The organism is Zarconia sp. (assembly GCF_057467645.1).
Genome location: NZ_JBRJXU010000097.1, coordinates 1 through 56666, shown reverse-complemented (window position 1 = coordinate 56666; position 56666 = coordinate 1). Strand labels below are relative to the sequence as shown.

The following is a 56666-nucleotide window of genomic DNA, read 5'->3' as shown; positions in this document are numbered from 1 at the left end:
GCCGGCATACGGAGTTAGACACCCTCATTGGTCCTCAAGTCTATCGCCGCACCCCGGAGGAGTTGGCGGGAGATGCTCTCGCCGAACACCGCATCGTCCAGATGAAGGTGAAATTATCCCAAGTCGAACGCGATCGCTACCAGACTTTAATTGCCGAACGCAATGCGTTTTTAAAACAAGCGAAAATTCGCTTGGGTAGTACCCACGGTTGGCAAAATTTTATCAAAGCCAGCGCTCGATCTTCCGCCGGACGACGGGCGATGAAAGCCCATCACGAAGCTAAAGCCATCGCCCTGGGGACGGAAGGAAAAATGAGAGTCCTCACGGAGTTACTTGCCAAACACTACCCCGAACGCACCCTGATTTTTACCAACGATAACGCCACTGTCTATCGTATTTCTCAAGATTTTTTGATTCCGGCGATTACCTATCAAACACCGGTGAAAGAACGCCATGAAATTCTCGCCCGATTTAAAGGGGGTGAGTACAAAACTTTGGTGGCTTCCCACGTTTTAAATGAAGGGGTGGACGTACCCGACGCGCGCATTGCCATTCTCCTTTCTGGTAGCGGTTCTCAGCGGGAATACATCCAACGGTTAGGGCGGGTTTTGCGTAAGGGCAGCGATCGTCAAAAATTGGCAATTTTATACGAGGTGGTGGCCGAAGATACCGTCGAGGAACGCACCTCCGAACGCCGTCGGGGTCCGACAAAAGTCGATCGCCCTGGGGAACAATCTCCACCCCCATCTCGACAGTTAGAATTAGTGCCTTCTCCATCCCCCGAATCTACCCCATCTCCGAAGGCTCCCATCCCCTTGTACGATCGCCGCCGATCGAAAACGCAACGGGCTGCGGAAACACATTCGGAATGGGACCCTGAGGGGGAAACAGCAACCGATGGAGAGGATAGAAAAGCAGATGTAGAAACATCTGAAGACGATCTGCTCGATCGATTCTAGAATTCCCCCACCTGTCATTGGTTCGTCGATCGTTGATTTAGCTAGAACGCGGATTTTCTCGTGTGATTTTCTGGTCGAGGCTGAGAGTTTTCAGCAATTTAGTGACACATTCGATCGTGACTATCCCGATAGACTCTAAATCATCTTGTAAAAGAAAAGAGAGGGTCTATGTTTTGCTCGCTCGCATAATTTCCGAGATTTTCAATTAATACTTATCCGAACTATAACGCTCTTTTAAATCATGTATTTCAAGAGAGATACCGCGTAAATTTTCCGCTCTCGATCGAATTCAGCTCTGAAAGTAATTCACAATGGTTTCACGATTAATCCTTGCAAACCTTCCCTCGAACTATAACGATCGAGCCACCTCTCTAATTTAATTCGTAAGGTTAGTATCAAAAATCGGGGGAATTACGCAGGTTGATATTCGCTAAAAATCGTTAAACTATAAGTACGGTAAAAGAACAACTCAAATGAATATTTTGTCGAGCCTCAGTTAACTCCAAAGTTCTCATTTTGAGTGTAGGTCGGTAGATCTAAATTCCATTATCTTCGCAATTTTTGAGAGCTAGGGATCGGGATACCAGCATCTCTACTGGGGAAAATAACCTTTAAGCCGACGGCAGATAGATGACTTTTGATGCGGTCGTCGATTTTATGTGTCATCGCTAAATTTCTTCTATTTTTGTTCGATTGTCAAAAAGATGAAGCTCCGAATCGGAGATTCACAAAACCCACACGTTCGTTCTTCATTCACCCAGGTTACTATCATGAGTTCTGAATTTGTAAAACAGGTTGTCACCCTCACCAACCAAGAACGCATTCAAAATGGTTTATCTCCCCTCAATTTCAACATTCAGTTGAACGCAGCAGCGCAAACCCACAGTCAAAATATGGCGCTGCAAGACTTTTTTAGCCACACGGGGGCGGATAATTCTTCTGTGAGCGATCGCATCCTTGCGACGGGATATGAATACTCGCGGAATGCGGAAAATATTGCAGCGGGATACACAACTCCAGAAGATGTTGTTACCGGCTGGATGAATAGTACCGGACATCGCGCCAATATTCTCAATGGGGATTTGCGCGAAATTGGCATCGGTTACTATTTCCTCGCCGACGATACCGGTTCGGAAAACTGGAACCATTACTGGACCCAGGTGTTTGGCACCCCCAGCGGCACGGCCTCTATCCCCATTCCCACCTCCGATCCTATTTTTGGAACCGCAAGCAACGACACCCTCGCTGGAGGAAGCGGAAGTGATGTCTTTTTAGGGTTTGATGGTAACGATTCCATTTCCGGTGGTCTCGGAGATGACGATCTATATGGCAATCGAGGAAACGACACGCTTTACGGGAATGAAGGCAGAGATATCGTTCGGGCTGGAAAAGATAACGATTTGGTGTTTGGCGGAGCTGGCGACGATCTGCATTTAAACGGGAATATCGGTAGCGACACGATTTTGGGGGGAGATGGTGACGACTCGCTCTATGGGGGTCAAGATGGCGATCGACTTGAAGGAGAAGCCGGTAACGACTATCTATCGGGAGATTTAGGAACCGATACGTTAATTGGCGGCGATGGCAACGATATTTATGCTTTACGAGGCGATACCTATGACATTGTTTACTATAACGATACCGAAGATTTTATTGCCTTGCCTGATGGTATTTCTTTTTCCGATTTAAGCTTTGTGGAAGGTTTTGATGAATTCGTTGCGGACGGTCAGGTAGAAACGCAAATTATTAACAGTAATACGAATCAAATGCTGGCCGTGCTTCCTGGAGTGAGTGCTTCATCCTTAAATTCGGAAGATTTCTTGGTTTAAGCCAGATTAGTTTAAGCCAAATCAGAAAAAAAGGTGACTCGATGAGTCACCTACATTTTCATAAAATTTAAGCTTTAATTCAGCTTCAAAAGCATTTTCTTAAGTTCGAGCGATGACTTAAGTTTAAGCGAGAACGAAATCCACTTCATCCGTGCCATCGGTGCTTCCCTGACCGGATTCAATTTTCTCGCCATTACTCGCGATTTCCACCGCAAACGGCACATCTTCCAACTTCACGTTGTAATCGGTGGCATCCGCCGTGTAGCCAACGCTGGCAACCATTTGCCGCCCAGCATCGGTGTACAGAAAAGCGAGGAGTTGATTCTTTTCTTTCTCGTTGTCGTAAGCCCAAATGACCATGTATTGCTGACCGTCATAGTCAAAGACTTTCGACGGACGAGTTGGCACGTAGCGACCGGGGGCACCGAAGCTGGCATCTAAAAATGACTGGACTGAATTGTCTTGAACGACGGCATAAGCCACTTCTTCCGCCGATGCGGGTTCAGCATCCGCCTCTTCTCCGCCCTCAATGACTTCTTCTTGACCGCGATTTTTAAAATAATCAACGGCTTTTTTGGTACCGATCGCACCCACAGCCGCTAGTCCGCCACCAATCAAGAGATTGCGAAGTTTTTTATTCATGAATACCCCAAAGTCAAGGTTAAGTATCGTGCATCATCGTATCATTCCCCAGTTTGGGTAAAACCCTTCAAAGCCATTGAGTTTTGAATTGATGACATCCTAAAAGTTGTACTCCGGAGCTTTCGTTTTTCTTTATAAATCGGTAATGGGGTTTGAATAAAGGATGGGTAGAAACGGGGAGACAAGGGGGACAAGGGTGAAGATCGTGGCAACTGACCTATTTTCCAATTGTCCGTTCGTCCATTTACTCCTCCCGAAGCCCCCCCCGACCCAAATTCAACCGATATCGGAAACTTGCCGTAGAGAAGGCGGGGGAAGAAAAACCCTCGCCAAAATAGACTACGCAGCAGCCGGGAAAACTAAACTCTCGATACCGTCAACAACCTTCATCGAATCAATGTGGGTACCCTTGGTGATTTCTCTTAAGACCTCTTTGCCGCCGGTGACGTAACCGAATACCGCATAGCGACCATCGAGCAAGTTCAGACCCGCAGGAGTGAGTTCCGGCTCGAATAGGAAAAAGAAGAATTGAGAAGACCCACCATTAACATCGGCATCCGGGTGAGCCATGGCTAAAGTGCCGTACGCAGAGAACGGTAACACCGGTTCTTCCCGATACAAACCGACTTCGTCGAGGGTAAAGCCGTAAACCGGCTCGTCTTCGCTGGTGACCCGAATTTCGAGGGGTATCGTCCGCTCTTGACCAGTACTGGGATCGATGAAACCATTTTCGGGCCCTTTGGGGTCTCCCGTTTGCAGAACGTAATATTCTTCGGCGCGGGTAAATTCGATATCGTCGTAGACGCCGCGTTGCACCAAATCGACGAAATTACCCGCCGTCACCGGTGCGTTATAGCCATCGACAACCATGGTGATGGTGCCGTATTCGGTTTGCATTTCCACCGTTGCCCGACCCTTGAGTTGGGGTAGGTTGGCATACTCGGCTGGCACTTCAAAGGGGAAACCGTTGACCATCAGCGCTTCGAGGGTTCCGATTTGTTCGATGATGGCAGCACGTTGCTCCCAAGTGCCGGATTTATCTTGAACTTCGACGATGTCCGCCATGCGATCGATACTTTGACCGATTTCGGCGATGATGTCCTGAGCTTGTGCCTGACTCGATTCGGGAATACTCGCAAGCAGTTCCTCTTGTTTGAAATTCAAAATATAGCGAGCGCTCTTGATATCGCTTTGAATTGCATTCCAGCGTCGGTTGGCTCGCAGTTGCGTGGCAATATCGTCAACCGATCTTTGCAATTTACGCACAGTTGGATTGTCGATGGGGAGAGCGTTTTCGAGCAGGAGCTGAGGATTACTAATGGGGTTTCCTTGGGGCATTCGACTTTCGCGCAGTTTATCGCGATCGCCCCCCCACCAGGCCGCACTCAAACTGACAGATAACAGCATCAAGACAACCGCAAGCAAACTTGTCTTGAGCCAGCGTTTCAATTCTTTCATTATTAACGCGATCGCTTTACGAGTTTTACTAGATTGAAAATGGGTAATCGAGGAGTTTCCACTTCGGGTCGGGCCCCTGGGGAGCGCTCTCGAACCCAATACGATCGCAGTACCGTCGATCGCCGTTTCTCTCGGGCTTCACAAACATCAAACAAACATCAAAAATGTTGAGGAACGTCCAACTTGCTTAATTTCGCCGAATGGGTTTGGGGTTCGATCCCAGCACGATCGAGGTTCGACTTCATTGGGAATCTCCGTTTTACCTTTCCCATCTTGCCATAGCACAGGGGGCCCAGGGATCTGGGGAGGCTTCGGAAACTGGGGGAGAGTGGAATGGACAATAGATAATTGACAATGGGTCAGTCGCGACGATGTTCTCCCTCTCCTCTTCCTGATTCTTCTTGTGTTCGCGTTCGGAGCGTCATTCTTCCCCTACGCCCCTCCACCCTGCTCGAATTTACCCAAAAGTTAAAAACCATTCCCAGCGAGTACCCCTCCCCCCCAAGCCCATACCTTAACTTCTGCGATCGAAGCGTCGAGAAAGGCACCGTCAAAGCGGTAAAATGGATTGCCGACTGTAGGTGCAACTTTGCAAAAAAATTCATGATCTCATCAAATGATTTTAGAACGGGTGTCACCATCGAGCTGGATGGGTCAGTTTGGCGGGTCGTAGAGTTTCTACACGTTAAACCGGGGAAAGGCTCGGCTTTCGTGCGCACGAAGCTGAAAAACGTGCAAACGGGAGGCACTGTCGAGCGAACCTTCCGAGCGGGAGAAACGGTTCCCCAAGCGAACCTGGAAAAAATAGTCATGCAATACACCTATAAAGACGGCGATCAGTACGTCTTTATGGATATGGAAACCTACGATGAGTCTCGTCTCAACCCCGACCAAATTGGTGATGGTCTCAAGTACCTCAAAGAGGGAATGGAAGTGAATATCATTCGCTGGGGAGACCAAGTTCTGGAGGTAGAATTACCCAATTCCGTCGTCTTGGAAGTGACCGATACGGATCCGGGTGTCAAGGGAGATACCGCAACGGGCGGAACCAAGCCGGCTATTGTGGAAACTGGGGCGCAAGTGATGGTGCCGTTATTTATTTCCATTGGCGAGCGCATCAAAATCGACACCCGCAACGATTCCTATTTGGGACGCGAATAAGTGGTTTCGAGCTGTCATCGATCGCGCTCGAACCCTAGATTGCCAAACCAAACGATCGTGCCGGACAAAGAATAAAGGACCAAAGCCGTGCAACTGGATTTCAACGAACTTCGCGAACTGTTGGCGACCCTCAACCAAACCGATATTACCGAACTAACCCTCAAAAGTGGAGAGTTCGAGCTGAAGGTTCGTAAAGGGGGAGGGGGTGATGGGACAGGAGTTTCCGTCGTCACCTCAACTCCTGGCGCTGGGGTCGAAGTCGGGTCTTTTGCCGTTCCCCCGCCTGCGGTTCCCATCGCGACTGTGCCTGCGGTCGATGCCGCCCTCGTCGATCGTCAGAGTGCGGCAGTCGGTGGGTCGCCGGGGAATGTGTCGGGAAGTGCGGCCGGGGTTGCGCCACCAGCTATCGAAGCGAAGTACGAAACAATTTCTTCTCCGATGGTGGGTACGTTTTACCGGGCGATTTCACCGGGAGAACCACCGTTTGTGGAAGTGGGCGATCGCATTAGTTCGAGCCAGACAGTTTGCATCATCGAAGCGTTTAAGGTGATGAACGAGGTGGAAGCGGAAATTTCTGGAGAAGTGGTGGAAATTTTAGTGGAAAATGGCGAGTCCGTTGAATTCGACCAACCCCTGATGCGGGTTAAGCCGAGCACCACTTGATCGGATCGATCTTAATATCCATGGATTTTCAGAAATTAATGTAGGCTGCTAGAATTTTGGGATCGCTAATTTTTGGGTTAAGTTTGATGAAACAACCTCAGCCGATACCACCAGAAGTGACACAGCAAGTTGCTGAATACTTCAGTATTCTGAGCGAACCAATGCGTTTGCGACTTTTGAACTTACTGCGCCAGCAGGAACGTTGCGTTCAAGAGTTGGTAGAAGCAACTCAGACGAGTCAAGCCAATGTTTCCAAACACCTGAAAGTCATGTTGCAAGCGGGGATTCTCAGTCGCCGCAGCGAGGGCACGTCCGCTTATTATCGGGTAGAAGACGAGCTGATTTTTCAGTTGTGCAATCTCGTGTGCGATCGCCTCGCCGCTCGCATCGAGCAGCAGGCCCGCCATTTTCGTGCCTTTGGGACTTCGACCCAACCTCCCCGGGTTCCCGATGTTCGTAAGGCGAAAAAGACCCGCCAGCGGGTGGAGGTTCTAGAACCTTACCTGGAGCCGGAAGAGCCATAATTACCGATCTGAAAGTTTCAACATTGAATCGATTACACGTCTGTTTCAAACATTTAAACGTAAGATGCTCGCGGATTTGATACCCTAAACTCATGACACGCCTCGATCGTATCTGCTGTTTTTATCGATTGTTTAATCATGATGGAAGAGTGAGTTTCGACGATGGGTATTCGTTTTTTAGTCAAGACCTTGTTTCGTTTGTTCTTTAAAAAAAATATAAAAGTTGACCAATTTTTTTTGTCTCGCTTCGAAAGAAATTCAACCCATAGCATTAAATTCAATTTAAGAGAGTAGAAATTATCGTTATCCTATTTCGAGATTAGAAATGGGTCACAAAATCAGGTTGGCACCACAAAAATGGACGCTTATATTCCTCGGTTTCCCTTTTTTACTGGGGATTCTGTTACTCGCTTTTTTTGGACCGGTTTTCCTTTTTTGCGATCGCGTGGGTTCTACTCAAGTGAATTGCTCGATCGAACGAAAAGTTCTATTGGGATTGGTGACAACGAACCGGATTACGATCGAGTCTGTAACAGAAGCCAGAGTCGATCGGAAAATTCAACGAAAAACGGAAGGTGACGATCGAGGACCTCGGCAGGTAGAAACTCCGGTATATGGAGTTTTGCTCTTAGGAAATCAAAATGTTGTTTTGAATTCTTATGGGTACAATCCGGAGCGAGAACAAGCTATTGTCGATCGAATTAACGAATTTTTGAAGACCTCCGAAACCTCTTCTTTAGTGGTTCGGGAAACTAATAGCAGTTCCAATTTTTTAGGATTGGGTTTGATGATTCTTCCGAGCGCAATTCTCGCTTGGAATCGAATTAAAAAACGGTAATCTAAAGGTGAGAATTCAGCCATTAGCCGTCAGCATGGGGCTTTATACAAGTTCGAAGAACTCAAATCCAAACAGATTCGTAGACTCAAAATCGATTCTCCCCTTCATTCAGATATTGTGCCCTCTACCGGTGCAGTCTAAGATGATTGAGGAATGCAGTTTATGAAAACAATTTAGTAAAAATAAGATGAAAGTAGCGATCGCGGGGGCGACGGGTTTTGTTGGCAGTCGATTAGTCGAAGTTCTCCGGCAGCAAGACCATCAGATTTTAGTCCTCACTCGCAATCTCGATAAAGCCAAGCGGATGTTTCCACCGAGTGCTTTTCCCAAGCTGGAAATCGTCAGCTACACGCCTACCCAGTCGGGACCTTGGCAGGAGTCGATTTCCGGGTGTGATGGTGTGGTGAATCTGGCCGGTGCGCCGATTGCTGAGGAACGCTGGACCCCCGAACGCAAGCGAGAAATTTTGGAGAGTCGCCAACTGGGAACGCAAAAAATCGTCGAAGCGATCGCCTCTGCCGGAACCAAACCTGCAGTATTGGTGAATGCGTCGGCGATTGGCTACTATGGCAGCAGCGAAACCGCCACCTTTGACGAAACCAGTGCCTCGGGAGATGATTTTCTCGCCCAAGTCTGTCAGGCATGGGAAGCGGAAGCCGAGAAGGTCAAAGAAACGGGAACTCGCCTGGTGATTTTGCGATCGGGTATTGTTTTAGGCATGGGCGGGGCGATCGCGAAAATGCTACTGCCCTTCAAACTCTTTGCAGGAGGTCCGTTGGGTGATGGCACACAGTGGTTTTCTTGGATTCACCGCGACGATATCGTGAATCTGATTGTGTATGCCCTCACCCACCCCCAAATGCAGGGTACGTTCAACGCCACGGCCCCCAATCCCGTCCGCATGAACGAACTGTGTAAAACTCTTGGGGAAGTCATGGGTCGTCCGTCCTGGCTGCCCGTCCCGGATTTTGCCTTGGAGTTACTCCTGGGAGAAGCCGCGCAGGTGGTGCTTGAAGGTCAGCAAGTTTTGCCGAAACGGACGTTGGAGTCGGGCTTCGAGTATCAATATACGACTGTCGATCCGGCGTTGAAACAAGTGGTTCGCGAAGCGAATTTGTAGGGCATCGGCAGAGATCCCGTTGCATTTGGGCATCGATCCCGTCGGAAAATAGGCATAAAAAATCCTGGGAATAATATCCCAGGAGGTTCTATATTCGTTTTCACGCTTTTCTTACACCGGATTCGATCGACTGTGGGACTGACTCTCCCGCACAATCGAACCTGAAGAATAAGAAAATTAAACCGGCCCCAGCTCAATGGGTACCGATTATTTTTGCCAACCCACGACAATCGTTTTCAGGCTTAATGTTGCCGTGAATTTAGACTGTAGAGTCCATTGCGACGGGTGACAAATACGCGCTTGTCCTTATTTTTTATCCTAAGAGTCTAGATTCGATCGCCCGATCGATGTGTGACAGTTCCCGCGCAAGTCTGGGAGGATATGACACTCGTTGCGATCGCTAGGCGCATTGTCCTGAGAACAAACAGCACACAGGGGTCTTGACTCCAGTGCGCGATTCTCCTGCATGAGACGCTTCGCGAACGCATCCAGTGCGAACGGCATTCTCATTTGACACTCCCTTATCCTTTCCCTTCTCTGGCCGATGTCTAATGTTTAATTCTCTCCAAAGCCTTCCCTAACCCCCCCACCCCGACCTGATATAGTAATCGGAAAGTCTCTGGAACTGGGTAAATATGACTAAAGTGCGCGTTGGACTGCTATTTGGCGGGAGATCGGGAGAACATGAAGTGTCCATTAGTTCGGCACGGGCGATCGCCCGTGCGTTTGCCGACTCTGCCAACGCCAGCAAGTACGAACTTCACCCTTTCTACATCCAGAAAAATGGGATTTGGCTCGGAGATGAGGCCGCGGGGCAAGTTCTCGAATCGGGAACTCCGCGATCGTCGGAGACTCCAGACCCCACGCAACTGTGGCAGTTTCCCCCCCAAGCCGCGCAAATGGATGTCTGGTTTCCCATTCTCCACGGTCCTAATGGGGAAGATGGAACCGTGCAAGGATTATTGAGTTTGATGCAAGTGCCCTTCGTGGGAACGGGGGTATTGGGTTCGGCAGCCGGGATGGACAAACTGGCGATGAAAACGATGTTCGATCGCGCTGGACTCGCCCAGGTTCAATATATGGCTGTCACCCGCGAACAGGTGTGGTCGAATCCCTGCATTTTTCCCAAACTCTGCGACGATATCGATAGCACCCTGGGTTATCCCTGTTTCGTCAAACCCGCCAATCTCGGATCTTCTGTGGGGATTGCCAAGGCCAAAAACCGCGCCGAACTCGAAAAAGCCCTCGACAACGCCGCTAGTTACGATCGCCGCATTATCGTCGAAGCGGGAGTCAACGCGCGGGAAGTTGAATGCGCCGTTCTCGGTAACGATAATCCTCAGGCTTCCGTCCCTGGAGAGATTACCTTCGAGAGCGACTTTTACGACTACGAAACCAAATATACTGAGGGTTTAGCGGACTTACACATTCCAGCCCCCATCCCCGAGGCGATCGCCACCCGGATTCGGGAGATGGCGGTACGAGCTTTTCTGGCCCTGGATGGAGCCGGGTTGGCAAGGGTAGACTTTTTCTATGTCGAAGCCACCGGAGAGGTCTTAATTAACGAAATTAATACCCTTCCCGGCTTCACTGCTACCAGTATGTATCCCCAACTCTGGGCAGCCACGGGTATCCCGTTCCCCCAACTGGTCGATCGCCTCATCCAATGCGCGATCGAACGTCACGCTCCTACTCCGTAACTCACTTTGCTTGACTGCTGATGCCTCCCTCACCCCCTCCCGATGGTGCTGACGATCGCACCGATCTGCCTTCCCCCGCTCCGATCTCCGAGACTAGAGAGATGTTCGTCCCTCAAGTTCCCAAAGGTGTGGTGAGATCGGAACCCAGGCGCGTATCCGAACCCCGCCTCTACCCCATCTGGTTGCCCTACGTCCTTTACTTAGTGCTGGTACTCCTGGGGGTGGGGGCGATCTGTGGTGGCACGATCGCCTATTACGCCCTCACCGATCCGGGTCATCTCGCCCCGAAATCTAAACCCCCTCGTAAGGAGGTACGGTTTTCTCGATGGACGGTGGTGGCAATTGGCATGACTTGTACTGCTGGTTCCCTACTGATTGCCAACCGAATTGAAAATGATTAACGTCAGATCGGGCTCGGACTATTTCTGGTGAGGGTTGAGAATTTTAGATTTTAGATTTTAGAGTTTGGTGAATTATCCAGGTTCAGACGACTTTGAAGGGTAATGCCACGATCGAATCAGCTTTTCAGCCAACGATAGAATTCAAGTGTCAGCTTATCCCGAACTCACGTTTACTAACTCTTCCTTGTCTCCCTGGTCCCCTTGTCTCCCCAAGCCCCCAAGAGCTAACGACGCCTCCTTTCTCTTAACTGGGTGTCAGATAAGACTGAATCAGTTCTCGCACTTTTTTGACCTGGAAACTTTTCGTCAGTTGGCGAATTTTGCTGGCAAATGGCTCTAAGGTAATATCGCTAAGTTCGAGTTCGTTCACTTCCCGTTCGATCGCTTTGATATTGCCCCGACGGGCTAAATCGTAGAGCTTCTGCAAAATCTCCTCACTGGGTACGGTGGTGGGTGCAGCAGGGGTATTGCCATTCGTTCTGGAGGATTCTGGAGCAACCGCGATGGGTTCTTCGTAAATCCACTTGCAGCCGATCGCCTTTTCTAGGGCCGCTAGGAGTTGGTCGATGGAGACGGGTTTGGGTAAAAAGTCATCGCCTCCCGCATCTAAGGCGGCTTGGCGATCGGATTCAAATACGCTCGCAGAAGAAACGATAATCTTTATATCCTTCAGTTGAGGGGAAGACCGGATGCGGGCAATCATCTCAAACCCATTCATCACCGGCATCGCCACATCAGTGACGATCGCATCGGGCAGACATTCTTGCGCTTTTTCCAATCCTTCTTGCCCGTTTGTGGCTTCAATGGCGTCGATCCCAAGGGGTTCGAGTAGGTTGACCATGACCGATCGATTCTGCCAGTTATCGTCAACTAATAAGATCTTGGGTCTGGTTCCCTCAATGCCAATAATTTTGCGATTGTCAGGCACGGAGGATATTTCGATCCAGTCTTGGGCAATGGGTAGCACCAAATCGATCTCGAAAGTACTGCCTTCCCCCAGTTGACTGGTGACTTTGAGTTCGCTGCCCATCATCTGAACGATTTTCTGGCTGATAGCGAGTCCCAATCCCGTTCCTTCGGCCTGCTTTTTGGTATCTCCCACTTGTTCGAAGGGCAAGAAAATCTTTTGGATTTGAGCTGGACTCATGCCCACACCGGTATCTTCGATTTGGAAGAGAATCTGTCGATGGGAAGTGGTCGTGCGAGTGGGATCTGGGGAAGCACTACCGACATCTCGAACCGTCAGAGTCACGCCGCCGGTTTCGGTAAATTTAATGGCATTGCCCAGAAGGTTGATGAGTACTTGACGCAGGCGTTTTTCATCGGCTTGAATCCCGGCGGGTAACTGGGGATCGAACTTTTCGGTAAAGCTAATTCCTTTTTGTTGGGCTTTGATGGAGCAAATTTGCGCCACTCCTTTTAAAAAGGAGGATAAATGAAACTCGTGGGGGTGGAGTTCGAGTTTTCGGGCTTCAATTTTGGAGAGATCGAGAATGTCGTTAATTAAGGTCAGCAGGTGGGAACCGCACTGGTGGATGATGCCGAGTCCATCTTGTTGTTTGGATGTGGTGTTTCGATCGCGCTGCAAGATTTCGGCGTATCCCAAAATCCCGTTGAGGGGGGTGCGCAGTTCGTGGCTCATATTGGCCAAGAATTCGCTTTTGGCGGAGTTGGCCGTATCGGCGAGCTTTTTGGCTTCTTGCAGTTCGCGAGTGCGTTCGCTGACTTTTGCTTCGAGGGTTTGGGAATATTCTTTGAGGCGATCGTTGGCATCTTCGAGTTGGAGATTGGTATCTTCAAGTTGGAGGTTGGTTGCTGCCAGCCGAGCGTTCGCCCGTTTGAGTTGCCAATAACTGTGGTAGTTGGTGGCGATCGCCGCTGAAATACAGATCGCGATCGTCGGTGAAACCACCGGAACGAACCAACCCATTAAAAAAGCGATATAGCCGAAGGTCACCAGACTCACCACCGACCCGGAAATCACGAGAATCGTGCTGACGAAAAAGAAGGTTTTTCCAAATCGATTGGCTTGTAAGAGCTTCCAACTTCCTGCGGCCCCCACCAGGGACCAGAGCAACACCCAGACGGTTTCTTGCTTGTGATTCCACGATCGCAAAAACGAATGACCATCTAAAGCCGCACTCAAAATTTGACTGGTAATGTGAGCGTGAACTTCTACACCGGGCATTTTCTCGGGATACGGGGTGAAGAAGAAGTCGTTGGTACTTTCTGCGGTGGGACCGATGAGAACGAGGCGATCGCGCATGAATTCCGGGTCGAAGTTACCCGAAAGTACGTCTCTCATCGGAATTTCGTGGAAACGATTCACCGCCCCTCGGTAGTTCAAAAAAATTTGATAGCCACCGAAGTCGTGTCCGCCTCCTTTGTAGGGTACTTCATTACCGATCAGGGGAATGAAGAGTGCTTTCCCCAAACGGTAATATTTGTTCTCGCGATCGATGAATTCGAGTTCGAGCTGGTGTCTTGAAGATAGATAATCTAGGGCTAAGCGGGTTCCAAATCCCGGCTTGTCGCTGGCGTAAATCAGTGCTCTGCGAATTTTACCATCGGCATCTTCGACGAGATCGGCGAGTGCCACTCGATTCGCTTCGGCCAGAGCGGGGGGCGGTCCCACCACTTGTTCCCCTTGTTCCCCAATGGCTTTTTCCACGCCGATCAGGTTGGGGGTGTTTTGGAAAATTTCGACGAGTCGCTCGTGACCCGGTGGCTCGGGTAAATCGCGATAAAGATCGATCCCGATCGCTGCCGGTTGCTCGGCCGAAATTTTCTCGATCAGTTGGGCGAGCACGGCATCGGGAATGGGCCAATTCTCAACGCGGGAGATATCTTCTTCATCGATCGTCACGATGGTAATTCGTCGATCGACGGGTTCCTGGGGTCGCCATTCAAAAAATCGATCGAATGTTGCCCATTCTAAAATTTGAAACCAACCGAAAGTACCCCCAACGATAACGCAACCTGCGACGCTGGGGGCAATGAGAAACACTCCTCGCCACTCTTTCAGGAGTTGTTTGAACTTAAGCCACATTGACCATTTTCTGAAACTACTCGGTTAGGGGTTCGGTGACCAAGATCGGATTCGCCGCATAATCACCCAAACCGACTTGTTCTAGCAACTCCGTCCATTCAGACACCAAGTTATTATTGTCGGGTTCCGAGCGTTTGAGTTCGACCAACGTGGTGAGCGTATCGTACCAAACGCCTTGCCGACCGTAGGATGCAGCTAGCTCCAATGAGGTTCCCGATCTCGCTTGAGCCGCAAGGGTCGGGTCGGGTACGATCCGCTCGATCCAACCGGAAATGCTCGGAGAGTCCGGACGCAACCGCTCTCCTTCGAGGGTGACAAAATACCATTCGTAATGTTTGCCAGCTTCGAGAGGGGGAGCGTCGTCGGGCATCGTAAAACTAATAATACCTTTGCGACTGGTAATGGGCAAAATGGTTTGATAGTAGCTGTTTCGATCTTCGTCTTGCAAGCTGAAAAAGACTCGTTTGACGGAAGTCGGCGGCATGTAGATGTAAAAAGTCGGTCGCTCGGAAACCGTTCTACCGTGGTTGGTGTTGGGAATCAGGGCGGTCACGAAATACTGCTCGCCGCGAGAACCGGCTCCTGTGGTGGTATTTGGGGATTCGGACCCGGGGGTTTCAAAGGTTACTTCTCCACGAGACGCCCCACCAGTGGTTTGGGTGGGAGCATCCGTTCCGGGGGTTTCAAAGACCGTATCCGATCGAGATGCGCCGCCAGTGGTTCGCGCGGGAGCATCCGTTCCGGGGGTATCGAAGATGACTTGTCCGCGCGAGACATCCCCATCCCCGATCTCTGGATTGGTGACTTCGGGGAGGGTAAATTCGATCCTTCCCCGAGACGCACCGTCTGAAGAACGACGGGGAGCTTCATAGCTGGGAACTTCAAAGGTCACCGCTCTCGCCCAATAGAACCAGCTCGTCCCTGCGACTAGACCGATACTGGTAAGAATAGAAACAAGAGACTCTTTGGGCCACTTTTTCTGCTTAGCCATAACTTACCCTCTGAAAATTGGTCTGTGACTTGCACCCTTATCGTTTCGTCTATTATAAACTTCAAAGTTAGTCTCACTCGCATTTGGATATTGATAACGAACGAATTTTTTACATGTTGGAGAAGTCTTTCTAGAGCTGTGACTTCCTATCTCTTGTTTGAGACCCGTGCCTAGGTTGAGGGGTTCCCGGTGCTCAATAATTCTCAGACGGCATCAATCGTGAAGGAAACCTCCCCTGCCAGGAAATGAAAGGGGAGGTGAGATCGCGCTCCCTCTATTGTCTTGAGGTGCCTAGGAGACTGGGTAAAGACCGCGCAAAGATTCAAAAGCACCAAGTAAAGATTATTCTGTCTTATCGATCGGGTTTAAAATTGATGGATTCGAACCCAGAAAAAATATCGGATAAACGATTGTATAATTCCGATTAAAAATTCTATTTATCGAAAATAATGACTTCATAAAAGTTAAGCTAAAAAAAATAGAAATTCATTTAAGATTTAGGTACGGGCAATTCAATTCGACTCACAATAGCTAGCTCGATCTCTAACTCAGAAAAATCGAAAAAATTAATGTTTGGAATGCTTTTGAGGTAAGTGGGTTGGGTCTTCGAGGGTTGACCGAGTCGGTCGCAACTTCCAAGAAATCCTGGAGGCTGGCGCTTTTGAATGGAGTTAGGTTGCCATCGGGATGGGTTTTCGATGAACGCTCGAGACTTTCCGAATCCATGATTTGAGAACTGCAATGTTGTCCGTACTCAATGTAGAGATGTACTGACTCAACCTATTATGGTATCACAGTTAATTGCCCAAAAATTGACTTTAGGAGATTATGCCCAGGGAGCGATCGGGCGTAGTTTAAAGAAGTGCCTCAAGCATAAAAAACAAGTTCTTAAAGATAGCGATCGAGAACCCTTGCATCAAATGCGGATCGGGTTTCGACGGTTGCGCACGGTGATTTCGGTCTTCGATCGCATCCTGGAATTGCCCGAGGACGCAAGCAGGCGGAAAATTCGCAAAACTGTGGAGGTGTTGGGGGCAGTCCGGGATTTAGACGTGCTGCAAGCGGAACTGGCGACCCGGTATCGACCCAATTTAAGTGGGAAAGAAGAGAAATGTTTGGATAGCGTTCTCGAGACCCTCAAAAAACAGCGAGTTAAGGATTTTCACCATCTCGAAAAAGCTCTCAAAAGCGATCGCTTCGATCGACTCATCGGTTGTCTGCAAGATTGGCTCGAGCATCCGACTTGCAAAGCCATGGCAATCCTTCCCATTCGAGATGCGCTGCCGGATTTGCTCGGACCGACGATTGCCCAACTGTTCTTGCATCCGGGTTGGTGGGTGGGAACGACCCGAGGCAACGAGTTGAACGGTACGAGCGCGGCTCATGCGATCGGAATGCTCCAACAAATCGATCGCGAAAGTACCAGCCTGCACGATTTGCGAAAGCAGGTGAAGGGGGTGCGATATCAAACGGAAGTCTTTCTAGATTGTTACGACGAAACCTATGCTCGCCAAACTCGAGAATTTAAGCAAATTCAGGGGTTACTCGGTCAGATGCAAGACCAGGCAGTACTGCGGGAGTTTCTCGCGAAAGTCCTCAACTGCGATGTCGCTCGCATTTTACCCACCGTTGCGGCACAGATGCGCCTCGAACAGTGGCAACTTTGGCAGGAATGGCAACCGATTCGCGATCGCTATCTCGACGCCGACTTTCGCCAGTCGGTGCGGTTGTTGGTTTTGAACCCGGATTGAGAATAAGTTATAGAGTTATAGCGGTATTCAGTCGGGTTAGGACAATAGTGCGAGCTCTTGCTGGCGTTTCCAACGATATGATTGTTGGAGGTGTCCTAACTACAGTGAATACCGCTATATAGCCACCGCGCCTATTGGTTCGGACAATTAGTGCCCGCCGCGTGCGCGTGTGCGGAGCACACAAACATCTTGCTCGCATTGTCAATCATCACAATCACCCCGTCTCCCCTCTCTCCCTCTCCCCGTCACTGTGTCTCCCCAAATTCCCCCTCCCCCAATTGACGATCCGATCTACCTGACCCATCGACGCTGGATGATGGCGGCGTTGGAGTTGGCGCAAGCTGCCGGGGAAGCGGGGGAAGTTCCGGTGGGGGCGATTATTGTCGATAAGGCGGGGAATTTAGTAGCGACGGGCGAAAATCGACGGGAACGCGATCGCAACCCTATTGCCCACGCGGAAATCCTGGCGATTCAACAAGCCTCCCAAATGTTGCAAACCTGGCGGCTGAGCGAATGTACTTTGTACGTCACCCTCGAACCCTGTCCCATGTGTGCTGGGGCGATCGTTCAATCGCGATTGGGACTGTTAGTTTACGGGGCTGACGAACCGAAAACCGGGGCGATTCGCACGGTGATGAATCTTCCCGATGGCCCTTGCTCCTATCATCGTTTAAAAGTCCTCGGTGGTATCTTAGAGTCAACGTGTCGCGATCGATTACAAACTTGGTTCGATCGACGGCGATCGCCCTAACGGTTGCGCGAACATGCCGAAATAACGTCAGAAAATAGACGATGCACGAACTGTCCGTTGTTCTCAATCGATCCCTTCGAGTCGTCTTAAAGTAGAGGTTGAAAAGCGGAATTTAAAGCTCGCTTTAAAGTTCCGAACAACCGTACTTGCAACCGTGTTTCAAATCGACTCCTACGCGCAAAACAACTCACTCCCACAAAACTCCGCCAACACTGCAATGCCAACTCCGACTGGGGCATCTTCTGTTTCATCCCAGGTGTCGCCGTGGTTAATGCCGATCGTTCATCCCCTCGCACGTCATATCGTTTTGCCCGCGTGTTTTAGAGAAATTCGGGCGATGGGACAAGAGCATTTGCCTGCGACGGGGGCTACCATTCTCGCACCTACCCATCGTTCTCGCTGGGACCCCCTCGTTCTCTCCCACGCTACAGGGCGAGCGGTTTCCGGACGGGATCTGCGATTTATGACAACGGCAACGGAAACCACGGGCATTCAAGGCTGGTTTGCCTGTCGCTTGGGGGCGTTCCCCATCGATCTCAAGCGTCCCGGCATCGGCAGTTTGCGCCACGGCTTAGATTTACTGCACCAGGGCGAAATGCTGACCATTTTCCCCGAGGGCGGCATTTTCCATCAAGATACGGTGAGCCGACTCAAACCGGGTTTGGGTCGTCTGGCGATGCAGGCCGAATGCACGCAGCCGGGTTTGAAGGTGCGGGTTCTCCCCGTTGCCATCCGCTACAGTACCGGAAAACCACGCTGGGGTTGCGATGCGATCGTCAAGATCGGCAAACCCATCTGGGTGAAAGATTACCCCAAAGACTCCACCAAACGCAGCGCCAAGAAGCTGACGACCGATTTATCTGAAGCCCTGCAAGAACTGTACGATCGAGCAATCTGAGGAGAGAGGGGAAGACACAGTGACGCGGTGACGCGCAGAGGGGGAGATATAGCGATATGCAGTCATGTTAGGACACAAGTGACCGTGGGCAGGCAATCGCGGTGGGAGAAAGATGCTCGTAACCCTCAGACTGTCAGCGCCCTCACAGAATTCAGCAATAAGAACTCATAACCGGTCTCGACACCCATTAGTGAAAGGTGAAGCTGACGTGCCGCAATTCAAGGGGAATGGGGAACGGGGAATGGGGAATGGTTTTGAGTATGGGATCTCAGGGTCGATCCGTCATCGGAAACCGTCTAGATCTCAAGAGTCAATCGAGTAGAAACACTAAATCTGGGGCTTGACAACCGAGAGATTTCCGCGCGCGTTTCACCAATGCTCTACACCCTACACCCCACCTCCGTTACCCAGTTAGAGTGCAGTGCATCCCGTCCCACCATGGCAGTCTGGAGGCGATCGCGCAACCGTTGAGTGATGGGGCGATCGTCTGGGAGGGAGTAGGTTTCCACGCTCAGCACCGGCAGAATTTGCGCCGCCGTACCGCACAGAAACACTTCATCGGCGATCAATAGCTCCGATTTGTCGACAGGTCTCTCGATGGTAGGAATGCCCAAATCGCGGGCAAGGGTGAGAATACTATCGCGGGTAATGCCTTCGAGAATATCTTGGTCGGTGCTGGGGGTAATCAACTGACCGTTACGCACCAAAAATAGATTCATCGCCGAAGCTTCGCTGACTTTTCCCTGGGAGTTCATCAAAATCGCTTCATCGAACCCCGATTCGACGGCTTCAGTTTTTGCCAGTGCCGAGGCGATATAGGCAGCACTGGTTTTGCCGCGCAGGGGTTGGCTGCGATCTTCTTGTCGCTGCCAGGAACTAATCCGACAGCGCACTCCACTGCCCGGTAGATAGTCCCCCATCCCTAAGCCGTATACGAGCAAGTCTTTTTCCATCTCGTGCAGTCGCGGGGCAATCCCCAAACTGGAAGTATAAATTAGCGGTCGGATGTAGAAGGAAGAGGAGGGTTGGTTGCGGCGGACGAACTCGATGAGGATGGATTGCAACTCTTCTGGAGCTATCGAATAACCCAGGTATCGGGCACTGCGACTCAGTCGCTGGCAATGGGCATCGAGACGAAACAACAAGATGCGATCGCCATCGATAAACCCGCGAATCCCCCCGAGAACCCCCGTCCCGTAATGGAGGGCGTGGGTGGCAATGGAAATGCGAGCGTCGTTGAAGGGGAGAAACTGTCCTTGTAGGTAGGCGTCGGGCAAGAACTGATGAGTTGTTTGGGCGATCCCGGGGGTGGGTTTTTGAGTTGCAGTGGCGCTCATGTGTCGGTCTGGTGCGATAAAATGTTCGGAATAAACATTATATTAGCACCACTTAATAGTGGTGTCATTAAAGCACGCCTCAAAAATATCTAACAAAATCCCCCAGAATGCACGATCCGAAACAGCTCGAAAACCTGACAAATTTAGGACTAACGCGCTATGAAGCGGCGATTTACTTAGCACTGCTCGAACGCCAGGATTTTACTCCGGCGCAAGTGGCAACCCTGGCCCAAGTGCCCCGACAGCGAGTTTATGACGTACTGGCTTCTCTGCGCGATCGGGGTTTGTGCGTCGAGCGTCATTCCGGGCGCCAGCGGCTCTTTCAAGCGGTCGATCCGGCGCGAGCGCTCCCCACCCTACTGCGGGAAAAACAGCGCCAGTACGATGCGGAAATCGCCCAGCAGCGGGAACGAACAGAGAGCCTCGTTACCGCTTTGACTCCCCTGTACCAAGCCGGACATGGCACCCAAGATCCGCTGGCATATATTGAAGTGCTTTCCGAACCCAATCGCATTTTCGATCGCGCGATCGAACTGGCTCAGTCAGCACATGAAAGTATCTGCGTGTTCTTCACTTATCCGTCCCTACTCAGTTACGAAGAAGGATTGCAATTGGTGAAAGAACCCCTCGATCGCAGTATTACCTACCGGACGATTTACGAGCATCACAGTTGGGAAGATCCGAGCGATCGAGAATTTATCCGCCAGTGTCAAGAATGGGGGCAGCAAGTACGCTTCGTTCGGGAACTGCCATTTAAAATGCAGCTTTTTGACGATCGCTATACTTTACTCTCTCTGCAAGACCCCCTCGCGAGTACCCCCCGATTCACCGCCACGATCTTCACCCATCCGGGGTTGGCTTCGATGCTGCAAATTTCTTTTGAAACCATCTGGCAAGAGGGCACAAATCCACCCAAAAGTTAAAAACTATTTCTCGTCAGACCTATCCTTTCCCCTGTGCTCCCAACCCCCCGAACGGTCGCGTCGCACTGTACAATGAGTAACACTTATTTATCAATTTTGACGTCTCGAATACATTTAGTAATGTCGAATCCGAGCGCTCGAAACCTCCACCCTCAGCTCACTTTTTCCCGATAATCGCAACTGAAAGATAATGAATTCAATGACAAGCGTGACTGCGAGCGCACCTACTGCCCCCACGACCACGACTCTTCCTCGCCGCCGTGCGGTGTTTCCCTTCACGGCGATCGTCGGCCAGGAGGAGATGAAACTGGCCCTGATGTTGAATGCCATCGATCCGAAAGTGGGTGGCGTGATGATTATGGGCGATCGCGGCACGGGAAAATCGACCACGATTCGAGCGCTGGCGGAATTGTTACCAGATATTGATGTGGTGGGTGACGACCCCTTCAACAGCCATCCTAGCGATCCGGAAATGATGAGCGATGGGGTGCGAGAGCGCTTAGATCGACAGGATTCGCTCCCCGTCAGCCGTAAAAAAGTGCCCATGGTAGACTTACCCCTGGGGGCAACGGAAGACCGGGTTTGCGGTACGATCGATATCGAAAAAGCTCTTTCGGAAGGGGTGAAAGCCTTTGAACCGGGTTTGCTAGCGAAAGCCAATCGCGGCATCCTCTACGTGGATGAGGTGAACCTCCTCGACGACCACTTAGTTGACGTGTTGCTCGATTCAGCGGCGTCTGGTTGGAATACCGTGGAACGGGAAGGCATTTCCATCCGCCACCCGGCACGGTTCGTGTTGGTAGGTTCTGGGAACCCCGAAGAAGGAGAACTGCGACCCCAACTGCTCGATCGTTTCGGGATGCACGCCGAAATCCGTACCGTGAAAGAGCCGAATCTGCGAGTGCAAATCGTCGAAGAACGCTCCACCTTCGATGGCGACCCCCAGACCTTCCTCGAAAATCATCGCCAAGAGCAAGAAGCCCTGCGGGAAAAATTGATTCGAGCTCAAGAACTCCTGCCTTCAGTGACGATCGATCGCGAACTGCGCGTCCAAATTTCCCAAGTTTGCTCGGAGTTGGATGTGGATGGATTGCGCGGGGATATCGTCACCAACCGGGCGGCCAAAGCCCTGGCAGCCTTTGAAGGTCGCACGGAAGTTACCGTCGATGATATTCGCCGGACGATCGTCTTGTGTTTGCGTCACCGACTGCGCAAAGACCCCTTGGAATCGATCGATTCGGGATACAAAGTTGAAAAGGTATTTTGCAGCGTCTTCAAGCTGGAAATGCCAGAAGACTAACCTGAAGACAGAGAAGACAAAAACCCATGTCGCGATCGCCTGCCGGATTGGAGAGAACTGCGGTCGTGACATGGGAAATCAGTGAAGCCGTGACGGGAAAGCGATCTCCGATTAGAGCTAAGCGCAAGGGATGCGAGGACATTTAATTGGGTACACAACGTACAGTAGGGGTCAACGGCCGCATTCCCCCTACAAGATTTATAAAGACTTAACCTGAATCTCAATCGTCCTAACTGCTATGCGCGCGAGCTGTATCAAGGCGATCGCTTTTCTCAACTCAAACCACCCAAATCGAGTCTGCGAGCGACATCATGCCTTCGAGGCATAATAACCGAGAGCCTCAAACTGATGTTGGCGTACCCGCAGTCGAAGCCGCCAACTCCGCCAACTGTTCCTGTTGGTCTTGGGCGATGCAAGTTTGAAAAATTGGTTCTAAATCTCCTTCTAACACCGTCGTCAGGTTGAAGTTCTGACCCAATCGATGGTCGGTGGCGCGGTTATCTTTGTAGTTGTAGGTGCGAATTTTTTCCGATCGCGCCCCAGTTCCTACCTGAGATCGCCGCCGGGAGGTAATTTCTGCCTGCTGTTCTTGCAGCTTCATTTCGTATAGCTTCGCCCGCAAAATCTGCATGGCCCGTTCCCGGTTTTGCAGCTGCGATCGTTCTTCGGTACAGAAAATCCGAATTCCCGTAGGTTTGTGAATCAGGTCGACGGCCGTTTCCACCTTGTTGACGTTCTGACCGCCAGCACCACCCGATCGCGCTGTGGACATTTCGATGTCTTTGGGATCGATTTCCACTTCCACTTCATCCACTTCCGGCATCACCGCCACCGTGGCCGTGGACGTATGTACTCGACCCCCAGCTTCGGTCACCGGAACTCGCTGCACCCGGTGCACCCCAGCCTCGAATTTGAGCTTGCTGTAGACGCGATCGCCCTGAATCTCCAGAATCGCCGCCTTGAATCCCCCCATATCCGCGAGGGACTCGCTCACCAGCTTCACCCGCCAGTTGTAATTTTCCGCATAGCGGGAGTACATCCGCACCAAATCACCTGCCCAGATGCTAGCCTCGTCTCCCCCAGTTCCCGCCCGAATTTCGAGCATGATATTCTTCTCATCGTTGGGGTCTTGGGGCAGGAGCAGGATTTTCAGCCGCTGTTCGAGTTCTTCAAGAGCCGTTTCGAGTTCGTCCACTTCCAGGGCGGCCATCTCCCGCATCTCGGGATCGTCGTTGGCTTCTTTGAGGACTTGCTGCGCGCCAGCCAACTCCTCCGTTTTCTCCTTCCAAACCTCGTAGGTGTTCACCACCTCTTCCAGAGATGCCCGCGCCTTGGCCACTCGCTGAAACTCACCCGGATCGCTGGCGATATCTGGATCTGCCAGTCGGCGGGTCAACTCGTGAAAGGTTTGCTCGACGGATTTTAATTTATCGATCAGGTAACTTGGAGCCATGGCGCAGTCCTCTTGATTGGTCTAAACAGCGATCGCGCCGATGGAATCTCGACGCTAAAATCTCGAACTTCAGATGCGTTATCGATGGGTTCGCCCATCCAACACCGAGAATCGACGCGGCGCGGCTACTGCTTGGACTCGGTATTTTCCTCGGAGGATTGGGTGCCCATCATGCCGTACTTGCGCATGAATCGCTCCACTCGTCCTTCCGTATCGATAATCTTCTGGTTGCCGGTATAGAAGGGATGATTTCCCGACCAGACATCGACGTGAAGTTCGGGTTTAGTCGACCCCACGGTCATCACCACTTCTCCGTTGCAGTAGACTTTGGCTTCGGGATACCACTCGGGATGAATATCGGATTTGGGCATGGCGGATTTCTCTCGTTGTCTTAGGCTGTTCGTGGGGATATCAATATTTTAGCGTTTCGAGCCATTCCCCACGATCTCGGAAAACTCGAAACGGCACTTCGATTAACGCTTGGAGTACTGAGGAGCCTTACGAGCTTTGCGCAAACCGTACTTCTTCCGTTCCTTGGCGCGGGGATCGCGGGTGAGATAGCCTTCAGCTTTCAAGGGCTGGCGGTTATCGGGGTCGAGTTCGCACAGCGCCCGGGCAACACCCAAGCGAATGGCTTCGGCTTGACCGGTGAGTCCCCCACCGCGCACGTTCACCAGGATATCGTACTCCGCTTCCAAACCCAGGGTCTCGAGGGGAGTGCGGGTTGAGGCGATGTAAGCCGGGTTGTACTGCAGGTAGACGTTGCCGGGTTTGCCGTTCACCGTCAGTTCTCCGCTACCGGGAACCAAACGGACGCGGGCGATAGCTTCTTTGCGGCGACCGGTTCCCCAGTACGCGACGCGGTTTTGACGTTCGGTTGCTTCCATTAGGCTTTCACTCCAGGGGTGGTGTTGATTTCTAAGACTTCGGGCTGTTGGGCGGCGTGGGGATGCTCGGAACCGGCATATACTTTCAGGTTGGTGAATAGCTTGCGTCCGAGGGCATTTTTGGGCAGCATCCCTTTGACAGCTTTCTCGATAATCCGTTCGGGAATGCGAGCTTGCAGCTTATCGAAGGTTTCCACCTTCATTCCCCCCGGTCTACCCGAGTGGCGGCGATAGAGCTTTTGGCTGCGTTTTTTGCCCGTCACCTGCACTTTTTCGGCATTGATGACGATCGCGAAATCCCCCGTATCCATGTGAGGGGTAAAGGTGGGTTTGTTTTTGCCCCGTAGAATCTGAGCGATCTCGCTGGCGAGTCGTCCCAAACGCTTATCGGTGGCGTCGATGACGTACCATTTTTTCTCGATCGAATCGACGGGGGGAACGTGGGTTTTAATCATAGCTATTATGTAATCGGTAATGGGCGATCGAACCCGCAATGGGTCTCGAAGGCAAACTTGGGCATGGCATCGATCCACGCTTCCGGTTTAAAAGGATTTTCGGGATAGCCAACCCGCAGCAAACACAAACCGTGGGCGGGGGCGGCGTACTTCACCGCTTCTCGACGCTCGTTAGTCCAAATGTCGTAGAAGTTGGCGAGGGATCTCTGTCCCCGACCCACCTGAACCAGCAACCCTACCAAAAGGCGCATCATCCCATAGAGGAAGCCACTGGCTTGAACTTCGATGTAGAGCGACGAACCCTGACGCTCGCATCGAGCTTCTTGTACCTCCACCCAAGAGTGAGCGCGCCCGGAACCCGCTCGGTGAAATGCCGCCAAATGATGGCGACCCACCAGGGGATCTAAAGCCGCTTGAATCCGCTTCTCGTCGAGGGGCGCGTGGTAGTAGTGCCACGCCACCGGACTCAAGAACAAGTTGGGATAGGAGTCGGTGTAGAGGGTGTAGCGATAGCGTCGCCACAGGGCGCTAAACTGCGCGTGCCAGTTAAAGTCTACCGCAGCCGATGCCCGCACGATAATCCCCTCTGGCAATCGGTTGTTGAGGACGGTTCCCCATTTACCAGCGGGAATAGGACTGCTCGAATCGAAGTGCGCCACCTGAGCGGCGGCGTGTACCCCGGCATCGGTCCGACCCGCACCGTGGACGGTGACCGGATGTCCCATTTCGATGGCGAGGGCTTTTTCGAGTTCTTCTTGGACCGTGGGCAAATTCACTTGCCGCTGCCAACCATGAAAATGAGTGCCAAGGTACTGGACGACCATGGCAACTCGCTCTCGAGGCTGGGGGATGGAGGGGGACATCAACGGGTCAATCGACGAGTTCGATAATTGACATTTTGGCGTTATCGCCCCGGCGGCTGACGGTGCGCAGAACGCGGGTATAGCCGCCGTTACGGCTGCCGTAGCGATCGGGCACGCCCGCAAATAGGGCATGAACCAATCCTTTATCGTAAAGATAGCCCATGGCTTGACGGCGAGCGGCCAGGGTTCCGTCTTTTGCCAGAGAAATGATTCTCTCGGCTTCCGAACGCACGGCTTTGGCGCGGGCGGTGGTGGTGGTAATCCGACCGTGACGGAGCAGTTCGGTGGTCAAAGACCTCAAGAGGGCTTTGCGCTGATCGGCAGGTTTGCCGAGGAGAGGGACACGACAACGATGACGCATGATAGTAAGAACAAATGACGAACGATCGATTTTTGATGGGAAGAAGTTCAACTCCGAGCGCCCACGCGGGTTGGCGTTGGGAGCTTCACCTTCATTTCCCTAGGCTTTCGATTTTTCTTGAGGCAGGGTAATTCCCAACCGCTCTTGCAGGGCCTCAATTACTTCTTCAGCGGATTTTTGCCCGAAGTTTTTAATTTCGAGCAGGTCTTCTTGGGAATAATCTAATAAGTCGGCGACGGAATTAATCTGCGCGCGCTTGAGACAATTGTAGGCTCTCACCGAAAGCTGAAGTTCTTCGATGGGAATCTGACTGTTGGGATTTTCGTCCGGGGTGAACTCATCTTTGAGCGATTCCACGGTAATGTCTTTGAGTGGGACGAATAGATCCACTAAAAGATTCGCCGCTTCCCCGATCGCCTCTTGAGGGGTTAAACTCCCGTTGGTCCAGATTTCCATAATCAGGCGATCTTTTTCCAAGGAGCCGCCCACGCGGGCATCTTCGACGGTATAGTTGACCTTTCTCACGGGCATGAACACCGCGTCGATTTGCAGGTAGTCCAGGGCCGTCGATTCGTCTCGACTGCGCTCGACGGAGCGATACCCAGTCCCGGTTTCGATCCGAAATTCCATCTCCAGCGATGCTTTTTCCGCCAAGGTGGCAATATACTGACTTTGGCTGGCAACCTCCACTTCCGAGGGCAGATCGAAGTGGTCGGCGGTTACCGTTGCCGGACCTTGAACGAGCAAGCGACCGATTTGGGGCTGGTTCGTGCGGCTTTTGAGCACGACTTCCTTCATATTTAACAGGATTTCCAGCACGTCCTCTCGGACGCCGGGCATCGTCGCGAACTCGTGATTCACCCCACCAATGCGGACGGCCGTAATTGCCGAGCCTTGTAAGTTGGAGAGCAGAACTCGCCGCAGGGCATTCCCCACCGTCGTCCCTTGACCCCGTTCTAACGGCTCGATAATAAATTTGCCGTAGAGACCTTGGCCTTTCTCTGGATTTTTACTTTCTACACACTCAATTTGGTATTGCGTCACGGCATAACCTCCCTTAACCTTAGTCCCCAGAAGATAGATACGTTTGACCGACCTAATGCTGAGTATTACGCTAGAATTTGATTTTCGTGGATGCTCGTTTGGAGCGGGTGGGGAGCGAAGCATCGGCGAGCCACTGGCAACTTCAAGTTCCCGTGGCAACCCCGTCCGTCCCAGCGCACGAAAAGCAATCGATGGCTAAACTCGCCGACGCTTGGGCGGACGGCAGCCATTATGGGGAATGGGGGTAATATCTCGAATGAGGGTAATTTCCAGACCCGCTGCCTGTAAAGCCCGGATGGCTGTTTCTCGTCCGGCTCCCGGACCGCTGACCATCACCTCGATTTGACGCATTCCCTGGTCGCTAGCCCGACGGGCTGCGCTTTCGGCAGCGGTTTGAGCGGCGTAAGGGGTTCCTTTTTTCGCCCCCTTGAACCCACTCGAACCGGCCGTTGCCCAGGAGATCACCTCTCCTTTGGTATCGGTAATGGTGACGATCGTGTTGTTAAAGGTAGACTGAATGTAGCCTATGCCATTGGGGACGTTCCGCTTTTGTTTGCGAGAACCTGATTTTTTGTTGGGTCGTGTTGCCATGTTCGTTTTTCAAGCGTGTATAGAATGAATGTGAGCTCGGCTGGGGCAAACTGTAGATGCAAGTTTTCGGGGTGTCTGAGGGAGTGGGAATGCGCGTGCCAAACAGCTTCGGCTTCGGTTGGGGCACTCGATGGGGGGATGAAGCTTGCTTCCCGAGGACGTCGGCTCGTCCGCAACCGATGCGCTCTATTTCTTGGCGCCAGCTTTCTTCTTACCTGCGACGGTGCGACGAACGCCTCGGCGAGTGCGAGCGTTGGTGCGGGTGCGCTGACCGCGAACGGGCAAACCCTGACGGTGACGGCGACCTCGATAGCAGCCGATGTCTACCAAACGCTTAATGTTCATCGATTCCCAACGCCGCAAGTCCCCTTCGACTTGATAGTTGGCTTCGATAGTTTCCCGCAGGGCGGCGACTTCTCCATCGCCTAGATCTTTGACGCGAGTATCGGGGTTAATTCCCGTGGTCTCGAGAATTTTTTGTGCGGTCTTCAGACCGATACCATAGATATAAGTCAGACCAATTTCGACGCGCTTATCTCGTGGAAGGTCTATTCCTGCAATCCGTGCCACGTTTTTCTCTCCAGATTAGAGTAATTCGATCGACTAAAAAGACTGGGTCTTTTCTAGCAGCAAAGTGGGCTGCCACAACAATTTTCGCGGGCGATTTAGCCTTGGCGTTGCTTGTGTTTTGGATTGGGACAAATCACCATAACTCGACCGCGACGACGGATGACGCGGCACTTTTCGCAAATTTTTTTGACAGATGCTCGTACTTTCACGATTTTACATAGTTATACAACAAACTCTATATCTTAACTTTTTCATATTTAAAAGTCAAAGATAAAAAATTAAAATTTGGGGAACGATAACGAGCTACCGGACTTACTTTTTCCGCAAGCGATAAGTAATTCTACCTTTGGTTAAATCGTAAGGTGTCACTTCTACCTTGACGCGATCTCCGGGAAGGATTTTAATGTAGTTACGTCGAATTTTTCCAGAAATATGGGCAAGGACATTAAACCCATTATCTAAATCGACTCGAAACATCGCATTGGGTAGAGACTCGGTCACCGTCCCTTCCACTTCAATTAAGTCTTGCTTTGCCAATTTTTTTCCCTATTTACGATGGTGTAAATTTACCGTTGAAGACACGAACAGACCCTAGTTTTTGGTTGTTCTCTAACGTATACTATCAAATTTCGATTCGATCGTGTCCCTCGAAATCAGTAGATTTGCCTAGGAGTGCGGGATTAAGTTTATCAGGGTCTCCCGCACTTCCTCAATGGGTCGATTTCCATCAATAACTTTCAAGCATTGACGTTGGCGATAAAACTCGATGGTGGGTTCGGTTTCTTGCCGATAAACACTTAAACGACGGCGAATCGTTTCCTCTGTATCGTCAGCTCGTCCTCGCCCCAACAACCGAGTGACGATCGTTTCATCGGGAACATCCAAATTAATCGCACCATCGCAAGTTTGTTCCATCTGAAGCAGTAATTTCTCCAAAAACTCTGCTTGAGAAACCGTGCGGGGAAACCCATCTAAAATCCACCCGGTTTTGGCATCAGGCATCTGCAATCGTTCTCGAACTAAATCGAGAATTAGTGCTTCGGGAACGAGTTCGCCGCGAGCCATATACCCCTCGGCTTGTTGGCCGAGTTCGCTACCAGCAGCCACGGCTTGGCGAAGAATATCTCCAGTAGAAATATGGGGAATCTGACAGAATTCGGCCAGCTTTTGAGCTTGAGTGCCTTTACCGGCTCCGGGAGGACCTAAAAAGATAAACTGCATCGCTTTTACTGCTTCACCATGCCCTCATAACGTTGGGAAATGACGTAAGTCTGAATTTGTTTTGCCGTATCGATGGCAACCCCAACGATAATCAGCAAAGATGTTGCCCCTAATCCTTGGAAAGTCGGCACGCGAGTTGCCCCTTCCACGGCAGTGGGAACGGTTGCCACCAGACCTAGGAAAATGGCCCCGAGAAAGGTGAGCCGATTCAAAACCTGAGAAATATACTGTTCGGTAGCTTTCCCCGGTCGAATCCCTGGAATGCTCGAACCCATTTTTTTCAAGTTTTTCGACAGGTCGGCCGGGTCGAGGGTCAAAGAGGCGTAAAAGTAACTAAAAAAGACAATTAGCACCAGGTAGAAAGATACGTATAACCAAGGCCAAGGACTGTTCGGACCCAGATAGCGACCGACATTCGATAACATCGGATTATTGGTGGCTTCGGCCAAAAATCCGGGCAAAATCAAAAAGCTAGAGGCGAAAATAATCGGCATCACCCCCCCCTGATTCAAGCGCAAGGGCAGATAGCTGGTCCGTTCGCGATAGAGACGGCGACCCACTTGTCGGCGAGCGGAAATAATTGGAATGCGCCGAGCACCTTCTTGAACGAACACGATCCCGACGATGGTCACTAAGAAGACCATCACCAAAATCAGAACTCGACCGACAATTCCTTGGTCTCGCTGGGCTAGTTCGATGGTGTCTCCTAAGGAATAGGGTAGAACGGCAACGATATTGACGAAAATCAACAGCGATGCACCGTTTCCAATTCCGCGTTCGGTAATCAGTTCCGAGACCCACATCACGAACATCGCCCCAGCCACTAATGCCAACATGGTTTTGGCAATAAAGAAGGGAACCGGGTCTGTATTAGACGCCGACATGTAAGCGCTCGTCCAAATCGCAATCCCCGTACTTTGCAAGACGGCAACGCCCAGGGCGACGTAGCGGGTAATTTGAGAGATCTTGCGCCGTCCGGCTTCCCCTTCGTTCTTTTGCAGGTCTTCTAAACTGGGAATGGCCGCTGTGAGCAGCTGAACGGCGATCGATGCGTTAATAAAGGGCAAAATCCCCAAGGCAAAAATCCCCAGGCTTTCTAAACCCCCTCCAGAAAACGCATTCAACAATCCGAAGAAGGGGCTGTTTTGGAAATCGGTGGCAAATCGGGCGCGATCAATTCCCGGAACCGGCAACCAAACGCCCAAACGCACTAAAACAATTAAGCCAACCGTTACTAATATTCGTCCCCTCAAACCCGCAGCTTGAGCCATTTGAATGAATGTCTCTTGTGCGGTGGGGGCTTTATCTCGACTTACCGCCATGAAGGTTTACCTCTACCTTGACTCGCCATTGGTGTCATCTCGTCCCTTCCCCAAAAGGTCAGCTATCGGCGACTTCACAACTTCCACCGGCGGCCTCGATTTTCTGTCGGGCGCTGGCGGTAAAAGCAGCAGCTTTCACCGTTAGGGCAACGGTTAGCTCTCCATCTCCCAAGATTTTCAGGGGACCGTTGCTGGCGGTCACGAGTCCTGCTTCTAATATGGATGCCAACGTGACTTCTGTATTCGCGGGTAGGGACGCAAGTTTACCTACGTTTACAATAGTGTAATGTTTGGGGTTAATTACCGTAAAGTGCTTGAGTTTGGGAACCCGGCGGTAGAGAGGAAGTTGACCCCCTTCAAAACCCGGACGAGTCCCGCTACCCGATCGCGATTTTTGACCGCGCATTCCTTTACCGCAGCTTGCCCCTTGACCGGCGGCAATCCCCCGACCGACTCGGCGGCGGCGTTTTTTAGAACTCGGTTTGGGGACGGCATCTTGTAGTCTCATAATTTTAAGGATTTAAACGCTCGGCTCAATTTGAGGATGCTTTCAAGCTGGTGTTTTTAACTCGAAGCGTAAAGTTTCTCGATGGAGATATCTCGCTCGCGAGCCACTTCCGAAAAGCGGCGCAGGCTATCGAGGGCATCGACGGCGGCTCTGGCATTATTGAGGGGATTGCTCGACCCCAACTGTTTGGCGAGGATGTTGCGCACCCCGGAAAGTTCTAGCACGGTGCGCACGGCGCCACCGGCAATTACCCCCGTCCCCGGAGCGGCCGGTCGCATCATCACTTTTGCTCCACCCGCAATACCGTTAGCGCGATGGGGAATGGAGTTCGATTTGGTCAAGGGAACGGTGACGAGGTGCTTTTTCCCATCGACGACGCCCTTTTTCACCGCACCGATGACGTCACCGGCTTTACCCACGCCAACTCCCACTTGACCCCGTTCGTTGCCGACGACGACAATGGCGCGGAAGCTGAGTTTTTTACCCCCTTTGACCACTTTAGTGACGCGGCGAATCTGAACGACGCGCTCTTGCCACTCGCTTTCTTTCTCTCGATTGCGATTACCTTTTTTGTTTCTGCGTTGCTCTTTTTGTTCTGCCATGATTGTTTGCTCGTTTTTTAATGATGAATTGCGAGTCTGGATATCCTCAAGGGTGCAGTGCCATCGGAGGGTTCCTTAGAAACTCAAACCCGCTTCGCGAGCGGCATCGGCCAGAGCTTTGACGCGACCGTGGTACAGGTTTCCGCCGCGATCGAAAACAACTTTCTCGATTCCTTTATCCTTGGCGCGCTGGGCGACGAGTGCTCCCACTTTCGCGGAGGCATCGCAGGTGGAGGCGGAGGTAAGATCCGATCGCAAATCGGCATCTTTCGTAGAGGCGGCGACTAGAGTCCGATGTTCGGTATCGTCGATGATTTGAGCGTAAATATGTTTGTTCGAGCGAAAGACCGATAACCGAGGACGCTCGGGGGTTCCAGAGACTTTCCGCCGAACTCGGCGATGTCTGCGTTGAATGGATTCTTTGCGCGTTATTTTCATAAACCAAACTCACTTAAACCGTTATGAACTGACGACTCGCAGGGAAAAAGACCTCGAAGAGCCATGGCTGTAAACCCCACGCTCGATTATTTCTTACCGGCTTTACCGGCTTTGAGTCGAACGACTTCGCCGGCGTAGCGAATTCCTTTACCTTTATAGACTTCAGGGGGTCGGACGCTGCGGATGCGAGCGGCAGTATTCCCGACCACTTCTTTATCAATGCCGCTGACAATCACGTTGGTGTTATTCTCAACGGCCATCTGAATGCCTTCGGGGGGAACGACTTCAACGGGTTTCGAGTAGCCCACGTTCAAAATCAAATTGCGACCTTGCACCTGAGCGCGATAACCCACGCCTTGAATTTGCAACCGTCGCTCGAATCCTTTGGAGACACCTTCGACCATGTTGGCGACCAAGGTGCGCGAAAGACCGTGACGAGACCGAGCGACCCGAGAATCGTCGATGCGTTTGACAACTATGGCTTTATCCTCTTGTGCCAAACTCACCTGGTCGGGTAAAACTCGACTCAGTTCGCCTTTAGGTCCTTTGACTGAAATTTGCTGGCCCTCGATGTTGACCGAAACTTTATCGGGTAGATCGATGGGACGTTTACCAATACGAGACATCGCTTGTGTGTCCTTTGTTCTTGATATTCGGTATGGGGTTGGGAAATCGCTCTGGTGCGACGTTAGTAGACGTAGCAGAGGACTTCTCCACCGACCCCTTGACGACGGGCATCTCGGTCGGTCATGATCCCCCGAGAAGTGGAAACGATCGCAATACCGATCCCACCTAAAACTTTCGGCAGTTCTTTGCGATTTTTGTAAACTCGCAATCCGGGCTTGCTAATTCGCTTCAGTTCTCGCACGATCGGTTGGCGGTTTTTCCCCTTGTACTTGAGGGAAACCACCAAATGCATTTCGATTCCTTCTCCGGCTGCCTCGAAATCGTCGATAAACCCTTCATCTTTGAGGACTCGGGCAATGTTGCGGGTCATTTTAGTCGAAGGCACTTTCGTGGTTTGATGCCGCGCCAGGTTCGCATTACGGATGCGAGTGAGCATATCTGCAATTGTATCGTTGGTCGCCATAATTTTTTGTGTGTCAACCGGCCTCAATTACTACGGAAGGGCATGCCCATTTCTTTGAGTAAAGCGCGACCTTCTTCATCAGTTTGCGCGCTGGTTACGATCGAAATATCGAGTCCGCGAATTCGATCGATACTGTCATATTCCACTTCGGGGAATATCAGTTGCTCTTTGACCCCGAGGGTGTAGTTCCCCCGACCGTCGAAGCTGTTGGGACTAACGCCGCGAAAATCGCGAATCCGAGGCAGAGCCAAATTAATCAGTCGTTCGAGAAAGGCATACATGCGATCGGAACGTAGGGTCACCATGATTCCGACGGGCATCCCCTGGCGCAATTTGAAGCCCGCGATCGATTTCTTGGCTCGCGTTACCACCGGCTTTTGTCCGGTAATCACGGCGATTTCGGCAAGGGAAGATTCGAGAGCTTTCGCATTTTGAGAGGCTTCTCCCAATCCTCGATTGACCGTCACTTTCACGACTTTGGGAACCTGATGGAGGTTTTTATACTCGAAGCGTTCCGTAAGTTTGGGAACGATCGTTTCTTGATATTTCGTTTTCAGCGATTGAGCCATTTTGGATAATTTACACTCAGAAAGTCAGAAGGAAAACGTTTTTTATTGATGTTGTTCGCAACGCAAAAAAACGCTTTATCAGTCAATAATTTCCCCGGTTTTTTTGAGCTTTCGGACTTTTCGACCTTCTTCGGTGAAGGTATAGCAAATCCGGCTGGCGACCTTCTCTTTTTCCGAGTAAAGCATCACGTTGGAGCTGTGAATAGGGGCTTCAAAGGTGACGATTTTTCCGGATTCGCCTTCTTGCTGGGGCTTTACGTGCTTGGTGATGATGTTGGCTCCCTTGACCACCACCTGGCTTTTTTTGGGGATGGCTTGAAGCACTTCCCCAACTTTTCCCTTATCTTTGCCCGAAATAACCTGCACTGTATCGCCTTTTTTGACGTGCATTCGGTAGCGGATGGGGCGTTGCGTTACTTTGGCCACTAGAGAACCTCCGGTGCTAGAGATACGATTTTAGTAAAGTTTTTATCGCGCAGCTCGCGAGCCACCGGTCCGAAAACGCGGGTTCCTCTAGGGTTGCCGTCTTGGTTGATAATCACGGCCGCGTTGTCATCGAAACGAATGCTCATGCCGCTGTCTCGACGCAATCCCTTGCGAGTGCGCACCACGACGGCTCGCACGATGTCTGACTTCTTAATGGCCATATTGGGAATTGCATCTTTGACCACGCCGATAATGATGTCACCTACGCCGGCATAGCGTCGGTTCCCGCCGAGAATTCGGATGCACAATATTTTGCGAGCGCCGCTATTATCGGCAACGTTGAGATAGGACTCTTTTTGAATCACGATTGGGTCTCCCTTCGCGTCGCGCGTATGTTACTAGTCTTGGAGTGCTTTGCTGAGCGTTTCGATCACCATCCAGCGTTTCGTGCGGCTCAGAGGGCGAGTCTCTCGAATGCGAACCCGATCGCCTTCGTTACATTCGTTATTCTCGTCGTGGGCTTTATATCGCTTCGTCTGCACGACAATTTTGCCGTATTTGGGGTGGGGAGCGCGGTTTTCAACGGCGACCACCACGGTTTTTTGCATTTTGCTGCTGACAACAGTGCCAACACGTTCTTTAACTGCCATGATTGGGTGAAAAGAGAGTGATGTATAGGAGCCAGAACCACGAGCGGGCCTCAGTTATTCCGAGGCAGCGGCTTCTGCAGTTTCGGCGACCGGTTCGGCTGCCGGTTCGGCTGCCGGTTCCGGGGTCGACGGGGTTGCGTCTTGGGCACTGGCTTTAGCGCTGGCAATTTGACGCTGGCGCTCGACGGTCAGCAGTTGACCAAGGCGGTGGCGCTTGTGTTTGAACAAATGAGGCTTTTCGAGCTGACCGGTTACTTTTTGCAGTCGCAACTCGAACAGCTCTTTTTTAATCGCTAAGATTTGTTCGGAGATTTCTTCGTCACTTAGAGGGGTGACCTCGTCAATTTTGGGTAATGACATCGGCTTGTCTACTCTCCTTCACGGGTCAGGAACTTGGTTTTGATCGGTAATTTGAAGGAAGCCAAACGCATTGCTTCTCGGGCCGTGGCTTCGGGAACGCCGGCAATTTCAAACATGATCCGACCGGGCTTAACGACGGCCACCCAAAATTCGGGAGAACCTTTACCCGAACCCATCCGGGTTTCTGCCGGTCGCATGGTGACGGGTTTATCGGGGAAAATCCGAATCCAGATTTTTCCACCCCGGCGAATGTAGCGCGTCATTGCTCGACGGCTGGCTTCAATTTGACGGGAGGTAATCCAAGACGGTTCTAGCGCTTGCAATCCGAAGTCACCAAAATCGATGGTGCTGCCTCGGCTGGCCAAACCTCTCATGCGCCCGCGCTGCTGCTTGCGGAATTTTGTTCTTTTTGGACTTAACATAACCTTTTTTGTGGCTGATGCGGGTGGCGATCGCTCGTTAGGATAATAGTTCGTCGACCTTGAAAACCGGGCCGTTTATCCTTCGTTCGATCGATCTTCAAACTGCTGGCGGCGTTTGGGCTGGCGGCGGCGGGGTTGGGCAACGGTGTTGCTGGCTTTCTCTTCCATTCCCGGAATGATTTCGCCCTTGAAGACCCAAACTTTCACCCCTAAAATGCCGTAAATCGTCCGAGCGGTTCGATAGGAGTAGTCGATATCGGCGCGCAAGGTATGGAGGGGAACTCGACCTTCGCGAGTCCATTCCGAACGGGCAATTTCCGCACCGTTGAGGCGTCCGCCGACTTGGATTTTAATCCCTTCAACTCCCGCTCGCTGAGCGCGTTGGATAGCTTGGCGCACCACTCTGCGGAAGGAAACCCGCCGTTCGAGCTGTTGGGTGATGTATTCGGCAATCAAAGCCGCGTCGGCATCAACCCGAGCCACTTCGACGACGTTAATGCGAATCTGACGGCTGCTGCCGAGCATTTTTTGCAGGTTGACCCGCAGGTTTTCGATGCCGCTACCGCCGCGACCGACGACCACACCGGGTCGTGCCGTGCGAATTTCGAGATCGATTTGATCGGCTTTGCGCTCGATGCGAACTTCGCTAATGCCAGCATTCGATAGGTTTTTCTGAACGTACTGGCGGATTTGATAGTCTTCCTGGAGCAGTTCGGGATAGCGGTTGCTATCGGCAAACCAGCGAGAGCGGTGCTCTTGGGTAATTCCTAAACGAAAACCGATCGGGTGTATCTTTTGTCCCATGAATTTATCCTTGCGATCGCGAGTTATTCCTCAATTTCCGGCGCCACGGTCACGGTAATGTGACAGGTGGGCTTGCGAATCATGTAAGCCCGACCTTGAGCGCGGGGTCGGTAGCGCTTTAAGCTCGGACCGCCGTTGGCGTAAGCTTGGGAAACGACGAGCTGGGTGGGGTCGAGTCCTAAGTTATGCTCGGCATTCGCCACGGCCGATCTCAACACCTTGAGAACGGGATCGCAAGCGCGATAGGGCATAAATTCTAAAATAATTAGCGCCTCCCGGTAGGAACGCCCCCGGATTTGGTCGAGAACTCGACGCACTTTATGGGGGGACATTCGGATGTAGCGAGCGATCGCTTTTGCCTCTGAAGTGGTATCAACAGCCATAGGTCGGCTTCTCCTTATCGTGTTCTTTTATCTCCATAAACCCAGGGGCTATCGTCGCATTTTTTTATCGCTTTTGGCGTGTCCCCGGAAGGTACGAGTGGGGGCGAATTCGCCGAGTTTGTGGCCGACCATTTGCTCGTTCACGTAAACGGGAACGTGAGCGCGACCGTTATGCACGGCGATGGTATGACCCACCATTTGGGGAACGATGGTGGACGCGCGCGACCAGGTTTTAATCACTTGCTTTTCCTGGCGGGCATTCAAGCGCTCGATCTTTTTCATCAAGCTGTCGGCAATAAACGGACCTTTTTTTAGCGATCGACTCATAATCGTTCAACGGGAGTGGTGTGGGTACGTCAGTCATTAACTATCGCGACCGCCGCGACCGCGCTTGGAAGATTTGCGTCGGCGGCGAACGATAAATTTGTTACTGGCTTTATTCTTCTTCCGGGTCTTGGCACCGAGGGCGGGCTTACCCCAGGGTGTCATCGGACCGCTGCGACCGATGGGGGCGCGACCTTCACCACCACCGTGGGGGTGATCGACGGGGTTCATGACGCTACCGCGAACTTGGGGGCGACGACCCAACCAGCGGGTGCGACCGGCTTTACCCAGGGAGATGTTGCGCGCGTCGACGTTCCCCACTTGTCCGATGGTGGCGTAACACTCGCGGCGAATCATCCGCACTTCTCCGGAGGGAAGCTTGAGGGTGACGAATTTACCTTCTTTGGCCACCACTTGGGCGCTCGCACCGGCAGCACGCACGATTTGACCGCCTTTACCGGGAGTCAATTCGACGTTGTGCACGGCCGTACCTAGGGGAACGTTCGCCAGGGGTAAAGCATTCCCAATTTCGATCGGGGCATCGGGGCTAGCGATCACTTCGGTCCCGACAGCCAATCCCTTGGGATGCAAGATATACCGCTTTTCGCCGTCTTTGTAGTACAGCAGGGCGATTCTCGCATTGCGGTTGGGATCGTATTCAATTTCCGCGACTTTAGCTGGAATGTTGAGCTTGTTACGGTGAAAGTCGATGATGCGATACAGGCGCTTGTGACCGCCACCGCGATGGCGGCAGGTAATCACGCCTCGGTTGTTGCGACCCTTGGGGCGGTGGTTGTTCCGCGTTAGGGATTTTTCCGGCTCGCTGCGGGTGATTTCGGCGAAGTCGGAAACGCTATGTTCTCGGGTGCTGGGGGTGTAAGGTCGGTATTTACGAATACCCATGGTTCTCTTCCTTAGTCTTTTGTCCGCTGTCCTCTGTCGGGTCAATGACAAAAGACGGGTGAATGGCTCGGCTGAGGTTTATACGTCGGGGAACAAGGCGATCGAATCGTCGGGAGCGAGTTTGACAAAGGCTCGCTTGTATTGGGGCTTGTAGCCGACGAAACGACCGACGCGCCGCTTTTTGCGCGGCTTAATTAAGGTGTTGACTTTGAGGACTTTAACATCGAACAGGGCCTCGATCGCCGCTTTGATTTGCGGCTTGGTGGCTTTGCGATCGACCTCAAACGTATACTGATTGTTTTCCATCAGTAATGTCGCTTTTTCGGTGACGATCGGCCGTTTAATTAAATCGGCGAGTTTGCGGGGGTCAATTTTTTCAGTCACTGTAAACCTCCTGAATTTGCTCCAGAGCCGGGGCGGCGATCGCGATTCGATCGGCGTGGAGTACGTCGTATACGTTTAAGTTCGTCGCCATAATCAGCCTCACTCTTTCGAGGTTCCGAGCCGATAAATATAGGTTTTCATCTTTCTCGGCCATGACGATCAGCACTTTCGAGCCGGGTTCGATTCCCCACCGCTCGATGGCGCTGACGAGTTCTTTGGTTTTGGGCCGTGCCAAACGTCCGTTCAACTCTTCGACGACGACGATATCTTCGGCGCGGCTTTGAAATGCCGTACGCAGCGCCAGCCGTCGCTCTTTGCGGTTCATCTTGATGTTGAAGTCTCTCGGCTTGGGACCGAAGATGACACCACCACCCCGCCAGAGGGGAGAACGGTTAGAACCCGCTCGGGCGCGACCGGTTCCTTTTTGCCGCCAGGGTTTGCGTCCGCCCCCGCGCACTTCGGCGCGAGTTTTGGTCGAAGCCGTTCCCTGACGGGCGTTGGTCATTTGCCGCCTCAAGGCGCGATGAACGATATGGGCGGCATTTTCTTCTCGGGCGACCTGGAGTTCGAGGGTGGCTTGCCCTACTTCTTCTCCGTCCCAGTTCCGAACTGAACAGTTAACCATGTTTCTTGTCTTTTGCTCTGTCTTGGCTCTTCCTAAGTTCTCGATCGAGATCGGGGAGACATAAAGGGATGTTTGCTCTATTTCCCGACGATGTTAGCCGGTGCGATACTGAGCAACGCACCCGGCTTTCCGGGAACCGAACCTTTGAGGAGTACCAAGTTTTTCTCGGTATCCACGCGCACGACGGTCAACTTACGAACGGTGACCCGCGATCCCCCGAGACGACCGGCCATCCGTTTGCCGGGATACACCCGTCCGGGAGTCGTTCCTGCCCCGGTCGAACCGGGTAAGCGATGGTTTTTAGAGCCGTGAGACATGGGTCCCCGTCGGAAGTTATGGCGTTTTTGATATCCGGCAAAACCCCGTCCGATACTGGTACCGCACACGTCAACGAGTTGACCGGCACTGAGTATCTCGGCGTTAATCGATTGACCGGGCTGGTATTCCCCGGCATTTTCGGCGCGGTATTCGCGCAAGTGACGCAAGGGAGCCGCTTCGGATTTGGCTAAATGACCGAGCTTTGGCTTGTTGAGCGCCTTGGGTTTCACCTCTTCGTAGCCGATTTGAATGGCGTTGTAGCCATCGGTCGGCTTGGTTTTGACTTGAGTGACCTGGCACGGTCCGGCCTGGATGACGGTGACGGGAATCGCTTTACCCGTTTCATCGAAGATTTGGGTCATCCCCAACTTAGTGCCGAGAATTCCAACTGACACGGTTACTTGTTTCTCCTCGTCATTGATTTACCCGCAACTTAGCCTTAGACGAATCTTTCGACTCGCCTAACACGAAGAACGCATTTGAAAATACCCGAGCGCAAAACGCCAACGAATCCCATCGGGGGCACTCGTTCGCGCGAACGACTGGGTGAAGCGTGTGAGTTAAGCTAAAAGCGTAGTGCCGGGATTTGCCCGATCGGGCCAGGACTTAAGCAGCGAGCTACTCAGTATCCTCTAGGAAAGCGTTTTGAGATCGAGACGATCCTTATGCGCGGGCTTGAACCGATTCCTAGTGATATCTGTAGATCTTCACAGGTTGCTTGAAGAGCGCTACAGGAGATTCGCCGGCTTTGCCTCTACTATACTTGTGGGTTGCTTGGAGTGGGTGCGAACTCCCACCGCTCGAACAAACCGCTAGTATGGGGCAAATTGTTAGCTTTTGGACTAGCTTTATTAAGCCACAATTTTATATCTTACACAACCTATATCCCGATGTCTAGTCTCGAACGAAAAATTTTTTCAAATCCCACAATACGTATGAATTCGGTCGGGAATGAAAGCAGGCGGGGGAAACGGTAAAGATGCATTTGGGCGATGAACGACACGATCTCACGATCTTCAGTGTTGTTACGGACGGTTTTTGCGATCGACGGAGGCAGTGGGTGGTAACGAGCGCAGGATGCCAGTGACGCTCAGACCGTGCGCACCCTAACGATCCTTAGGAGAGTTGGGACTCTCCCACCAGTATTTTTCTCCCCCAACTCCCCCAGCTCCCCAGTGCTCCTCTCCACCGGAGAGCCGATCGCTATATACTCATACAAAGGATTGTTGCAACTCGGTTCGGGTTAGATGCCTAGGGATTTGATGCCCAGACAGACATCGGCAAACAAAATAACCGATTGCGGTAGATATCTTGAAACGCTCAGTCAAAATACTAAGTCAAAATTCTATGATACCGCTCGTCTTTGGGAAAAAATTTATCCAAGATATGGACAAATCCGGCGCGCTAGGACTCTACGTCCCCGCTGAAGGCGGATTTGAAGGTCGTTACCAACGACGGTTGCGCGCGGCCGGTTATACCAGCATTAGCCTCTCCGCACGGGGATTGGGCGACTTAGCGGCCTACTTGCGCGGAGTTCACGGCGTTCGTCCCCCCCACTTGGGTAAAAAGGATTACGGTGAGGGTTCTGTCGGACCGGTTTACTACCTACCGCCAATTATCAATTCTCAACTCGAACAACTTCCCGCCAAATCCAAAGGCTTGCTCCTGTGGATTATCGATGGGAAAGTGTTATCCACTCAGGAAATCGAGTATTTAACGGTGTTACCAAGTTTAGAACCGCGCGTGAAAGTAGCCGTCGAATTGGGCAGCGATCGTGTTTTCCGATGGACGCCGCTCAAGGATGCCTTGGTTCCCGCCTGAGTTTTTTTAGAAAGGGAGACGAGGGAGACAAGGGAGACAAGAGAGAATTTAGCCCCCGAAGCCTCCCAAGCTCCCAAAGCCCAAGCCTGCTTCCAAAGCTCCCGAAGCTTCAGACAGAGCTATATTAGAAGATGTAGGCACACCCGATCGTCCCCATGGAATCGATTGACGACTTGCTCGCTCAGGTCAAAGCAGAGTATAGCGATCGCCCCCAAAAGCAGACCCAAACCGGCAAACAACAGCCCCAGAAATCTTCATCCCCAATGCCACCCTTGAGTCCGACTCCAGCCGTGCGTCCCGCTTCATCCGCTGGCATTGATAGCTTGCTTGCCGAACTTGGCAGTGAATATCAAGATCGAGATCGCCTCGAAGCTGCCAAACAACGTGAACGAGAAGCCCAAGCGCGCCGCCAGCAAGAACAGCAGCGACAGCAACAGCGTCAAGCCTTGAGACAAACCGCTCAAACCTGGCTCAAAAACCTCGATCGCCATTCAGGAGAAGGGTTGTGGTTTACCGAATTTGCCCAGGGATACGCCTGCGAACTCGAAGCGGCGATCGATTATCTAGAAGCCCTGAAAGAAGTACGCTCTTAACCCCTCCCGAATCCGGAGACAACTGTTAAAATCTGAAAGCACGAGTCTTCTGTGGTGGTTATGCTCGAAAATCGCGACTATACCTTAATCATCGATAAAAGCGGTAGTATGTCTACCCAAGACCAAGCGGAACGCAAAAGCCGCTGGGAAGCCGTTCAAGAATCGACCCTCGCTCTAGCCAAAAAATGCGACGAGTTCGATCCCGATGGGATTACCATTTACGTTTTTTCCAGTCGATTCAAGCGCTACGATAACGTAACGGCCGATAAAGTCACCGAGATTTTCCAAGAAAACGAACCGGTGGGACGAACGGATTTATTCAGCGTCCTCAAAGATGCGCTCGATAACTATTTTCAGCGTAAATCTAGTGGAGAAGCCAAAGAAAATGGAGAAATTTTTTTGGTGATTACCGATGGCGAACCGGACGATCGCAAAGGGGTGATGAAATTATTGATCGAGGCTTCGCGCCAAATCGATAAAGACGAAGAACTGGGAATTTCGTTTATTCAAGTGGGGAACGATCCTAAAGTCACAGAGTTTCTCAAAGCTCTTGACGATCGCCTGGAAGGGGCGGGGGCGAAGTTCGATATTGTCGATACCGTAACCCTCGATCGCATGGCAGGATCGACCCTATCGGAAGTTCTCCTCAATGCCATTTTAGATTAAATCGAATCGGGTCATTTGAGAAGCCATTGAGAGCGGGTAGATTTGCGTAGTGGTTTGTACGTTCGCTATCGGTAAATCTACCCTTTTTTAACGTCAGTTTTGGATAAGATAGCTTCGGGTGAAGGTGGGGAATGGGGAACGGGGAACGGGGAATGGGGAATGAAGTTCCCAGCTCACTAGCAAGGAAATTCATCCCAGTGCGATCGACTTGCTCTCGAATTTCTAGCCTGCCCGAACATCGCTCGGAGTCAGCATTGGGGTGAGACAACTTAACCAAAACTGACGTTTTTTAAGGATTTTAAACCGTTCGCACCCTTCAAGATGGTTAACAGATTTTCAAGTTTCGATCGGCAAAAGTAAGATTTGTCAGTTTACCTAAACTACGCTTACAACGGAAACAGGAGAACTCATTGACTCTCTCCTCGTTTATCTCCCTGTTTCCGAAATGAGTGCCACCTCAACTTCTTCCGTCACCGTGCCGAACCGTTCCGATCGCAAAACCTTGCTCGGTCGAATTGCAGAACTTGCCCTGCAATCGCCCGAACCGGAATTAAAAGAGATCTTGAACGTGACGGTGACAGAAGTTCGTTCGTTTCTGGGAACCGAGCGGGTAAAAATCTACGAATTTCAGCCCGATGGCTGTGGTCGAGTCATTGCAGAATCAGTTGATGAAACTCGCTTACCTTCGCTATTAGGACTCAACTTTCCCGCCGACGACATCCCCGATGATGCCCGCGAATTGTTCGTCAAAGCGCGAATGCGAGCGATCGTGAATGTAGATGCTCGACAAATCGGACACAGTCTCCAACTCGATTCAGACTCCGAGCACGGTGAGTTCGATCCCATTTGCTATCGTCCTGTCGATCCTTGCCATGCAGAATACCTAACGGCGATGGGCGTGAAATCCTCTCTTGTGGTTCCGATTTTACAAGCCAACCGGTTATGGGGACTGCTCGTTTCCCATCACAGTGAGTCTCTGACCATTCCTGAAGAAGAACTCGAAGACGTACAAATGGTTGTCGAGCAACTGGCCGTGGCAATTGCTCAGGCGAATCTCCTAGCCGTTGCCCGCGAACGGGGGCAGCGAGAGGCGACGGTGAATCGGATCGCTCGTTTGTTGCAGACCCCGAACGCTCTCGATTTACAAACCGCTTTAGAAGAAACTGTCAAAGCCTTGAAAGGCTCCGGCGGTCGGCTTTACTTCCGACGGTCGGCGATCGACGAAGACAACGGTATTGCCCACCCATCAACATCTGACCCAACAAAGGCCGAATCCGTCCAACTGCTGACCTGTGGTAGCGGACCTGTCATCCCAGAACGGGCGATGTACCCCATGATGGAACAGTACAGCGCCTGGGAGCGATACTTTTCTCTCGAAGATCGAGCGATTTGGGCGATCGCCGACTTAGATCGAACCCCAGAATTACGAAACTTACAAGTTGCATTTCAACCGACTCAAATTCGGGGCCTTGTTATCGTTCCCCTGCGCTACGGCAAACAAACTCTCGGGTATCTGAGCATCTTTCGAGATGAAATCAAAACCGAGAAACTTTGGGCGGGGGAATTCGATCCCGATCGGCGGCAAGAATACCCGCGACAGTCCTTTGAAGTCTGGAAGCAATCGATCGAACACCAAGCACCGGAATGGACTGCCGGCGACCTCGAACTGGCACGAACCTTAGCCAAGCACTTTGCCACGGCGATCGTTCAGGATGCAATGCATCAACGGGTGAAAACCCTCAATAGCAGCTTAGAACGGCAGGTTGAAGAGCGAACGTCGAAGTTACAGCAAGTAACAGAGCAGCAGCGAATTTTATTTGAAGTGGTTGCAAAGATTCGCACATCTCTAGACCTCAAAACCATTTTTCAGACCGCGACGCAAGAGGTCCGCAAACTGCTCGAAGTCGAGCGCGTCACAGTCTATCGTTTCAACTCAGATTGGGGAGGAGAGTTTTTAAACGATTTTGAGTCGGTTGCTTCTCAATGGAACGATATTGGTCGATTTGGTGAGAATCTCATTTGGGATGATACCTATCTTCAGGAGCATCAGGGAGGTCGCTACCGCCAGGGTGGGAGTTTCATTGTGAATGATGTCGAGCGATCGAATCTGTCTGCGTGTCATCTCGAAATTCTCGAACAATTCCACATCGCTGCATTTGCCACTGTTCCTATTTTTGTCGAACAAAAGCTCTGGGGAATTCTGGCCGCGTACCAACATTCAGCCCCTTGCTGTTGGGAAGAAACTCAACTGAAGTTTCTCGAACAGATCGCCGCTCAAATGGGGGTGGCACTGCAGCAAGCCAATTTGCTCGATCGAACCCGACAGCAGAACGAACAACTCTCCCAAGCTCTAGAAGAGTTGCAAGAAACTCAAACGCAACTGATTCAAAGCGAAAAAATGTCGAGTTTGGGACAACTGGTGGCTGGGGTGGCTCACGAAATCAACAATCCAGTTAACTTTATCAACGGTAATCTCGTGCATACTCGCGAATATACCCGCGATCTACTGGGTTTACTGGAGTTGTACCAGCAGCAGTGCCCCCAAAACAACCCAGAGATTGAGGAACGAATCGAGGAAGTCGAACCCGAATATCTGGCACAAGATTTGCCCAAGATGCTCGCGTCGATGAAAGTAGGAGTCGATCGCATTCGCCAGATCGTTCTGTCTTTGCTGAGTTTTTCCCGTCTGGACCAGGCTGATTTAAAGGCTGTCGATTTGCACGAAGGACTCGATAGCACGCTGTTGATTTTGCAACATCGGCTCAAAGCGAAGTCCGACCGCCCGGAAATTGAAGTGGTGAAGGAATACGGCGATCTGCCTCTGGTTGAGTGTTATGCCGGACAGCTCAATCAAGTGTTCATGAACCTGTTGAGTAATGCCATCGATGCGATCGACCAACACCACCAATCCGTTGAAAAGCCCGATCTGGGTCAAATTCTCCTGCGTACTGATGTTGAAACCCAACCTCACTCGAACGCACCGGTTGCAATTATCGAACTGACAGACAACGGCATGGGCGTTCCCGAGTCCATCCACCAAAAAATCTTCGATCCCTTTTTTACCACGAAGCCCGTGGGCAAAGGAACGGGGTTGGGGTTATCGATTAGTTATCAGATCGTCGTAGACAAGCACCAAGGTGATTTTAGTTGTACTTCACAACCTCAGAAGGGTACGACATTCCGCATGGAAATTCCGATTCGGCGGATGAACTGAAGCGATCGGATGTCCGTTTGAAACTTTGGGTTTTACTCAGCAATCCGGTTTCAAATTGGAGATTTTCCTGCACCTCTTGCTCCCACTGACGGAGAATATCCATAGCCCACAGGTCCCCATGCTGGGCTTGGGCGATGAGATATTGGCTGATACGGGTTTTGAGAGAGTGCGACATGGGTTTCATTTGAATCTTCGCGTTCATTTTAGACTAAGGGCATTATGGATGTTGAGTCTTCCCCCAATCGGATGAACGCGATCGAGCTTCAAGGAGCATTATCGTCGGATCTTGAAAAAGCGATCGTCGAGGGAGGGGGTTCGAGATCGATAAACTGAGGTTATTTCTGAAAAGCGAGTCGTTCGAGAAAGGTTTGCACGACTTTATCGGGGGTTTGCAAACATTCATCATAGGGAAATCGATAAATCCGAACCCCTCCCCGCTCGAAATAAAGATCTCGATCGGCCTGTAGATGCGTGAGATCGCCACTGTCATCCCTGGGAGGTTCTACCGCTAAAATCCCCCATCGAACGACTGCCGGAACGACAGAAACGCGCTCGAAGACTAAAAAGCCACACTCCGTTTCGCTCTCGCGGGTGCCACCGAGCTCGAGGCGAGCGATGCCATTCCCAAAAAATAGGAGATTGGCTCGATCGAGTGCTTTTGCTATTTCCACTTGAGCTTCTGATTGCAGCCTCAATTGCTCCCAAACCCAACCTTCGCCGTTGCGATCGGATTGTATCCAATGGGTTCCATCGCCTTGGAGATTTTCTGGGGGTATCTCCTCCCGTTGGAGTTCCGATTGTAGGGTGGCAATCTGTTGAATCAACCCTCGATTTTGGATGGGGGTTTCTTCCAAACTCTCGAGAGAGTTTTGAATCTCGAGAATCTTCTGATGACTATCGAGGCTGGTTCCCGAAAGATTGGTCTCTTCGAGAAAAGCATGAGTGAGTTGCGTCCCCACCAAAATGGCATTTTGCAGGTTGGCTTGGTGAAAATCGGCATGACTCAGATCCGCTTGGGTGAGATTCGCACAACTGAGATTGGCTCGGGTAAAGTCGATCGATTGCCGCCGTGCATCCAGGGTCACTTCGTTAAATCCTTGAGTGACGTGGGTTAAATTGGCTCGATTTAAGTTGGCGTTGCTGAAATTGGCGCAGGAGAGATCGACTTCGCTCAAATTGGCTTGAGTCAAGTTGGCGTTGCTGAAATTGGCACAAGAGAGATCGGAACCGCTCAGATTCACCCCACTCAGGTAAGCCTCTTCAAAGTCGCTTTCGCTGAGGTTGGCGTAACTGAGATCGACATCGCTAAAATCGACCCCTTGTAAATCGGCGTTGCCCAGATTGACTCCCGAGAGATTCACCCCGTAGAGTTTGGCTTGCGTGAGATTAACATTACTGAGATTGGCATGACTTAGATTTACCCCATAGAGTTTGGCGTGGCTGAGATCGGCATCTCCAAGATCGACGCCTTGCAAATCGACATTACTGAGATGCACTTGGCTTAAGTCCATCGCACCAAATTCCCGCTCTCCAGCCTCATATCGTTCGAGCAAGGAATTAACGGCCGAGCGAGCCAGAAGCTCGTCAGCGTATCGTGCGAGAAGTTCGTCGGGGTCCATTGAGATCGAGGGGGGAACGACAATCATCCTATTTTTGCGGGACAAGACCCGATCTTGGAGGGTCACCATTGATTTGACCGCTCTTCCCCAGGGACGATCGCCATGGGGGAAAATCCAAGATCGGGATATTCAGCTCGGTTTCTCCAGCAGAAGCTTGACACAGACAACTGCCATGTAAAAAATAACCCGGAAGCCTCAACCCGATCGGGTCGAGTCGCGACGAAAAGATCGCGCACCAATACCAGTTTGCCCAAACAGTCGTAAGACTTAACGAGCGGATGCTTTAACGGCATCGCTCAAACTCTGACAAAACCCTTCGATCGCCTCTAAGCCGGCGGTTTTGTCCGCGTTCGCCAATCGTTTGACGAACGCACTGCCCACGATCGCCGCATCTGCACCCCACTCTTGGATTTGGCGGGCTTGCTCGGGCCCGGAGATGCCAAATCCAACCCCAATCGGTTTATCGGTTACCTGACGCAACTGAACCAGCAAATCTTTCACTCGCGATTGAATTTGAGAGCGCACTCCGGTCACTCCGGTGACGCTGACGAGATAGATAAAACCTTGAGAGCGTTCGGCGATGGCGCGAATTCGATCTTCGGGGCTGGTGGGGGCAACTAACAGTACCACCTCGATGCCGTATTCCCGACTCAATTCCATCAGCGATCGGGCTTCTTCCAGGGGCAAATCCGGAACCACTAACCCTCGAACGCCAGCTTGGGCGATTTGCTGCAAAAAGGGTTCGACCCCCCGATTTAAAATGGGATTGTAGTAGGTAAATAAAATAATCGGCGATTTCAAGGTCGGGCTGACCGTTGCCACCACCTCCAGCACGTTATCCAATTGTACGCCCCGTTCTAGGGCGCGAGTGGCTGCGGCTTGGATGACCGGACCATCGGCAAGGGGATCGGAATAGGGAACCCCCAGCTCGATGATGTCGGCTCCACTGCGATCGAGAACCTGCAAGGCACTGGCAGTGGTCTCCAAATCCGGATCTCCGGCCGTGATAAACGGAATCAAAGCGCACCGACCCTGACGGCGCAAAGACTCAAAGCAATCTGAAACGGATACCACCATCGTTATTCTCGTTCTGGGTTCGATTTTGCCGAGGCGCGTTCTTCGGCTTCAATTTGCGCTTGGAGTTGCTCGAGTTCTTCTGGAGTCATTTCATCGAGGCGCTTGCGCAACACCGCCTCTTCGTAGTCTCGTAGTTGTTGGTTGTAAGTCATACCACCCGTGGCGAATCGAAAGAGATAGCTCAGCAGCCAACCCACCAATCCGACGACTAAGATCGCCTGGCTCCAGATTCCCGCATCCAGGTTTTCCAATCCGATCGCTTGCAAAAGCGCGTATAGTAGGCCTCCGAGGACAAAGATTCCTAAGCCAATTCCAATGACGTCGATCCTTCGCATAATTTTACGTCCGCGCGCAACACTTGCTCCCATTTCATGTCAGAGCGTGGCAGCAGTGTCGTGCGAAAAAGACTATCCCTCCAGTTGACGCGGTTGAGGTCGAAAATTGAGGAACGGAGAGAGTAGTATGAGACCGGGAAAGCACAAAAACACGAAAAAATACATAATGAGTCGTTCGATCGAACTGGCGACGTACCATCGATTTTTGAGATAGAAATATAGCCCCAAGGGCAACACGACGAGGTAAGTTCCAGCGAGGGAAAGATATAGAACTAACGCGATTAAGTTTGTTTGAGTCATGGATTGGCAAGCTCGCGAACAGAGACTTTGTTTGTGTATCTCCGATCGAATTTTACCCGAATGTGAACGATCGGGCGATTGTCTCTATTCGAGAGAAGCCGCAATCGGCTATGGTAGTTGCACCTACCTAGCACGGACATCGCAAGGGGGAGCGGGGGGTGCCCAACCCTTCAATTCTCGTTGTCGTCACCACCGGCAATTGCCAGATCCGACAAAACCCTTCCCTGTTAGACACCACACAGTCGATCTCCTGTCATTCCAAATCCTCTAACCAGGTATGCTGTAACGAGCTAGAAGTTAGAGAGTCGTTTGGAACCTCCCGTGCTTCAGCCGGGAGAGGTTCAGCCTCCCCGAATACGGTCTTATCCCAAACTGAGGTTCCCTAGCTTTCCTCACAACCCGGATGGGGTCCATTTGACAGGGGTAGACTCAATTCCACCGTCGTCCCCAAATTCACTCCGGCACTGTACAAGGTTATCGTTCCCTCCATCAACTCCATTAAATTGCGGGAAATCGCCAGTCCCAAGCCGGTTCCGCCAGCCTGACGGGTGGTAGAACCATCCACCATCACGAAGGGTTGAAATAGTTTATCGCGATCTTGGGGGTCGATGCCGATGCCCGTATCTTGAATTTGGACGATCGCATTCAATCGAGCCTCTTGGGAACCGGGGATGGTGGCATTTTCGCCTGTGGCGGGTTCGATGCGCGTGGAAATGGAAATTTTGCCCGCGTGGGTAAATTTGCAGGCATTATCGATCGCATTACCCAGAACGTGGGTCAGTTTAGCCGTATCGGCTCGTACCATCAGCGGCTTGACGAGGGGTGCGATCTCTAAGGCAAGGCCTTTGGCTTCGATCTCCGCACGCTGCACGGTCATGACCTGGTTGAGAACCTCTCGAAGATCCACCGATTGGATGTTGACCGGCATCTGACCGGCTTCGAGGGCGGACATATCGAGAATATCATTGATAATTCCCAGCAGTTGCAAGGCAGAGCGTTCGGCGGTTTGCAGAAACTCCAACTCTTCTTGGGGATTATCGCAACAGTCATCTTTGACCAATTGGACCGAACAGAGAATGCCGTTGAGGGGGGTGCGCAGTTCGTGGGAAATCGTCGTCAAAAACTCGCTTTTGAGCTGGTTGGCGGTTTTGGCTTCCTGCCACGCCGTCTCTAATTCTTCCGCCCAGGCTTCGAGCCGTTCGACCATCGTATTCAGGGTTCGAGAGAGTTGGTTGAACTCGCGAATGGTAAAGTTAGCGGGAATCGCCTCGGGGGTGGAGCGATTTTGGACGTTGAGCGCGTACTCTCCCAATTGTTCCACCTGATGGGCTGCCGCGCGACCGATATACAGGGTGGCGAGCAAGTTCACGGCAAATAGACCCACCACCAGGCTAAAGATCACCAGCTTGATGTCCCCACGCCTTGCTAAAGCACTGTCGAGGCGAGTCACCGCCAGAACGACCCATTTATCTTCTCGATCGTTCGTCACGGGGGAGGAGATCGCCGTATAGCCGGCAATGAGTTCTTCGCGATCGTCATCGAAGTAGAATAGGTGCTGAAAGTCTTGGCGTCCTTCCCTGGCGTTGTCGATCAGCCCTTGTAAGCGCCCCGCATCTTCTTCTCGAGCAATATTGCTCCCCACGCGATCGGTAAAAGGATGTTCGACGATCGTTCCAGTTTCGTCAATTAAAACCGTATACCCGGCCAGAGAACCGGGTTTGTTCACCGCTTCGGGTTGGGAGAGTTGGGTTTGCAAACTCAAGGCATAGCGCAGGGGTTTGAGACCCTCAGTATCGGTCTGGCCGTAGACCGGAACGCTCATCACCAGGCTCAGCTTGCTGTGGGGTTCCACAGGCTGGATTTTGGCAAGGGCAGTTTGGACGTAGAGGAGATCTCGATCGATGTCTTCCAGACGGGCTTTCACGGGCCAAAAGGCTTCTGGCACCGCGATGGGTAAGGGAGAGTCGCAGGTACTCGCTTCGATGCGTTCGGTTTGCCAGTTTTTGAGTTCGATGCAGCGAACGTTTCGAGGGAGACGCTCTAAGAGCTGTTCTAAAAAAATCGGCAATTCTTCTCGAGAGGCCGATTCGATAGCAGAGGTTTGGCTGGCGGTGAGCAAATTGGCTCCGAGCGACCCAAGGGACGCTTTGACGCTAGCGCCTTTTCTGACGGCACTTTCGGTGAGGTTTTGGCGAGCTGTTTCCAGCAGACCCGAGCGGGCTTTGCGATAACTCAAAGCACCGAGCAATAAAACGGGTATGCTCAGAAGGACGAGCCGCAGCAGTAAGAAACGGCGAAAGGAGATTTCACTGGGTTTGCCCATACAAGTGCCTGTCAACTTGGAGGTTTTATTCCTCGATCGCCTCGTCTTTTATCTCCCGCGCAACTGCTAGGTTACTCCCGCGAATGGGTTTCCCGAACCTAAACTGACCCCTCTTTTAATATTGACATATCCAGTCAAGGGGGGAGCAGGGGGAGAGGGTGAGCAGGGGGAGACAATGTGTTGGCGAACCACTCAAAATTTTCTGTTTTCCCAACTCCACACCCCACACCCCATTCCCCTTTAACCCTGAACCCTTTTCCTCTATCGATCGATGGGTTACTCGCGGCAAATCCACTTCCATAGGGGGTGGCGCGGACCGGTTTCTCGAATCCGACGCACTTGACGGGCCAGACGAAGCTGTTCGGCTTTGGGCATTCCCCAGAGGATATTGCGACTTTGCCAAACCAGTACCGATAACGTCATGCCGGTACTAAAAAATAAGCCGAATCCGGCGATGGGATGGGCGCGCAGGGCGTACCAAACGGCGACCCAGGTAAAATGCTCGAACCACAGGGCAATTTCGCGGCGCAGCATCCAAATGCTGGCGATGCCGAGACTCATCCATAGCACGATGACAATTCCCCAGCGAGCGTACACCGTCAATCGATGCAACCGCTCGATTTCTGGGGAGGGAGAATCAAGGATGCTCGATCGGGCTTTTTTCATTCATCTCGATCGAATTGGGCTTCGACGATCGCATCGTCAGAAGCTGTTGCGTCTGCGGTTGCCGGCATGAGGGCTTCTTGACGTTCTCGCCACCAAGCCAATGCAGAACTGGCAATAAAGATACTTGAATAAGCACCGAGGGTAAAGCCGATAATCAGAGCCAGGGCAAAGTATTTGAGGGTTTCTCCGCCAAAGATGAAAATGCCCACCAACGGGAGTAAGGTGGTGGCGGTGGTGTTAATCGATCGAGTCAACGTTTGATTGACCGCCGTATCGACAACTTCGTTAATGCCCACGGGTTTGCCGTCGTTGGCTTCGTCGAGGGCACTGCGTTTGAGGATTTCCCGAATGCGATCGTAAATCACCACGGTATCGTTGACGGAGAAACCGAGAATCGTCAGCAGGGCGACGATAAACAGGCTATCGACTTCCCAGCCGAGGGCGAGTCCGAATACGGAGAACATCCCCACGGTGATAAAGACATCGTGCAAGAGGGCAATAATGGCGCAGACGGCATAATCGAGCTGGAAGCGGACGCTTAAATAGATGACAATCCCGGCCGCGGCGATAATCAAAGCGGTTAATCCCGAAGCGAGCAATTCCCGTCCGATGGTGGGACCGACGGTATCGATTTGGGTACTTTCAGGGTCGAACTTACCGATGCGTTCTTCGAGGTCGCCCAGCAGTTGGGTGCGATCGTCTACATCCAGGTCGAGGGTGCGAATCGACAAGCCTTTGCCTTCGGAACCGACCACCTGAATCCCGCGATTGTCCAACCCCCGATCGTTCATAATCTCCCGAACGGTATCGAGTTCGATGGGATTGTCGCAGTTACCGGCAATGGAGCAGTCGAGTTCGAGTTGCAGTCGGGTGCCGCCGATAAAGTCCAAGCTGGGGGCGACCGGTGCGCCGAGGGTGGACGTCGAAATGACGATCGCGATCGCGCCAATTGCTGCCAAAATTCCGGAAATCGACCACCACAGCGGTCTCTGTTTAATGATGTTGAGTTTCAAGAACACCACCTCTTGGGGAATTAAAAATTAGAAATTAAAAATGCAAAATTCCAGAGCCATCTTACGAATTTTGCGTGGGGTGGAAATGACCCGAGTCTATTGAGTTGAGTTTAGGGAGAACGTCTTTGTATTCATGGCGTAATTCCGATTCCCGATGTTGCTGCCACGATCGCCCATGGGTGTGTGAATTTTACGATCGCGAAGACGCTGGTAAATTGGGGCAGAAGAGTTCGGGCTTTTTAAACTGGTTCACTTGCAGGGCTGAAAATAGGAGAGTGCGCGAACAGGCGATCGCCGTAAACATACTTATCCCCACCCCAATCGCCAGGGTCAGGGCAAAGCCTTTCACCAAACCCGCCCCCTGCCAGAACAGCGCCAAACAGGCAATCAGAGTGGTGACGTTGCTATCGAGAATACTCGAAAAGGCGCGGTAGAAACCCGATTCCACGGAACGATACAAACTCTTGCCCGCCCGCAATTCTTCCCGAGTGCGCTCGAAAATCAGCACGTTGGCATCCACCGCCATACCGATACTGAGGATAAACCCGGCAATTCCAGGTAAGGTGAGGGTGACTTGCAGGGCGGCGTAGGCGGCCAAGGTCAGCAGGGTGTAGATGATTAAGGAAATATTCGCGATCGCCCCAGGAAGCCGGTAGTAGGCGACCATAAAGACCAACACTAAAATCAATCCCCCCACGGCGGCCCAGACACTGCGACGAATGCTATCTTGTCCCAGAGTTGCCCCCACGGTGCGATTTTCCACGATCTTCACCGGGACCGGCAGCGACCCCCCGCGCAATTGGACGGCGAGATCGTTAGCTTCGTCGATGGTAAAGCGTCCGTTAATCACCGCTTGACCGCCGGTAATCCCCGTTTCGGCAAATTCCACGCCGACGACGGGAGAACTAATCAGTTTGCCATCGAGGAAAATCCCCAAACTGCGACCGGTTCCCGCTAAATTTTTAGTGAGTTCGGCAAACTGCTCTCCCCCTTCCCCGTCAAACTCTAAAGCCACGCTCCAATTATCGGAACCGGCGGCGGCGGTGCGCGCGTCGGCGAATTTGAGGTTTTTTCCGGTTAAAATGGGGGGGGCGAAGAGTTCGGCGATCGCCGTGTTGCTGGCTTCTAAAGATTCTTGCTTTTGAGCGAGCGCCGCATCATCTCCACCAGCTTTGAGCACCTCGAACTCGATTTGTAATTCTTGGCGAGCTAACAACTCCGCTCGAAATTGCTCCTCCGTCCCGGCTTGCTGTTCGCGAAATTCGAGCTGGGCAGTTCCTCCCAATACCCGTTCGGCTTGTGCCGGATCGCTGACCCCCGGCAGTTGCACGAGAATTTTATCGTCGGAGAGGGTTTGCACCAAGGGTTCGGAAACACCCAGGGCATCGACCCGATTTCGCACCACGCTCAGAACGCCGCTCAGGACTTCCTCGGGGGTTAAATCTTTAACTTCGTCGGTCGATTCGACTTGAATGGTTAACTGCGCGCCCCCTTGGAGGTCTAACCCCAAGCGCAAGGGTACCAGAGTTAACAGCGTCAAAGCGCCCACGAGCAAAACGACGATGAGAACGAGTAGAGATTGCTGTCTTCGCATAAATTCAGAGGAAACGCTCAACTACAAATTATCGACCCTAGGGCGGGTTTAGGAATCGATAATTCATGGTTTTTGACAATGTCATTGGGAATGGGGTGTGGGGTGTGGGGTGTGGGGGAAGAACGTTGCCAGTGGTCCATGGCGCATTTTGACATACTCACCGGGTGCTCTGCCACGGTGATTCTTGATGTTTCACAGCAACTTGCCACCAAGGTTGTCTTACTATCGCTGTGCGTCCGTTTTTGGCACACCACCTTAACCTTTAACTAATGCCCTACACCCAACCCTCACCCGAAACTCTCGATCCCGAACTGACGTTCTACTAGACTTGCCGGTTCATCATTTTACCCACGGCTTCGATAATCTGAGCTGGCTGGACGATGGTCAGGTTTTCGAGTTTACCGTTGTAGGGGGTGGGGATGTCTTGAGAGGAAAGGCGCAGAACCGGGGCATCGAGTTCGTCGAAGAAGCGATCGTTGATCGAGGCAATCAATTCGGCGGCAATCCCACCGGTTTTCATGCACTCTTCGACGATAATGACGCGATGGGTTTTGCGAATTGATGCCCCAATCGTTTCCATATCGAAAGGCTTGAGAGAAATCAAGTCGATGACTTCGGGGTCATATCCCTGTTTTTCGAGGGTTTCGACGGCTTTGGTGACGTGGTGGCGCATCCGCGAGTAGGTCAAAATCGTCACGTCTTTTCCGGAACGAACGATTTCGGCTTTATCGAGGGGAACGACGTAGTCTTCAGCGGGGAGGTTGTCTTTGAGGTTGTAGAGGAGGACGTGCTCGAAGAATAGCACCGGGTTTTCATCCCGAATTGCGGCTTTGAGCAGACCTTTGGCGTTGTAGGGGGTAGAACAGGCGACGATTTTCAGACCCGGCACGGCATGGAAATAGGCTTCCAGGCGCTGGGAGTGTTCCGCACCGAGTTGCCGTCCCACCCCACCGGGACCGCGAATGACCATCGGGATTTTGAAGTTGCCGCCGGAGGTGTAGCGCAGCATCCCGGCGTTGTTGGCAATTTGGTTGAAGGCGAGTAGCAGAAACCCCATATTCATGCCTTCAATAATCGGCCGCAGTCCGGTCATGGCAGCTCCCACTGCTAGCCCGGTAAAGCTATTTTCGGCGATCGGCGTATCTAAGACTCTCAGCTCGCCATATTTATCGTACAGGCCTTTGGTGACTTTGTAGGAGCCACCGTAGTGACCCACGTCTTCTCCCAATACGAAGACTGAGGAGTCGCGAGCCATTTCTTCGTCAGTTGCTTCGCGGAGGGCATTAAATAATAGGGTTTCTGCCATGTCAATGGTGTATAGAAGTTCGCTCTATCAAATTGTAATCATAACCTTAAACTGACTTGAAGCGCGGAATGGGGAATGGGGAATGGGGAACGGGGAACGGGGAACGGGGAATGGGGAACGGGGAATGGGGAACGGGGAACGGGGAAGGGAGAATGGTTTTAGCTTTTGGGTGTGGGATCTAAGGGTCGATCGGTCATCGGAAACCGTCTAGAACTGAAGAGTTACTCGAGTAAACACACTAAATATGGTAATTAAAAAACGAGCGATTTTC

64 protein-coding genes (1 of these 64 running past the window's edge) are annotated in these 56666 nt (G+C 51.8%); 19 read left to right on the top strand and 45 right to left on the bottom strand.

The genetic code is table 11. The features are described from left to right. On the top strand, window positions 1-959 hold the 3' portion of the coding sequence (locus AC2215_RS14680) for a DEAD/DEAH box helicase (RefSeq protein ID WP_486810758.1). The gene continues 658 nt to the left of window position 1, outside the view; the window shows 959 of its 1617 coding nt (coding positions 659-1617); the start codon falls outside the window, past its left edge; the stop codon is at window positions 957-959. 770 nt (window positions 960-1729) lie between these two features. Next, on the top strand, window positions 1730-2788 hold the full coding sequence (locus AC2215_RS14675; RefSeq protein ID WP_486810757.1) for a CAP domain-containing protein: 1059 nt from the start codon (window positions 1730-1732) through the stop codon (window positions 2786-2788). Window positions 2789-2911: 123 nt separating this feature from the next. On the opposite strand, the gene AC2215_RS14670 is transcribed toward AC2215_RS14675, so the two are convergent. Then, window positions 2912-3430 (bottom strand): hypothetical protein, encoded by a 519-nt coding sequence (locus tag AC2215_RS14670; RefSeq protein ID WP_486810756.1) that lies wholly within the window; start codon window positions 3428-3430, stop codon window positions 2912-2914. Between the two features lie 339 nt (window positions 3431-3769). Further along, window positions 3770-4888, bottom strand: a complete 1119-nt coding sequence (locus tag AC2215_RS14665; RefSeq protein WP_486810755.1) for a peptidylprolyl isomerase — start codon at window positions 4886-4888, stop codon at window positions 3770-3772. Between the two features lie 603 nt (window positions 4889-5491). On the opposite strand from AC2215_RS14665, the gene efp reads away from it, so the two are divergent. From efp to AC2215_RS14630, 7 genes are all read left to right on the top strand, one after another. Next, complete coding sequence (gene efp, locus AC2215_RS14660) at window positions 5492-6049, top strand: elongation factor P (protein WP_486810754.1); 558 nt, start codon at window positions 5492-5494, stop codon at window positions 6047-6049. An 87-nt stretch (window positions 6050-6136) separates the two neighbouring features. Further along, the gene (gene accB, locus AC2215_RS14655; protein WP_486810753.1) at window positions 6137-6712 is read left to right on the top strand and encodes an acetyl-CoA carboxylase biotin carboxyl carrier protein; all 576 of its coding nucleotides are present in this window, start codon (window positions 6137-6139) and stop codon (window positions 6710-6712) included. Window positions 6713-6798: 86 nt separating this feature from the next. Then, window positions 6799-7236, top strand: coding sequence for an ArsR/SmtB family transcription factor (locus AC2215_RS14650; protein WP_486810752.1), 438 nt, complete (start codon window positions 6799-6801; stop codon window positions 7234-7236). A 445-nt stretch (window positions 7237-7681) separates the two neighbouring features. Beyond that, the gene (locus tag AC2215_RS14645; RefSeq protein ID WP_486810751.1) at window positions 7682-8074 is read left to right on the top strand and encodes a hypothetical protein; all 393 of its coding nucleotides are present in this window, start codon (window positions 7682-7684) and stop codon (window positions 8072-8074) included. 187 nt (window positions 8075-8261) lie between these two features. Further along, window positions 8262-9194, top strand: a complete 933-nt coding sequence (gene thyD / locus AC2215_RS14640) for a thylakoid membrane protein ThyD (RefSeq protein WP_486810750.1) — start codon at window positions 8262-8264, stop codon at window positions 9192-9194. Between the two features lie 635 nt (window positions 9195-9829). Then, window positions 9830-10894 (top strand): D-alanine--D-alanine ligase family protein, encoded by a 1065-nt coding sequence (locus AC2215_RS14635; RefSeq protein ID WP_486810749.1) that lies wholly within the window; start codon window positions 9830-9832, stop codon window positions 10892-10894. A 20-nt stretch (window positions 10895-10914) separates the two neighbouring features. After that, window positions 10915-11295, top strand: coding sequence for a hypothetical protein (locus AC2215_RS14630; protein WP_486810748.1), 381 nt, complete (start codon window positions 10915-10917; stop codon window positions 11293-11295). Window positions 11296-11539: 244 nt separating this feature from the next. Here the strand turns inward: AC2215_RS14630 and AC2215_RS14625 are convergent, their stop codons facing one another. Together AC2215_RS14625 and AC2215_RS14620 are read right to left on the bottom strand one after the other, a co-directional pair. Further along, window positions 11540-14344: a CHASE2 domain-containing protein gene (locus AC2215_RS14625; protein WP_486810747.1), complete on the bottom strand. Its 2805-nt coding sequence runs from the start codon at window positions 14342-14344 to the stop codon at window positions 11540-11542. A 16-nt stretch (window positions 14345-14360) separates the two neighbouring features. Further along, window positions 14361-15335 (bottom strand): DUF928 domain-containing protein, encoded by a 975-nt coding sequence (locus AC2215_RS14620; protein WP_486810746.1) that lies wholly within the window; start codon window positions 15333-15335, stop codon window positions 14361-14363. Between the two features lie 785 nt (window positions 15336-16120). Here AC2215_RS14620 and AC2215_RS14615 point away from each other — a divergent pair. The 3 genes from AC2215_RS14615 (at window position 16121) to AC2215_RS14605 (ending at window position 18735) form a co-directional block, all read left to right on the top strand. After that, on the top strand, window positions 16121-17086 hold the full coding sequence (locus tag AC2215_RS14615) for a CHAD domain-containing protein (RefSeq protein WP_486810745.1): 966 nt from the start codon (window positions 16121-16123) through the stop codon (window positions 17084-17086). Between the two features lie 250 nt (window positions 17087-17336). Next, window positions 17337-17837 carry a tRNA adenosine(34) deaminase TadA gene (tadA, locus tag AC2215_RS14610; RefSeq protein WP_486810744.1) on the top strand — a complete coding sequence of 167 codons (501 nt, stop codon included), beginning with the start codon at window positions 17337-17339 and terminating at the stop codon, window positions 17835-17837. Window positions 17838-18054: 217 nt separating this feature from the next. Continuing rightward, window positions 18055-18735: a lysophospholipid acyltransferase family protein gene (locus tag AC2215_RS14605; RefSeq protein ID WP_486810743.1), complete on the top strand. Its 681-nt coding sequence runs from the start codon at window positions 18055-18057 to the stop codon at window positions 18733-18735. A gap of 380 nt (window positions 18736-19115) precedes the next feature. Here the strand turns inward: AC2215_RS14605 and AC2215_RS14600 are convergent, their stop codons facing one another. Continuing rightward, the gene (locus AC2215_RS14600) at window positions 19116-20072 is read right to left on the bottom strand and encodes a branched-chain amino acid transaminase (protein WP_486810742.1); all 957 of its coding nucleotides are present in this window, start codon (window positions 20070-20072) and stop codon (window positions 19116-19118) included. Window positions 20073-20179: 107 nt separating this feature from the next. Between AC2215_RS14600 and AC2215_RS14595 the strand changes: the two genes are divergently transcribed. Further along, on the top strand, window positions 20180-20995 hold the full coding sequence (locus AC2215_RS14595; protein ID WP_486810741.1) for a TrmB family transcriptional regulator: 816 nt from the start codon (window positions 20180-20182) through the stop codon (window positions 20993-20995). Between the two features lie 199 nt (window positions 20996-21194). Beyond that, window positions 21195-22295 (top strand): magnesium chelatase ATPase subunit I, encoded by a 1101-nt coding sequence (gene bchI, locus AC2215_RS14590; protein WP_486810765.1) that lies wholly within the window; start codon window positions 21195-21197, stop codon window positions 22293-22295. Between the two features lie 340 nt (window positions 22296-22635). Here bchI and prfA read toward each other — a convergent pair whose 3' ends face one another. The 31 genes from prfA to rplC all read right to left on the bottom strand — a co-directional run bounded on the left by prfA (window position 22636) and on the right by rplC (window position 40263). Next, entirely contained in the window at window positions 22636-23748 is a 1113-nt protein-coding gene (gene prfA, locus AC2215_RS14585) for a peptide chain release factor 1 (RefSeq protein ID WP_486810740.1), read from the bottom strand. Between the two features lie 125 nt (window positions 23749-23873). Next, on the bottom strand, window positions 23874-24119 hold the full coding sequence (rpmE, locus tag AC2215_RS14580; protein ID WP_486810739.1) for a 50S ribosomal protein L31: 246 nt from the start codon (window positions 24117-24119) through the stop codon (window positions 23874-23876). A gap of 102 nt (window positions 24120-24221) precedes the next feature. Further along, on the bottom strand, window positions 24222-24635 hold the full coding sequence (rpsI, locus tag AC2215_RS14575; protein ID WP_486810738.1) for a 30S ribosomal protein S9: 414 nt from the start codon (window positions 24633-24635) through the stop codon (window positions 24222-24224). Next, the gene (gene rplM / locus AC2215_RS14570; RefSeq protein ID WP_486810737.1) at window positions 24635-25090 is read right to left on the bottom strand and encodes a 50S ribosomal protein L13; all 456 of its coding nucleotides are present in this window, start codon (window positions 25088-25090) and stop codon (window positions 24635-24637) included. Before rplM ends, rpsI begins: the two co-directional genes overlap by 1 nt. Before the next feature lie 5 nt (window positions 25091-25095). Then, window positions 25096-25914, bottom strand: a complete 819-nt coding sequence (truA, locus tag AC2215_RS14565; RefSeq protein ID WP_486810736.1) for a tRNA pseudouridine(38-40) synthase TruA — start codon at window positions 25912-25914, stop codon at window positions 25096-25098. Between the two features lie 46 nt (window positions 25915-25960). Beyond that, on the bottom strand, window positions 25961-26314 hold the full coding sequence (gene rplQ / locus AC2215_RS14560; protein ID WP_486810735.1) for a 50S ribosomal protein L17: 354 nt from the start codon (window positions 26312-26314) through the stop codon (window positions 25961-25963). A 99-nt stretch (window positions 26315-26413) separates the two neighbouring features. Then, entirely contained in the window at window positions 26414-27358 is a 945-nt protein-coding gene (locus tag AC2215_RS14555; protein WP_486810734.1) for a DNA-directed RNA polymerase subunit alpha, read from the bottom strand. Between the two features lie 195 nt (window positions 27359-27553). Continuing rightward, entirely contained in the window at window positions 27554-27949 is a 396-nt protein-coding gene (rpsK, locus tag AC2215_RS14550) for a 30S ribosomal protein S11 (protein WP_486810733.1), read from the bottom strand. Between the two features lie 186 nt (window positions 27950-28135). After that, window positions 28136-28519 (bottom strand): 30S ribosomal protein S13, encoded by a 384-nt coding sequence (gene rpsM, locus AC2215_RS14545; RefSeq protein WP_486810732.1) that lies wholly within the window; start codon window positions 28517-28519, stop codon window positions 28136-28138. A 95-nt stretch (window positions 28520-28614) separates the two neighbouring features. After that, window positions 28615-28728, bottom strand: coding sequence for a 50S ribosomal protein L36 (gene rpmJ / locus AC2215_RS14540; RefSeq protein WP_194028896.1), 114 nt, complete (start codon window positions 28726-28728; stop codon window positions 28615-28617). 103 nt (window positions 28729-28831) lie between these two features. Further along, on the bottom strand, window positions 28832-29056 hold the full coding sequence (gene infA, locus AC2215_RS14535) for a translation initiation factor IF-1 (protein WP_486810731.1): 225 nt from the start codon (window positions 29054-29056) through the stop codon (window positions 28832-28834). A 129-nt stretch (window positions 29057-29185) separates the two neighbouring features. Further along, on the bottom strand, window positions 29186-29740 hold the full coding sequence (locus tag AC2215_RS14530; RefSeq protein ID WP_486810730.1) for an adenylate kinase: 555 nt from the start codon (window positions 29738-29740) through the stop codon (window positions 29186-29188). Between the two features lie 5 nt (window positions 29741-29745). Further along, a complete protein-coding gene (gene secY / locus AC2215_RS14525) occupies window positions 29746-31062 on the bottom strand; it encodes a preprotein translocase subunit SecY (RefSeq protein ID WP_486810729.1) in 1317 nt (438 codons plus the stop codon). 58 nt (window positions 31063-31120) lie between these two features. After that, complete coding sequence (gene rplO, locus AC2215_RS14520; protein ID WP_486810728.1) at window positions 31121-31570, bottom strand: 50S ribosomal protein L15; 450 nt, start codon at window positions 31568-31570, stop codon at window positions 31121-31123. A gap of 56 nt (window positions 31571-31626) precedes the next feature. Continuing rightward, a complete protein-coding gene (gene rpsE, locus AC2215_RS14515) occupies window positions 31627-32172 on the bottom strand; it encodes a 30S ribosomal protein S5 (RefSeq protein WP_486810727.1) in 546 nt (181 codons plus the stop codon). Between the two features lie 75 nt (window positions 32173-32247). Further along, window positions 32248-32610, bottom strand: coding sequence for a 50S ribosomal protein L18 (gene rplR / locus AC2215_RS14510; RefSeq protein WP_486810726.1), 363 nt, complete (start codon window positions 32608-32610; stop codon window positions 32248-32250). Window positions 32611-32696: 86 nt separating this feature from the next. Continuing rightward, window positions 32697-33236: a 50S ribosomal protein L6 gene (gene rplF, locus AC2215_RS14505; RefSeq protein ID WP_486810725.1), complete on the bottom strand. Its 540-nt coding sequence runs from the start codon at window positions 33234-33236 to the stop codon at window positions 32697-32699. A gap of 62 nt (window positions 33237-33298) precedes the next feature. Beyond that, window positions 33299-33700 (bottom strand): 30S ribosomal protein S8, encoded by a 402-nt coding sequence (gene rpsH, locus AC2215_RS14500; RefSeq protein WP_486810724.1) that lies wholly within the window; start codon window positions 33698-33700, stop codon window positions 33299-33301. Window positions 33701-33723: 23 nt separating this feature from the next. Then, entirely contained in the window at window positions 33724-34269 is a 546-nt protein-coding gene (gene rplE / locus AC2215_RS14495) for a 50S ribosomal protein L5 (protein ID WP_486810723.1), read from the bottom strand. 78 nt (window positions 34270-34347) lie between these two features. Further along, on the bottom strand, window positions 34348-34659 hold the full coding sequence (rplX, locus tag AC2215_RS14490) for a 50S ribosomal protein L24 (protein WP_486810764.1): 312 nt from the start codon (window positions 34657-34659) through the stop codon (window positions 34348-34350). 35 nt (window positions 34660-34694) lie between these two features. Further along, entirely contained in the window at window positions 34695-35060 is a 366-nt protein-coding gene (rplN, locus tag AC2215_RS14485; protein ID WP_486810722.1) for a 50S ribosomal protein L14, read from the bottom strand. Between the two features lie 33 nt (window positions 35061-35093). Continuing rightward, window positions 35094-35345 carry a 30S ribosomal protein S17 gene (gene rpsQ / locus AC2215_RS14480; protein WP_486810721.1) on the bottom strand — a complete coding sequence of 84 codons (252 nt, stop codon included), beginning with the start codon at window positions 35343-35345 and terminating at the stop codon, window positions 35094-35096. 54 nt (window positions 35346-35399) lie between these two features. Next, a complete protein-coding gene (gene rpmC / locus AC2215_RS14475; protein ID WP_486810720.1) occupies window positions 35400-35705 on the bottom strand; it encodes a 50S ribosomal protein L29 in 306 nt (101 codons plus the stop codon). 8 nt (window positions 35706-35713) lie between these two features. Further along, window positions 35714-36127, bottom strand: a complete 414-nt coding sequence (gene rplP, locus AC2215_RS14470; protein WP_486810719.1) for a 50S ribosomal protein L16 — start codon at window positions 36125-36127, stop codon at window positions 35714-35716. 75 nt (window positions 36128-36202) lie between these two features. Further along, window positions 36203-36931: a 30S ribosomal protein S3 gene (gene rpsC / locus AC2215_RS14465; RefSeq protein WP_486810718.1), complete on the bottom strand. Its 729-nt coding sequence runs from the start codon at window positions 36929-36931 to the stop codon at window positions 36203-36205. A 23-nt stretch (window positions 36932-36954) separates the two neighbouring features. Further along, entirely contained in the window at window positions 36955-37314 is a 360-nt protein-coding gene (gene rplV / locus AC2215_RS14460) for a 50S ribosomal protein L22 (RefSeq protein ID WP_486810717.1), read from the bottom strand. Between the two features lie 48 nt (window positions 37315-37362). Further along, a complete protein-coding gene (gene rpsS, locus AC2215_RS14455) occupies window positions 37363-37641 on the bottom strand; it encodes a 30S ribosomal protein S19 (RefSeq protein ID WP_486810716.1) in 279 nt (92 codons plus the stop codon). Between the two features lie 36 nt (window positions 37642-37677). Beyond that, window positions 37678-38541, bottom strand: coding sequence for a 50S ribosomal protein L2 (gene rplB, locus AC2215_RS14450; RefSeq protein ID WP_486810715.1), 864 nt, complete (start codon window positions 38539-38541; stop codon window positions 37678-37680). 78 nt (window positions 38542-38619) lie between these two features. Then, window positions 38620-38925 carry a 50S ribosomal protein L23 gene (locus AC2215_RS14445; RefSeq protein ID WP_486810714.1) on the bottom strand — a complete coding sequence of 102 codons (306 nt, stop codon included), beginning with the start codon at window positions 38923-38925 and terminating at the stop codon, window positions 38620-38622. After that, entirely contained in the window at window positions 38918-39550 is a 633-nt protein-coding gene (rplD, locus tag AC2215_RS14440; RefSeq protein ID WP_486810713.1) for a 50S ribosomal protein L4, read from the bottom strand. Before rplD ends, AC2215_RS14445 begins: the two co-directional genes overlap by 8 nt. A 77-nt stretch (window positions 39551-39627) precedes the next feature. Beyond that, the gene (rplC, locus tag AC2215_RS14435) at window positions 39628-40263 is read right to left on the bottom strand and encodes a 50S ribosomal protein L3 (protein WP_486810712.1); all 636 of its coding nucleotides are present in this window, start codon (window positions 40261-40263) and stop codon (window positions 39628-39630) included. A 952-nt stretch (window positions 40264-41215) separates the two neighbouring features. Here rplC and ndhN point away from each other — a divergent pair. The 4 genes from ndhN to AC2215_RS14415 all read left to right on the top strand — a co-directional run bounded on the left by ndhN (window position 41216) and on the right by AC2215_RS14415 (window position 46162). After that, window positions 41216-41689, top strand: coding sequence for an NAD(P)H-quinone oxidoreductase subunit N (ndhN, locus tag AC2215_RS14430; protein ID WP_486810711.1), 474 nt, complete (start codon window positions 41216-41218; stop codon window positions 41687-41689). A gap of 155 nt (window positions 41690-41844) precedes the next feature. Continuing rightward, window positions 41845-42282 carry a salt stress protein, Slr1339 family gene (locus AC2215_RS14425; protein ID WP_486810710.1) on the top strand — a complete coding sequence of 146 codons (438 nt, stop codon included), beginning with the start codon at window positions 41845-41847 and terminating at the stop codon, window positions 42280-42282. Between the two features lie 60 nt (window positions 42283-42342). Next, entirely contained in the window at window positions 42343-42948 is a 606-nt protein-coding gene (locus AC2215_RS14420; protein ID WP_486810709.1) for a vWA domain-containing protein, read from the top strand. Between the two features lie 445 nt (window positions 42949-43393). Next, complete coding sequence (locus AC2215_RS14415; RefSeq protein WP_486810708.1) at window positions 43394-46162, top strand: GAF domain-containing protein; 2769 nt, start codon at window positions 43394-43396, stop codon at window positions 46160-46162. 335 nt (window positions 46163-46497) lie between these two features. On the opposite strand, the gene AC2215_RS14410 is transcribed toward AC2215_RS14415, so the two are convergent. From AC2215_RS14410 to AC2215_RS14370, 9 genes are all read right to left on the bottom strand, one after another. Then, a complete protein-coding gene (locus tag AC2215_RS14410) occupies window positions 46498-47781 on the bottom strand; it encodes a pentapeptide repeat-containing protein (RefSeq protein WP_486810707.1) in 1284 nt (427 codons plus the stop codon). A 267-nt stretch (window positions 47782-48048) separates the two neighbouring features. Further along, window positions 48049-48855 (bottom strand): tryptophan synthase subunit alpha, encoded by an 807-nt coding sequence (gene trpA, locus AC2215_RS14405; protein WP_486810763.1) that lies wholly within the window; start codon window positions 48853-48855, stop codon window positions 48049-48051. A 5-nt stretch (window positions 48856-48860) separates the two neighbouring features. Then, window positions 48861-49193, bottom strand: coding sequence for a DUF3007 family protein (locus AC2215_RS14400; RefSeq protein WP_486810706.1), 333 nt, complete (start codon window positions 49191-49193; stop codon window positions 48861-48863). 72 nt (window positions 49194-49265) lie between these two features. After that, window positions 49266-49493 carry an NAD(P)H-quinone oxidoreductase subunit L gene (gene ndhL / locus AC2215_RS14395; protein ID WP_486810705.1) on the bottom strand — a complete coding sequence of 76 codons (228 nt, stop codon included), beginning with the start codon at window positions 49491-49493 and terminating at the stop codon, window positions 49266-49268. Window positions 49494-49875: 382 nt separating this feature from the next. After that, entirely contained in the window at window positions 49876-51816 is a 1941-nt protein-coding gene (locus AC2215_RS14390; RefSeq protein ID WP_486810704.1) for a cache domain-containing sensor histidine kinase, read from the bottom strand. Window positions 51817-52092: 276 nt separating this feature from the next. Then, window positions 52093-52482 carry a hypothetical protein gene (locus AC2215_RS14385; protein WP_486810703.1) on the bottom strand — a complete coding sequence of 130 codons (390 nt, stop codon included), beginning with the start codon at window positions 52480-52482 and terminating at the stop codon, window positions 52093-52095. Beyond that, complete coding sequence (gene secF, locus AC2215_RS14380) at window positions 52479-53495, bottom strand: protein translocase subunit SecF (protein WP_486810702.1); 1017 nt, start codon at window positions 53493-53495, stop codon at window positions 52479-52481. Before secF ends, AC2215_RS14385 begins: the two co-directional genes overlap by 4 nt. Window positions 53496-53685: 190 nt before the next feature. Next, window positions 53686-55089, bottom strand: coding sequence for a protein translocase subunit SecD (gene secD, locus AC2215_RS14375; RefSeq protein WP_486810701.1), 1404 nt, complete (start codon window positions 55087-55089; stop codon window positions 53686-53688). Between the two features lie 322 nt (window positions 55090-55411). Next, window positions 55412-56395, bottom strand: coding sequence for a pyruvate dehydrogenase complex E1 component subunit beta (locus AC2215_RS14370; protein WP_486810700.1), 984 nt, complete (start codon window positions 56393-56395; stop codon window positions 55412-55414). 82 nt (window positions 56396-56477) lie between these two features. Between AC2215_RS14370 and AC2215_RS14365 the strand changes: the two genes are divergently transcribed. Beyond that, window positions 56478-56606 carry a hypothetical protein gene (locus tag AC2215_RS14365; RefSeq protein WP_486810699.1) on the top strand — a complete coding sequence of 43 codons (129 nt, stop codon included), beginning with the start codon at window positions 56478-56480 and terminating at the stop codon, window positions 56604-56606. Window positions 56607-56666: the final 60 nt, after the last annotated feature.

Coding starts and splice junctions, on each gene's coding strand:
- rplE (WP_486810723.1), bottom strand. CDS start 34,269: ATGGCTCAATCGCTGAAAACGAAATATCAAGAAACGATCGTTCCCAAA.
- rplD (WP_486810713.1), bottom strand. CDS start 39,550: ATGGTTAACTGTTCAGTTCGGAACTGGGACGGAGAAGAAGTAGGGCAA.
- AC2215_RS14415 (WP_486810708.1), top strand. CDS start 43,394: ATGAGTGCCACCTCAACTTCTTCCGTCACCGTGCCGAACCGTTCCGAT.
- AC2215_RS14650 (WP_486810752.1), top strand. CDS start 6,799: ATGAAACAACCTCAGCCGATACCACCAGAAGTGACACAGCAAGTTGCT.
- AC2215_RS14420 (WP_486810709.1), top strand. CDS start 42,343: ATGCTCGAAAATCGCGACTATACCTTAATCATCGATAAAAGCGGTAGT.
- rpsK (WP_486810733.1), bottom strand. CDS start 27,949: ATGGCAACACGACCCAACAAAAAATCAGGTTCTCGCAAACAAAAGCGG.
- AC2215_RS14600 (WP_486810742.1), bottom strand. CDS start 20,072: ATGAGCGCCACTGCAACTCAAAAACCCACCCCCGGGATCGCCCAAACA.
- AC2215_RS14365 (WP_486810699.1), top strand. CDS start 56,478: ATGGGGAACGGGGAACGGGGAACGGGGAATGGGGAACGGGGAATGGGG.
- rpmC (WP_486810720.1), bottom strand. CDS start 35,705: ATGTCATTACCCAAAATTGACGAGGTCACCCCTCTAAGTGACGAAGAA.
- rpsH (WP_486810724.1), bottom strand. CDS start 33,700: ATGGCGACCAACGATACAATTGCAGATATGCTCACTCGCATCCGTAAT.
- rplX (WP_486810764.1), bottom strand. CDS start 34,659: ATGCACGTCAAAAAAGGCGATACAGTGCAGGTTATTTCGGGCAAAGAT.
- rplR (WP_486810726.1), bottom strand. CDS start 32,610: ATGAAAATAACGCGCAAAGAATCCATTCAACGCAGACATCGCCGAGTT.
- secD (WP_486810701.1), bottom strand. CDS start 55,089: ATGCGAAGACAGCAATCTCTACTCGTTCTCATCGTCGTTTTGCTCGTG.
- AC2215_RS14410 (WP_486810707.1), bottom strand. CDS start 47,781: ATGGACCCCGACGAACTTCTCGCACGATACGCTGACGAGCTTCTGGCT.
- rpmE (WP_486810739.1), bottom strand. CDS start 24,119: ATGCCCAAATCCGATATTCATCCCGAGTGGTATCCCGAAGCCAAAGTC.
- AC2215_RS14625 (WP_486810747.1), bottom strand. CDS start 14,344: ATGTGGCTTAAGTTCAAACAACTCCTGAAAGAGTGGCGAGGAGTGTTT.
- thyD (WP_486810750.1), top strand. CDS start 8,262: ATGAAAGTAGCGATCGCGGGGGCGACGGGTTTTGTTGGCAGTCGATTA.
- AC2215_RS14635 (WP_486810749.1), top strand. CDS start 9,830: ATGACTAAAGTGCGCGTTGGACTGCTATTTGGCGGGAGATCGGGAGAA.
- AC2215_RS14385 (WP_486810703.1), bottom strand. CDS start 52,482: ATGAAAAAAGCCCGATCGAGCATCCTTGATTCTCCCTCCCCAGAAATC.
- ndhL (WP_486810705.1), bottom strand. CDS start 49,493: ATGACTCAAACAAACTTAATCGCGTTAGTTCTATATCTTTCCCTCGCT.
- prfA (WP_486810740.1), bottom strand. CDS start 23,748: ATGGCTCCAAGTTACCTGATCGATAAATTAAAATCCGTCGAGCAAACC.
- rplQ (WP_486810735.1), bottom strand. CDS start 26,314: ATGCGTCATCGTTGTCGTGTCCCTCTCCTCGGCAAACCTGCCGATCAG.
- AC2215_RS14390 (WP_486810704.1), bottom strand. CDS start 51,816: ATGGGCAAACCCAGTGAAATCTCCTTTCGCCGTTTCTTACTGCTGCGG.
- ndhN (WP_486810711.1), top strand. CDS start 41,216: ATGATACCGCTCGTCTTTGGGAAAAAATTTATCCAAGATATGGACAAA.
- rplM (WP_486810737.1), bottom strand. CDS start 25,090: ATGATTAAAACCCACGTTCCCCCCGTCGATTCGATCGAGAAAAAATGG.
- rpsE (WP_486810727.1), bottom strand. CDS start 32,172: ATGGCAGAACAAAAAGAGCAACGCAGAAACAAAAAAGGTAATCGCAAT.
- rplF (WP_486810725.1), bottom strand. CDS start 33,236: ATGTCTCGTATTGGTAAACGTCCCATCGATCTACCCGATAAAGTTTCG.
- AC2215_RS14620 (WP_486810746.1), bottom strand. CDS start 15,335: ATGGCTAAGCAGAAAAAGTGGCCCAAAGAGTCTCTTGTTTCTATTCTT.
- rpsS (WP_486810716.1), bottom strand. CDS start 37,641: ATGAGTCGATCGCTAAAAAAAGGTCCGTTTATTGCCGACAGCTTGATG.
- rplO (WP_486810728.1), bottom strand. CDS start 31,570: ATGAGACTACAAGATGCCGTCCCCAAACCGAGTTCTAAAAAACGCCGC.
- rpsQ (WP_486810721.1), bottom strand. CDS start 35,345: ATGGCAGTTAAAGAACGTGTTGGCACTGTTGTCAGCAGCAAAATGCAA.
- bchI (WP_486810765.1), top strand. CDS start 21,195: ATGACAAGCGTGACTGCGAGCGCACCTACTGCCCCCACGACCACGACT.
- AC2215_RS14630 (WP_486810748.1), top strand. CDS start 10,915: ATGCCTCCCTCACCCCCTCCCGATGGTGCTGACGATCGCACCGATCTG.
- rpsC (WP_486810718.1), bottom strand. CDS start 36,931: ATGGGACAAAAGATACACCCGATCGGTTTTCGTTTAGGAATTACCCAA.
- rplV (WP_486810717.1), bottom strand. CDS start 37,314: ATGGCTGTTGATACCACTTCAGAGGCAAAAGCGATCGCTCGCTACATC.
- rplB (WP_486810715.1), bottom strand. CDS start 38,541: ATGGGTATTCGTAAATACCGACCTTACACCCCCAGCACCCGAGAACAT.
- truA (WP_486810736.1), bottom strand. CDS start 25,914: ATGGTCGTCCAGTACCTTGGCACTCATTTTCATGGTTGGCAGCGGCAA.
- secY (WP_486810729.1), bottom strand. CDS start 31,062: ATGGCGGTAAGTCGAGATAAAGCCCCCACCGCACAAGAGACATTCATT.
- AC2215_RS14400 (WP_486810706.1), bottom strand. CDS start 49,193: ATGCGAAGGATCGACGTCATTGGAATTGGCTTAGGAATCTTTGTCCTC.
- AC2215_RS14370 (WP_486810700.1), bottom strand. CDS start 56,395: ATGGCAGAAACCCTATTATTTAATGCCCTCCGCGAAGCAACTGACGAA.
- AC2215_RS14665 (WP_486810755.1), bottom strand. CDS start 4,888: ATGAAAGAATTGAAACGCTGGCTCAAGACAAGTTTGCTTGCGGTTGTC.
- AC2215_RS14595 (WP_486810741.1), top strand. CDS start 20,180: ATGCACGATCCGAAACAGCTCGAAAACCTGACAAATTTAGGACTAACG.
- AC2215_RS14615 (WP_486810745.1), top strand. CDS start 16,121: ATGGTATCACAGTTAATTGCCCAAAAATTGACTTTAGGAGATTATGCC.
- AC2215_RS14675 (WP_486810757.1), top strand. CDS start 1,730: ATGAGTTCTGAATTTGTAAAACAGGTTGTCACCCTCACCAACCAAGAA.
- rplP (WP_486810719.1), bottom strand. CDS start 36,127: ATGTTAAGTCCAAAAAGAACAAAATTCCGCAAGCAGCAGCGCGGGCGC.
- rpsI (WP_486810738.1), bottom strand. CDS start 24,635: ATGGAAGCAACCGAACGTCAAAACCGCGTCGCGTACTGGGGAACCGGT.
- efp (WP_486810754.1), top strand. CDS start 5,492: ATGATCTCATCAAATGATTTTAGAACGGGTGTCACCATCGAGCTGGAT.
- AC2215_RS14670 (WP_486810756.1), bottom strand. CDS start 3,430: ATGAATAAAAAACTTCGCAATCTCTTGATTGGTGGCGGACTAGCGGCT.
- AC2215_RS14425 (WP_486810710.1), top strand. CDS start 41,845: ATGGAATCGATTGACGACTTGCTCGCTCAGGTCAAAGCAGAGTATAGC.
- AC2215_RS14530 (WP_486810730.1), bottom strand. CDS start 29,740: ATGCAGTTTATCTTTTTAGGTCCTCCCGGAGCCGGTAAAGGCACTCAA.
- AC2215_RS14605 (WP_486810743.1), top strand. CDS start 18,055: ATGCCAACTCCGACTGGGGCATCTTCTGTTTCATCCCAGGTGTCGCCG.